At 33.1% G+C, this 57,671-nt stretch carries 51 protein-coding genes (1 of these 51 running past the window's edge); 26 read left to right on the top strand and 25 right to left on the bottom strand.

From position 1 onward, the window contains the following. The 5 genes in view from cas3 to cas6 are tightly spaced (at most 1 nt apart) and all read right to left on the bottom strand, a layout consistent with a single transcriptional unit that may run on beyond the window. On the bottom strand, positions 1–2,203 hold the 5' portion of the coding sequence (gene cas3 / locus Q7I96_00255; protein MDO9626040.1) for a CRISPR-associated helicase Cas3'. Its footprint begins 29 nt before the window's first position; the window shows 2,203 of its 2,232 coding nt (coding positions 1–2,203); it begins with the start codon at positions 2,201–2,203; its stop codon lies beyond the left edge, outside the window. Then, a complete protein-coding gene (gene cas5b, locus Q7I96_00250) occupies positions 2,196–2,813 on the bottom strand; it encodes a type I-B CRISPR-associated protein Cas5b (protein ID MDO9626039.1) in 618 nt (205 codons plus the stop codon). The genes cas3 and cas5b overlap by 8 nt, the downstream gene beginning before the upstream one ends. Then, positions 2,810–3,820, bottom strand: a complete 1,011-nt coding sequence (cas7i, locus tag Q7I96_00245) for a type I-B CRISPR-associated protein Cas7/Cst2/DevR (protein ID MDO9626038.1) — start codon at positions 3,818–3,820, stop codon at positions 2,810–2,812. Before cas7i ends, cas5b begins: the two co-directional genes overlap by 4 nt. 1 nt (position 3,821) lies before the next feature. Then, entirely contained in the window at positions 3,822–5,174 is a 1,353-nt protein-coding gene (gene cas8a1, locus Q7I96_00240) for a type I-B CRISPR-associated protein Cas8b1/Cst1 (protein ID MDO9626037.1), read from the bottom strand. Then, entirely contained in the window at positions 5,174–5,815 is a 642-nt protein-coding gene (cas6, locus tag Q7I96_00235; protein ID MDO9626036.1) for a CRISPR-associated endoribonuclease Cas6, read from the bottom strand. The genes cas8a1 and cas6 overlap by 1 nt, the downstream gene beginning before the upstream one ends. 1,399 nt (positions 5,816–7,214) lie before the next feature. Between cas6 and Q7I96_00230 the strand changes: the two genes are divergently transcribed. Then, on the top strand, positions 7,215–10,682 hold the full coding sequence (locus Q7I96_00230) for a hypothetical protein (protein ID MDO9626035.1): 3,468 nt from the start codon (positions 7,215–7,217) through the stop codon (positions 10,680–10,682). A 237-nt stretch (positions 10,683–10,919) separates the two neighbouring features. Here the strand turns inward: Q7I96_00230 and Q7I96_00225 are convergent, their stop codons facing one another. Then, complete coding sequence (locus tag Q7I96_00225; protein ID MDO9626034.1) at positions 10,920–11,138, bottom strand: hypothetical protein; 219 nt, start codon at positions 11,136–11,138, stop codon at positions 10,920–10,922. Positions 11,139–11,644: 506 nt separating this feature from the next. Next, the gene (locus Q7I96_00220; GenBank protein ID MDO9626033.1) at positions 11,645–11,830 is read right to left on the bottom strand and encodes a hypothetical protein; all 186 of its coding nucleotides are present in this window, start codon (positions 11,828–11,830) and stop codon (positions 11,645–11,647) included. A 323-nt stretch (positions 11,831–12,153) separates the two neighbouring features. Between Q7I96_00220 and Q7I96_00215 the strand changes: the two genes are divergently transcribed. Beyond that, complete coding sequence (locus Q7I96_00215) at positions 12,154–12,501, top strand: hypothetical protein (GenBank protein MDO9626032.1); 348 nt, start codon at positions 12,154–12,156, stop codon at positions 12,499–12,501. 302 nt (positions 12,502–12,803) lie between these two features. Here the strand turns inward: Q7I96_00215 and Q7I96_00210 are convergent, their stop codons facing one another. The 8 genes from Q7I96_00210 to Q7I96_00175 all read right to left on the bottom strand — a co-directional run bounded on the left by Q7I96_00210 (position 12,804) and on the right by Q7I96_00175 (position 21,084). After that, complete coding sequence (locus Q7I96_00210; protein ID MDO9626031.1) at positions 12,804–13,187, bottom strand: hypothetical protein; 384 nt, start codon at positions 13,185–13,187, stop codon at positions 12,804–12,806. 386 nt (positions 13,188–13,573) lie between these two features. After that, the gene (locus tag Q7I96_00205; protein ID MDO9626030.1) at positions 13,574–13,795 is read right to left on the bottom strand and encodes a TRAM domain-containing protein; all 222 of its coding nucleotides are present in this window, start codon (positions 13,793–13,795) and stop codon (positions 13,574–13,576) included. A 401-nt stretch (positions 13,796–14,196) separates the two neighbouring features. Continuing rightward, entirely contained in the window at positions 14,197–15,063 is an 867-nt protein-coding gene (locus Q7I96_00200; protein MDO9626029.1) for a type II CAAX endopeptidase family protein, read from the bottom strand. Positions 15,064–15,286: 223 nt separating this feature from the next. Beyond that, entirely contained in the window at positions 15,287–15,622 is a 336-nt protein-coding gene (locus Q7I96_00195; protein ID MDO9626028.1) for a P-II family nitrogen regulator, read from the bottom strand. Continuing rightward, positions 15,619–16,329, bottom strand: coding sequence for a DUF1538 domain-containing protein (locus Q7I96_00190; GenBank protein ID MDO9626027.1), 711 nt, complete (start codon positions 16,327–16,329; stop codon positions 15,619–15,621). The genes Q7I96_00195 and Q7I96_00190 overlap by 4 nt, the downstream gene beginning before the upstream one ends. Next, positions 16,329–17,033, bottom strand: a complete 705-nt coding sequence (locus tag Q7I96_00185; GenBank protein MDO9626026.1) for a DUF1538 domain-containing protein — start codon at positions 17,031–17,033, stop codon at positions 16,329–16,331. Before Q7I96_00185 ends, Q7I96_00190 begins: the two co-directional genes overlap by 1 nt. 394 nt (positions 17,034–17,427) lie before the next feature. Beyond that, positions 17,428–20,130: an HAD-IC family P-type ATPase gene (locus Q7I96_00180; protein ID MDO9626025.1), complete on the bottom strand. Its 2,703-nt coding sequence runs from the start codon at positions 20,128–20,130 to the stop codon at positions 17,428–17,430. A 120-nt stretch (positions 20,131–20,250) separates the two neighbouring features. After that, positions 20,251–21,084, bottom strand: a complete 834-nt coding sequence (locus Q7I96_00175) for a bile acid:sodium symporter (GenBank protein MDO9626024.1) — start codon at positions 21,082–21,084, stop codon at positions 20,251–20,253. A 515-nt stretch (positions 21,085–21,599) separates the two neighbouring features. Here Q7I96_00175 and Q7I96_00170 point away from each other — a divergent pair. The 10 genes from Q7I96_00170 to Q7I96_00125 all read left to right on the top strand — a co-directional run bounded on the left by Q7I96_00170 (position 21,600) and on the right by Q7I96_00125 (position 35,795). Next, entirely contained in the window at positions 21,600–23,882 is a 2,283-nt protein-coding gene (locus Q7I96_00170) for a hypothetical protein (GenBank protein ID MDO9626023.1), read from the top strand. A 487-nt stretch (positions 23,883–24,369) separates the two neighbouring features. Then, positions 24,370–26,775 carry a NosD domain-containing protein gene (locus Q7I96_00165; GenBank protein MDO9626022.1) on the top strand — a complete coding sequence of 802 codons (2,406 nt, stop codon included), beginning with the start codon at positions 24,370–24,372 and terminating at the stop codon, positions 26,773–26,775. 196 nt (positions 26,776–26,971) lie between these two features. Beyond that, on the top strand, positions 26,972–28,030 hold the full coding sequence (locus Q7I96_00160) for a TIGR00341 family protein (GenBank protein MDO9626021.1): 1,059 nt from the start codon (positions 26,972–26,974) through the stop codon (positions 28,028–28,030). Positions 28,031–28,509: 479 nt separating this feature from the next. Continuing rightward, on the top strand, positions 28,510–31,431 hold the full coding sequence (locus Q7I96_00155; GenBank protein ID MDO9626020.1) for an Ig-like domain-containing protein: 2,922 nt from the start codon (positions 28,510–28,512) through the stop codon (positions 31,429–31,431). A gap of 543 nt (positions 31,432–31,974) precedes the next feature. Beyond that, positions 31,975–32,175, top strand: a complete 201-nt coding sequence (locus Q7I96_00150) for a hypothetical protein (protein ID MDO9626019.1) — start codon at positions 31,975–31,977, stop codon at positions 32,173–32,175. Positions 32,176–32,538: 363 nt separating this feature from the next. Continuing rightward, a complete protein-coding gene (locus tag Q7I96_00145; protein MDO9626018.1) occupies positions 32,539–32,778 on the top strand; it encodes a PRC-barrel domain-containing protein in 240 nt (79 codons plus the stop codon). Between the two features lie 45 nt (positions 32,779–32,823). Further along, positions 32,824–33,507, top strand: a complete 684-nt coding sequence (locus Q7I96_00140) for an Hsp20/alpha crystallin family protein (protein MDO9626017.1) — start codon at positions 32,824–32,826, stop codon at positions 33,505–33,507. Positions 33,508–33,579: 72 nt separating this feature from the next. After that, positions 33,580–34,038: a DUF5518 domain-containing protein gene (locus Q7I96_00135; GenBank protein MDO9626016.1), complete on the top strand. Its 459-nt coding sequence runs from the start codon at positions 33,580–33,582 to the stop codon at positions 34,036–34,038. A 64-nt stretch (positions 34,039–34,102) separates the two neighbouring features. Then, on the top strand, positions 34,103–35,533 hold the full coding sequence (locus Q7I96_00130) for a radical SAM protein (protein MDO9626015.1): 1,431 nt from the start codon (positions 34,103–34,105) through the stop codon (positions 35,531–35,533). Between the two features lie 118 nt (positions 35,534–35,651). Then, positions 35,652–35,795 (top strand): LEA domain-containing protein, encoded by a 144-nt coding sequence (locus Q7I96_00125; protein MDO9626014.1) that lies wholly within the window; start codon positions 35,652–35,654, stop codon positions 35,793–35,795. A gap of 194 nt (positions 35,796–35,989) precedes the next feature. Here the strand turns inward: Q7I96_00125 and Q7I96_00120 are convergent, their stop codons facing one another. The 7 genes from Q7I96_00120 to Q7I96_00090 form a co-directional block, all read right to left on the bottom strand. Continuing rightward, positions 35,990–36,253: a hypothetical protein gene (locus tag Q7I96_00120; GenBank protein MDO9626013.1), complete on the bottom strand. Its 264-nt coding sequence runs from the start codon at positions 36,251–36,253 to the stop codon at positions 35,990–35,992. 364 nt (positions 36,254–36,617) lie between these two features. Further along, positions 36,618–37,133: a DUF1802 family protein gene (locus Q7I96_00115; protein ID MDO9626012.1), complete on the bottom strand. Its 516-nt coding sequence runs from the start codon at positions 37,131–37,133 to the stop codon at positions 36,618–36,620. A gap of 197 nt (positions 37,134–37,330) precedes the next feature. Continuing rightward, positions 37,331–37,567: a DUF86 domain-containing protein gene (locus tag Q7I96_00110; protein ID MDO9626011.1), complete on the bottom strand. Its 237-nt coding sequence runs from the start codon at positions 37,565–37,567 to the stop codon at positions 37,331–37,333. Further along, complete coding sequence (locus tag Q7I96_00105) at positions 37,500–37,709, bottom strand: DUF86 domain-containing protein (GenBank protein ID MDO9626010.1); 210 nt, start codon at positions 37,707–37,709, stop codon at positions 37,500–37,502. The genes Q7I96_00110 and Q7I96_00105 overlap by 68 nt, the downstream gene beginning before the upstream one ends. Further along, positions 37,702–37,986: a nucleotidyltransferase family protein gene (locus Q7I96_00100; protein ID MDO9626009.1), complete on the bottom strand. Its 285-nt coding sequence runs from the start codon at positions 37,984–37,986 to the stop codon at positions 37,702–37,704. Before Q7I96_00100 ends, Q7I96_00105 begins: the two co-directional genes overlap by 8 nt. A 262-nt stretch (positions 37,987–38,248) precedes the next feature. Continuing rightward, entirely contained in the window at positions 38,249–38,629 is a 381-nt protein-coding gene (locus Q7I96_00095) for a DUF2283 domain-containing protein (protein ID MDO9626008.1), read from the bottom strand. 208 nt (positions 38,630–38,837) lie between these two features. Next, positions 38,838–39,206 carry a hypothetical protein gene (locus tag Q7I96_00090; GenBank protein MDO9626007.1) on the bottom strand — a complete coding sequence of 123 codons (369 nt, stop codon included), beginning with the start codon at positions 39,204–39,206 and terminating at the stop codon, positions 38,838–38,840. Between the two features lie 168 nt (positions 39,207–39,374). Here Q7I96_00090 and Q7I96_00085 point away from each other — a divergent pair, with 168 nt between their 5' ends. Genes Q7I96_00085 through Q7I96_00065 form a run of 5 tightly spaced genes read left to right on the top strand, consistent with a single transcriptional unit; the run spans position 39,375 to position 47,532 of the window. Beyond that, complete coding sequence (locus tag Q7I96_00085; protein ID MDO9626006.1) at positions 39,375–40,910, top strand: class I SAM-dependent DNA methyltransferase; 1,536 nt, start codon at positions 39,375–39,377, stop codon at positions 40,908–40,910. Beyond that, the gene (locus Q7I96_00080; protein MDO9626005.1) at positions 40,900–41,421 is read left to right on the top strand and encodes a hypothetical protein; all 522 of its coding nucleotides are present in this window, start codon (positions 40,900–40,902) and stop codon (positions 41,419–41,421) included. Before Q7I96_00085 ends, Q7I96_00080 begins: the two co-directional genes overlap by 11 nt. Next, positions 41,414–42,739 carry a restriction endonuclease subunit S gene (locus Q7I96_00075; GenBank protein ID MDO9626004.1) on the top strand — a complete coding sequence of 442 codons (1,326 nt, stop codon included), beginning with the start codon at positions 41,414–41,416 and terminating at the stop codon, positions 42,737–42,739. The genes Q7I96_00080 and Q7I96_00075 overlap by 8 nt, the downstream gene beginning before the upstream one ends. Further along, positions 42,736–44,454, top strand: coding sequence for a hypothetical protein (locus Q7I96_00070; protein ID MDO9626003.1), 1,719 nt, complete (start codon positions 42,736–42,738; stop codon positions 44,452–44,454). The genes Q7I96_00075 and Q7I96_00070 overlap by 4 nt, the downstream gene beginning before the upstream one ends. Further along, complete coding sequence (locus tag Q7I96_00065) at positions 44,455–47,532, top strand: type I restriction endonuclease subunit R (protein MDO9626002.1); 3,078 nt, start codon at positions 44,455–44,457, stop codon at positions 47,530–47,532. Between the two features lie 9 nt (positions 47,533–47,541). Here Q7I96_00065 and Q7I96_00060 read toward each other — a convergent pair whose 3' ends face one another. Both Q7I96_00060 and Q7I96_00055 read right to left on the bottom strand, forming a co-directional pair. Then, positions 47,542–47,886 (bottom strand): hypothetical protein, encoded by a 345-nt coding sequence (locus Q7I96_00060; GenBank protein ID MDO9626001.1) that lies wholly within the window; start codon positions 47,884–47,886, stop codon positions 47,542–47,544. Between the two features lie 81 nt (positions 47,887–47,967). Further along, positions 47,968–49,821: a DUF262 domain-containing HNH endonuclease family protein gene (locus Q7I96_00055; GenBank protein ID MDO9626000.1), complete on the bottom strand. Its 1,854-nt coding sequence runs from the start codon at positions 49,819–49,821 to the stop codon at positions 47,968–47,970. A gap of 174 nt (positions 49,822–49,995) precedes the next feature. Between Q7I96_00055 and Q7I96_00050 the strand changes: the two genes are divergently transcribed. Both Q7I96_00050 and Q7I96_00045 read left to right on the top strand, forming a co-directional pair. After that, complete coding sequence (locus Q7I96_00050) at positions 49,996–50,910, top strand: DUF5655 domain-containing protein (protein MDO9625999.1); 915 nt, start codon at positions 49,996–49,998, stop codon at positions 50,908–50,910. Between the two features lie 29 nt (positions 50,911–50,939). Next, entirely contained in the window at positions 50,940–51,425 is a 486-nt protein-coding gene (locus Q7I96_00045; GenBank protein MDO9625998.1) for a hypothetical protein, read from the top strand. A 181-nt stretch (positions 51,426–51,606) separates the two neighbouring features. Here Q7I96_00045 and Q7I96_00040 read toward each other — a convergent pair whose 3' ends face one another. Further along, positions 51,607–52,014 carry a hypothetical protein gene (locus Q7I96_00040; protein ID MDO9625997.1) on the bottom strand — a complete coding sequence of 136 codons (408 nt, stop codon included), beginning with the start codon at positions 52,012–52,014 and terminating at the stop codon, positions 51,607–51,609. 149 nt (positions 52,015–52,163) lie between these two features. On the opposite strand from Q7I96_00040, the gene Q7I96_00035 reads away from it, so the two are divergent. From Q7I96_00035 to Q7I96_00005, 7 genes are all read left to right on the top strand, one after another. Then, complete coding sequence (locus tag Q7I96_00035) at positions 52,164–52,292, top strand: hypothetical protein (protein ID MDO9625996.1); 129 nt, start codon at positions 52,164–52,166, stop codon at positions 52,290–52,292. Then, complete coding sequence (locus Q7I96_00030; protein ID MDO9625995.1) at positions 52,289–53,014, top strand: PsbP-related protein; 726 nt, start codon at positions 52,289–52,291, stop codon at positions 53,012–53,014. Before Q7I96_00035 ends, Q7I96_00030 begins: the two co-directional genes overlap by 4 nt. 71 nt (positions 53,015–53,085) lie before the next feature. Next, positions 53,086–53,445, top strand: a complete 360-nt coding sequence (locus Q7I96_00025; protein MDO9625994.1) for a DUF2085 domain-containing protein — start codon at positions 53,086–53,088, stop codon at positions 53,443–53,445. A 73-nt stretch (positions 53,446–53,518) separates the two neighbouring features. Then, positions 53,519–53,887, top strand: coding sequence for a hypothetical protein (locus tag Q7I96_00020; protein MDO9625993.1), 369 nt, complete (start codon positions 53,519–53,521; stop codon positions 53,885–53,887). Beyond that, entirely contained in the window at positions 53,865–54,272 is a 408-nt protein-coding gene (locus Q7I96_00015; protein ID MDO9625992.1) for a nuclease-related domain-containing protein, read from the top strand. Before Q7I96_00020 ends, Q7I96_00015 begins: the two co-directional genes overlap by 23 nt. Before the next feature lie 273 nt (positions 54,273–54,545). Next, positions 54,546–55,952, top strand: coding sequence for a hypothetical protein (locus tag Q7I96_00010; protein MDO9625991.1), 1,407 nt, complete (start codon positions 54,546–54,548; stop codon positions 55,950–55,952). A 258-nt stretch (positions 55,953–56,210) separates the two neighbouring features. Then, the coding region (locus tag Q7I96_00005; protein ID MDO9625990.1) for a hypothetical protein at positions 56,211–57,671 on the top strand (1,461 nt) is incomplete at its 3' end.

Genomic DNA, 57,671 nt, shown 5'->3' with positions numbered 1-57,671 from the left:
ATATTAAACCCTTTTTTGAATCATAAATCGTATTTATGAAATAAGTTTCTTCATCAAATTCCACATTATTTTCTTTTTGTAATTTTTTAAATTGTCCTATACTAATAGACAAAACATATCCCATTGCTTCATAGTAACGACCATTTTCAATTTCTTCAATATAATCTAACTTATATTTGAATGGTACTACTTCATAAGACTCAAAAAGAGAATAAAACTGAACTTCATTATTTTTATCATTGATAAATGGGACTATTTGATTATGAAATGATTTAAAATGTTTTTGAACCGTATTAAATTCTTTTTGATCCTTTTCATCATATCCATTTTCGTATACTTTATCCACGAGTTTTTGAATTAGATCTTCTGAAAGAATATCAATGTCTTCAAAGCTTTTAATAGTTTTTTCAACTAGACTTGGATTGTAAATATATTTATCTTTGTCAGAACCTTTTGAAAATATATTGACCATAGCTAGATTGCCTTTTTCCCAGCCTTTTCTATTTACCCGTCCAAATCTCTGTATTAATGCATCAATTGGAGCAGGTTCGGAATATAAAATATCATAACTAATATCTAGAGAAACTTCTATAGCTTGAGTTCCAACTAATAGCTGTAGATTATCTAAAGTTTTTTCAATTTTTTCTCGATCACTTAACATGAATCGGCTATGGAGTAATGCACTGTGCTCAACTTTAGATTTTAATTCATCAAAAACTTTTTGAGCTTGTAATACAGTATTACAAACGATTAAAACTCTTTTTTTAGCTTTTAAATCTTTTATAATAGAATCAATGTTATCAAAAATGGTTCCATCTATTATTTTAACTTTATGTCTAGTAAACGACCTTAATTCGTCATTTCCAATAACAATATCATTTGGAATATCTAAATATTCTTTAAATAACTCTTTAATAAAACTAGGGAGTGTAGCGGACATAATAAATAAATCTGCTCGGTATTCAGTTTTTAATATTTTTAGGATTTCCAGAATTAGCGCAGTAGTATGAGCATCGTAGGCATGAATTTCATCAAGTATAAATAAACCATTGGTCATCTCAGAAAGCTGCATCTCAAAACCTTTTGTCCCAAAGAACGATTTCAGTATTTGAAATGGAGTTAAAACTTTATAAGGCCGGTAAATTTTCTTTGTTAATCCTTTTATATCTCGAATTAGCTTTTTCTTAGATTCATAATCAAAATCATAATCAGAAAGAGCTTTGTAAATGAAATATGAAGATTTACCATGCATTAAACCAACTAATTCTTTGTTTTTGAAATCTTCCTGCAATCGGTTATACATGGCATTTATACTTGCAGTGTATGGCAATAAATAAAAAACTCTTTTGGAATGGTTAAAATTTTGATTACTGTCACTCCAAAACAGAGAAGCTTCAGTTTTACCACTTCCTGTTGGTGAAGTAAGAAAAGCACTTCCTTTAGTGCTTATAGATTCAGTTTGAATTTTTCTTAAACTTGAGAAGTTATAGATGGATTGCATATCTGCAATGCCTTCTAAAATTTTATACTTTGAACCAGAAGCTAAATGATCACAAGCATTTAAAAATCCTCTTAAAAAAATCCCGTATTTTTTATGTAAAATTGTGTATTTTTCATCTTCCCATTCTATGTAATATGGGAGTGCAGAGTCCTTATAAACATCTTTTAAATCATTAAAATCAATTAAGCTAAAATTTTTTAATTCATAACCTAAATATTGTCGGCTTAAATCTGGTAAAAGATCAAAATATTCAATTAGCTCTTGAAAATTAGGTTTTAGTTCCTTTAATTTTTTATCATATAATTTTTTTCCAGTAGGGCTTGGAAAAGTATTATATTGCTCTCTTAAAACGTTAATATCTTTATGATGAGTAATTATCGCTAATCCTATTGCATTTTTATATATTTTGTCATAATGGAGAGAAGAAACAAACCCTGCAGATAATATTTCATGCCTATATTTCCATCTAACTGTTTTAGTATAATCATTCAACATTTCTTGAAATCCAGTCGCTCCTTTACCGAAATCATGTAAAAAAATAGAATAAAAAAGGTGTTCCCAAAAATCCTCAACACCACAAATTTCAGGAACATTTGGATAAGACTCTTTAATGCTTTTAAAAACTTTTAAGGCATTTTCAGTATGATTTAAAATTGTTTCATTTGGTTTTGCTAAAAGATTTGTATGTAAATCATTATTCATGTAACCAAACACCCCATTCCATTTCTTCATCGAAATAGCATTCATCATCATAGTCAAAAAGCTGATTCATCAAGATAAATGGCTTGGTTCCAAGTGCTTTACGTGGGATTGTGTCAGAGAAATGGGTTGGTAAGGCTTGAATCGTGCCAAATGCTCCACTTGTTCCAAAAGGTAATATTGTTTTTCCTAATTTCACATCTGATTTTTTTTCTAAGTTAACTTCTTTTATATCGCTCACAGTAACCAAATCTGTTGAACGTCCTAACAAAAGAGGATAAAATGGTCTTTTAAAGTATTCCAAGTATTTTAAATCATCTAAATACAAATAAATTTCAGGATTTACTAAAAATTCTCTTTTAATAACATTAGATTTGCCTTTTAAATCAGATAATTCATATATAGTTTCTAAATCAACTGCCTTGCCTTGATGGTTAAATACATAACCTACTGATAAATCATCGGGTGTAACTAATTCTCCTTTAGCAGCAGATATTAGTCCATAAATCGTACTTAAAGGAGGCACTGGCAAAGTAGGCTGAAATCCACTTATAAATGCTGGGTATCTAAAAGAAGTTACCCAACCTTCAATGTGAATTCTTAGTGCTTTCATGGTTTCATCAGCTCTTCAATTTTATCTGTAAACTGATCTACTGCTTCTTTAATAGAACCTGATTTGATTTTTCTGTTTCCAATTAAAATTTCTTCAGTTAATTTATTTATGTTGGGTTCTAAGTTATCCATGAATCCTTTTCTGCGACCTATGTAAACATCGGTTAGTAAACAGTCCGAATATTCTATTAATACATCTTTTAAGGCTTCAGTATCAATAATTGCATCCCCATCTTCTTCTTTAGTAATATTCATAAAGATATGGTTACCACCATCAATAGCAGCTAGAATAACGAATTTAGGTGATACATCTGTTAAGTGGGAAGTCTGTTTTGCCCCTCCTTGGATATATGGAAGTGCTTTTAGTACATCTTTAGCTCTTTTTATTCGAGTATCATTTGGCATAGACCATTTGCCACTTTCTTCATCTTTTACAAGACCTTTTTCTTCAGCTTCTTCTTCTAATTGAGGATACATATTTCTGTATCCTGTTTTTTCATTGGTATAAAATACACCTAAACTATCTAAATCTAGTGAAAATAGTCCTTTAAGCACAGTGGAATAAAATTCATGTTCGTATGGAACTGGATCTCCTTCATGACGGGCCATAACACCAAAGTCTTGAGTTGGAGTTTGCCCAATAACTGAAATTAATGGAGAATTTTTTAGAGGAGAAATTCGGGTTACAGTTCCACCTTCTTTTGCCTTTAAAGCCCTCATATATCCAAAAACATCATCATCATCATATTTTATAGGGTTTGCACTTGTAAAAGCAATTTTTTTCTGCCTTTCGATGGGGGACATTTTCCAATCATATTTCTTTTCTAAAGTGTCTCTCCACCAGTATCTTAATGCCTGGCCTGATACATAAGGATAAACTTTTCGCCCTCTTCTAATAGATTTAACTCTGACAATGTTATCTGTCCGGTCTCCTGCATCAGCACCAGCATTATTCAATGCAGAGTGTGGTGCATCCACTAAAATAAATCCTACAACTGTTTTAGACATTTTATTCCTCCTCTTTTGCTTCTTCTGGTTCAAATGTTTCTAATTCACTTTGATTACCTTGTTGAATAATCCAAGGTTGTAATTTTTCATAAATTCTAAATAAAATCAAGTCCTGGGTTTCTCGCCAAGTTAAATTGCCATCTGGGAAAAGATAATTTACATAATCCTCAAATGTGAACAAAGGATTTTCAATACCATTCTCGATTCTCTTTTTAATGATAATTCTCAAGATATTACGGAAACTTCTATAATCTTTGGCAATTTCAAGCCTACTTAGAGTTTTTATATCATCCATTTCCATAATGTAATCTGAAAGTTCATCTCCAACTCTTTTTATAGCATCTATACGTTTTTCATCCATTTTTCGCACCTCTTCCAGATAATAACTTATTAATCCCCATCCTCCAATCGCTTCTTTGTTTTTTCTATCAATAAAGAATCTAATTATCGATTTATTTTCTAAAAGATTATTATAAACTGAGTTTTCTCTGTTTTTGTAATCATTTTCTTCTTTAACTTTGTCCCAGTTTACATACAGGTAACCTCGTCTTACTATTCTGAACCAATCCTCTTTTTTTTCATCTTGAGGTACATATGCTAAAAATCTAAAAACTGGAGTTGGAACTAAATAAATATCTAATGATGGGCCTTGATTGAAATTTGTAAAATGATAAAATGATAGTGAAGGGCTTTCAATAAATCCGCGTTCTTCATATTTAATTATAATATCTTGTATTATATGAAAAATTGCGTTTTTAGGGTTTTTAAATCCTTCATTTGGACATCCAGTATAATTTTTTGAAGAAATTTGATTATCAATGTTCTTTTTAATATTTTTTGACCAAATTTTCATGATTTTTTTGGAGTCTGAATGTATTAATAACATATTTCCACATGCATAGGACATCAAGGGCACAAATTGGATTGCAAAAGCGCAAGCTGGACAATAATCCGCCCCATCTGATCCAAAAGAAAAATAATTAATTAATTTCTTAGATCCAGTTAATGGAACTCTATCTTTGCCAGACCTTTGAGCAGTATTTCTTCTTCCACATGCAATACAATCTCCATTATCACCTAAAAAAGAAATTTCTTCAATTAACTCATTTAAAATACCGGAATATCTCTCTTTTTTATCTTTAACCGCATTATTTGTGATAGGATTATTTGGAAATATCTGATACAAGTTTTTTGACCATTTTGGAGTTAGATATAAATCTACAATCTCATCAACAATGCTTTTAAGATCATCTTTATTTACTTCTTCAGGTTTTTTACCAACCCATTGACTAATAGCCCAAATTCCAGCATCTACGAATGGATTTCCTGTGAAATCAAAGATTATTTCACTCATTATTTGCCTCCAACTTTAACATCAACCATACCAAAGCCCATACTATTCTTTTCTCCCAATCCACAATCATAGGCAAACTCTACTAATCTTTTATCGGCATCAATTTCGAATTTCATTAGAAAGCATCGGTGATGGGTTTCATAGCCTTTTTTAGGGACTGTTATTCGTTTTCTTTTAATAGAATCGAGTTGGGGAACTATTTTAACATAAGTATCGCCATCATAATCTCCATAAAATTTGATATATTTATTTAAGAGATTGTTTTGCAGATTTTCATAAAATTTAAGATCATTAGGATTTAAATCCCAGGTTTTTAGTTTACCCTCAACTTCTTTTTGAATACGAGCTACTAATGGTGATAAGGTACGCATTTGCATTCTGGTTTTGATTTCAGGCTTTTTTAAAAGTTCAACCTGATCCACTAATAATTTTTGACCCATAAAATTGACTTGAGGGACTTCTAAATATCCTTCTACCAGGCTTTTAATTAAATGATCATTAGGTGATGAGATAAAAAAACTAATTTTTCCATTTTGGGAAAACATGTAATTAGGAAGATTTTTTCTATTTGATAAAAATAATTGAGAAAAAGTAAAAAATTTATAGTCTTTAGATGAATGTAACTGGCTGGCTAAATCCAGATCTGCTATTTTATTGTAAATAATTGCAGAAATAATATGATTATAATTGTAAGGAATTTTAAATTGATTTCCATTTGTAGATAAGCTTATTTTTAGCCTCGTCCTAATCCCCCCAGAATCTAAATAATTTTTTACATTTTTATATTAATCATACTTCCATATAAATTTAATGTTTATCATATACAACACTAATAAAAATATAACAACTCATTAAAAAAACAATTACAAATTATAATTTTATAAAGGTGAGATTATATTTTATTTAATTGGTATTATAATTCTGATAAATTCATGAATTGTATTATAGTAACCTATTATAATTCTAGAAAATTTATTTATGGTAAATTCATTAATGCATTCTAGTAACCTATTATTATTTATTTTATTAGAGTGAATATTAATTAATAAAAATATTTTGAACTTCAATAGATTGAAATTTTTTAAAAATAAAATTTGTTCAGGAAGTTTTATGAATTTTGATCAGAAGAAATTTATAATTTTTTAAAAATTCAATACGGGATTAGTAGATTTTATGAATTTGATCCATAGAAATTATAATTTTTTAAAATTTCAAGTTGAAAATAATCAAACTGAACTTCGTTAAATCAGTCTATAACGAAGTTGGCTAAAATTCTTTAAATAATCAAATTTCTATCAAAATAAAACACATCAAAAAAGGCCAATATGGACCACTACATATAGGCCTGGCCTCTCATTTAGGTGTATTTCTCATTTTTTTAAAAATCATGAAAATTTTCAGGTTTTTCTCATTAAAAATATAAAAAAATAGAGTTCCTCTGCAAGGAACATGATTATTTCAAATTTATTTTTGATTTTAATATTTATATTATATTTTATATTAAATTTCCATTTTATCAAAAATTTCTGATAAGTGGAATATACGATTCTAAAATTTTATAATATTCCATAATTTTTTGGAAATTACCATGTTTATTAATTTTTCATGATAAGTAAATAATTAAATTTTAAAAATTATTTTTTTTTAGGAATTTGATTCTTCTTATAACTTTATTTATAATTTTATTATTTTAAACGAAAAATTGTATTATAGTAGGAGAAAATAAGGATTTAATGTATTTTATACAAAATTTTAATAGAAAATTATATATACTCATGATGTCCTAAATATTAAGATTAAAAAATCGATAAATATATAGATAATAATGTATTAATTATAATATAGGAGTATGAATATGAAATATTCATTCATGGAACTCTAATGTTTTACAACATAAACACTAAAAATTGTGCTTTCAAATCATTTTTTTTAAATACCTTCTTTGTAAAATTTTTTTTGAAAGTATTTGTTTTCAACATCACCCTTCACTTTTAATTTAGATATTCATACCCTAAATTATCACTAAAAGGAGGTGAAAAATTGAGAAAAAAAACAAAAACAATTACCAAAAAAAATGATTTTAATTCCATTACCAAATATAATAAAGCTAAAATCATAGTTCCAGTGTTGCTTTTAACTTTGGCCTTAGTATTCTCATTCACGGTCAATGATATTGCAGCTGCTCAAGATACATCTAATAGTACAATTATTCCTTCTAACAATTCAACAACTTCTAATATAGAATCAGGGGATTCACAGACAAGTGAACAATCCCCCTCTAACAACAATAACACAACAAATGAATCATCAAACTATTCCAATTCTCAAAACAATCTAACATTACCCGACCCTCAGATATATAATGGGGGAGTACCTGTTGCACGTGGAATACATCCGGCAGGATATATTTATCCTACCATCGCAGCGGCCATTGCTGATGCTTTAAGCGGTGACACCATAATGCTTGAGGCGGGTGCAATTTTTAATGAATTTGGACTAGTTATTGATAAAAATCTGAATTTCGACGTATTTAACAACGGCTATGCCACAGTAAATGGTGGTAACTTCGGAACAATATTTCTAATCAATGATGGCATAACAGCCAGTCTAAAAAATCTAATATTAATTAATGGGCAAGGAACTTTAGGTGGTGCTATATACAATAATGGAACTTTAACTGTAACCAACTGTGCATTTAATGATAACACGGCACAGTATGGTGGTGCTATCTACAACGGTGGAATAATAAACTACACGGACACCACAATTGGTAGTATCACAGTAGTACTTAATGGTGGATCTTTAACTGTAAATAACAGTACATTTACAGATAACACGGCAACTCAAAATGGTGGTGCTATCTATAATGGTGGAATCATTAATATAGGCAACAGTACACTCACCAGTGTTACTTTAACACAGAATGGTGGAACTTTGGGCTTATTAAACAGTGTATTCACTGGTAATTCTGCACTTAATGGTGGAGCAATTTACAACGGTGGAACCATACAAATGGCTGGCAGTAGTACATTCACGAGTGTCACCATAACCAAAAATGGTGGAACTATAAATGTATTTAACACTACATTTACGGGTAATACGGCAACTCAAAATGGTGGTGCAGTCAATAATGATGGAACTATAGATTTAGATCAAAGTAGTACTCTCACTGACAGTACTGTAACTGATAATGGTGGAACAATAACGGCAATCAATGGCATATTCCAAGGCAACGCTGCACTTAATGGTGGAGCTATAAGTAACAATGCAATATTCAACATAACAAATAGTTCTACACTCACGCGTACTGTTTTAACACATAATGGTGGAACAGTAACCTTAACGGACAGTGCACTTATAGGCAACTCTGTAACAAATAATGGGGGAGCCATAAGTAACGATGCAGTGATAAGCATATCTAATAGTAGTACGCTCACTGGCCCTGCAACCGCAAATAATGGTGGAACCGTAACCGTAACCAATAGCGCTATTATGGGTAACTCTGCTGCAAATAATGGTGGAGCCATTAGTAATGACGCCACATTTAGTTCACTTGGACCTGGAATCGCATACACAGACTATATCATACATAATGTTGCTACAGTTACCGCGACCTTCAACACAATTGCCTACAATATGGCAATGAATAATGGTGGAGCGCTCTTTAACAATGCAATATTGACCGTGACGAATAATACATTAACTGACAGTGCATTAGATAATCTGGCAGTAGCTACCATAACTGACAATGCACTGGTAGACAACAGTGCAGTAAATGATGGTGACGAAATCTACAACCTTGCAATATTAACTGAAACTGGTAATGTATTTACTACTAGCTCTCTAGCTAATGATGCGACCGTAGATGCAGCTCGTAACTGGTGGGGTTCTAGTTCAGGCCCAACATCAGATGACGTGTATAATTCCGGTGGTACAGTGATTGATGCTCCTTGGCTGGAATATACTATGGGAGTAAGCATTACTGCCAGTAATCTCGCACCTAATGTGGGTCAGCCATTTAGTTACACCATAATTGTGACTAATAATGGTCCTGATGCTGCTACAGATGTTCAGTTGATTGATGGTATACCTGCTGGTTTAACTTATAATGGTTATACGGCAAGTCAAGGTACCTATAATTATGCTACTGAAATATGGAACGTTGGAACTCTGGCTAGTGGTGCTAGTGCCGTGTTACAATTGTTTGTAACTCCTACAAACTCTGTAATTGGCACATCGGTGACTAAAAATGTAACCCTAATTAACACCAACGAAACAGTTAATGCAACAGTAATTCCAACCGCACCTACATCTAACGTAGTACTAAGCAAAATAGCCAGTACTCTGATAGCTAATGTTGGTCAACAGTTCAGTTATACTCTAACTGTGATTAATAATGGTTTAACCAGTGCAACTGGTGTTCAGGTGACTGATATTTTGCCTGCTGGTTTAACTTTTAATGGTTATACGGCTAGTCAAGGTACCTACAATAGTGGTACTGGAATATGGAATGTTGGAACTCTGGCAAGTGGTGCCAATGCCGCTTTACAACTGCTGGTTACGCCAACTGCAGCTCTAAACGGTACAACTGTGATTAACAATGCCACAATTCCAGGCCAAACTGTTAGTGTAGCGGTGGTTATTCCATCAGCTCCGATTTCTGATGTGATTTTAGCCAAAACAGCCAGTACTCTGGTAGCTAACGTTAATCAGCAGTTCAGTTATACACTAAATGTGGTTAATAATGGTTTAGATAGTGCAACTGATGTTCTGGTAAATGATATTTTGCCTGCTGGTTTAACTTTTAATGGTTATACAGCTAGTCAAGGTACCTATAATAGTGGTACTGGAATATGGAATGTTGGAACTCTGGCAAGTGGTGCTAGTGCAGTGTTACAACTCTTTGTAACTCCAACCGCACCATTAAACGGTACAACTGTGATTAACAATGCATCCATGTCTGGTCAAGTTGTTAATGCAGCTGTGATTGTTCCTACAACCTTAGTTGCAAATGTGGTTTTAACTAAAGTACCTAGTACTATAAACGCTGTTGTTGGTGAGCAGTTCAGTTATATATTAACTGTGATCAATCATGGCCCACATTCTGCTACTGGTGTTCAGGTTACTGATATTTTGCCTGCTGGTTTAACTTTTAATGGTTATACAGCTAGTCAAGGTACCTATAACCATGTTACTGGAATATGGAACGTTGGAACTGTATTAAACGGAGCTAGCGCAGTGTTAAGAATCTTTGTTACCCCTCAAGAATCTTTAGTCGGTACTGATATTATTAACTCTGCAAGAATATCCGCTCAAAATGAAAACAATACATTAACTCCTGAAATCGTTAATGCAACGGTTCATATTGAAGCTGCAGAAAATAATACAAACAATGTCAGTGCTGCTTCAGAATCAGTATCCATGCAACATACGGGTGTACCCCTGGTTGGATTAATACTAGCAATTTTGATGGTTCTTGGTGGATCAGTTATATCCCGAAGAAAGTAAACAAAACAATCCTTTTCCCATTTTTTTTTTTTTAAATGATATATAAAATGAATAATGGCTAATTTTGATATATTTTATGAGTTTTTTCGATTAATAAGTAGTGTTTCTATTATTTTGTTATTACAGATTGGAAAATTAAAATTAAAATATTTTATGGTATATGGTCTGAAAATTAAATACACTTAGCATTAGTTCATAAATTCAAAAGAAAAATTAAAAGAAAAGTATGATAAATAATTATTTAGGAACTAAGACTTCTTTAGTATATTTTAAATTCCTATAGCTGGTGGCCGGGATGAATTTACTGTATTCTTGCCCTTGTTCGTCTAATTGTTTATAATCTATGGTAACATTTCCATGTTCATCAAACTGAATTCTAGCAATCTCTGGACTGGTGGTATGGTATTCTTCAATGTCTTCTTGTGTATAAAATATTTTAACATGATTTATAAACATTTTTTTAATCTCCTAATATTGATTTGTAGTTTTAATTATAAAATATTTTGATCTTCCATGACTTTCTATTGAATTAAATATTGATTTGGCTGTTTTTATTTGAATCATAATATGCTCTTGTAAGAATTGCTTTACAGCTGCTGATGGAAACTAGTAGGAACTGATGAGTCCTGGATAAAAAGTGATGATGGAAAAACTTAAAATAATATTATTTCTGTTTTTACAATTAATATTTGTATTAATAGGCCAATCAATTTAACATCAAAAATTGTTTATTAAAATAAAATCATATTATATAACTGGTGTTAATATGTTCTCAAGCAATAAGCCTAAGTTAGAAGAAGTTAATTTTAGGAAAGTAAATGAAGGAGAACCCAATTGTATACAATGCAATCAATCTGATAACAATATAGACGTTACAAATAATGCAGTTGTAACATCTAAATGCTATTTTTTTAATATAGACGTGGATGAACTCCATATTTGTGATTTGATTCATTAAATATTTATTTATTTGAAATAATTTTCTTTACAGCCTTAGTTTCATCTAATAAATTCTGAAGTCCGGCTAAAAGACATTCTTCATTATTTTCCTGGTTTATACATTTATTAACAGTTTCTAGAGCATCATTCCACGGCTGGAATTCCTTTCTAGATAAATCCAATTTATTTTCATCAATCATTTTCTTCATGAGCAACCACCTCAATAGAATTTTGTTTCTTAATGAATGGTAATAGGATTCAATTTATTAAATTCTAGTTAATACCATGTTTTTTTTCAAATGTCTTTATTTAAACACTAATAATAATTTATGATAATAATTTCAATATATAATTTTTGATTTAAAATTAAAGATAAAACTTTTTATAATACTCCTTACTCTTTTTAAGGAAAAAATATAAGTTTTATTTTGAATATCAGTTCTCGAATAATATCCTAAAAAAGAATGTTTATCAAAAAATGTTATTAACTATAAGTTTACAAAAATATTAGTATAAAAGGGAAACTGATACTATGAAAAAAAGTTTTGAATGGCCAGACATTTTAGACGACACTGAATTAGTTGAACTTGATGATGCAGATGCCCTGAAGGAATATAAATTAACTAATGACATTATGCTAGTTCTAAATGCTAACGAAGTTAAAACGGGGGACTCAATTGGGTTTGTTGTAGAAAAAAAGGATATGGCAATAGAAGGACATTATTCAAGTGCTGAAAACAAATTAAAATTCTATGATGACGCGGAAATAACTAATGACTTAGAATTCAAGAAATTTTTACAAAAAACATTTCCTAAACTACTAATCGAAAAAATAAATCACATACAATTAATTGATAATATAGATCAAATAAAAAAATAAAAAAATCTTTAATAATATTCTTTTTTTATTAGATGAATTTAAAAAATATTTGTTTTTATTACTTAAAAAATAAAAATTTAAGAAAAAATTATTTTAATTACCAGATCCATTTTATACACACAGGAAAAAAATCAACACTCAATAACTTCACAATTATTATCTGTCTAAAATTATCCTATCTATTAAAAATATGGAATATTATTTCTATAGAAAAAAATATAAAAAAACACTAAATCTAAAATTCAAAAAGACAGAAATAAAAAATTTTAAAAAAGTAAATAGTTAACTTTCAGATTCTAACATCAAAAGGATCTTCCTGCAGCATAAGTGCCTTCCATTTCAGGCATTTTTATATCATTGGGTGCTGTGACATCTATTTCTTTCCGTAGTATGTCATTGTCTATGGCAAAATCAATCTGGCCCTTAAAATTGACTGATTTTGAATCAACTTTTAAATCAATTTTTACATTAGAAAGATTCTTCAAAAGACTTTTCTTTTCCTGGAAAAGCACAGAAGCATCCACAATTTTAAATTGTAACGGAATTTTCTCTGAGTCAATATCAATAATTACGTTCTCTGAAACTTGAAAAGATTCTTGATCTTCTTGACTTCCAAGAATATTCACATATATAGAATCTAATCTAGCTTTATAATCAAATTTTACGAAATAATAAATACTTTTCAAGTTTGTAATCCCCATATACAGTATCTTTTTGTAACTATTATATCTTTTCATTGTATAATTTAAACCAATGAATTAACAGATAAGGACATAGTTATAACTTTATAATAAATAATCTAAACTTAATCTGTGTTTTGTTTTCAGAATATCTATGATATGAACCCTATTTAATGCTGGATTCAATTGTAATACTCAATGATTTACAATATAATATAGAATATGAATATTATGCCCTTAAGTTTGCATAAATGTACTTTTATTAATAAAAAAAGATTTTAGGGAATATTATTCCCTGTAAAGTGAAATTATAAGAATTAACTTGAATTTAATAAAAATATGAAAAGATAAACCTAAATCAGCATATTCCTTTCACTTTTAGAAAATAAAGATTATTCAATTATTTCAGCAAATGCAAAATTTCTTCGGGTAGAGTTAACTCTAATTTTAACTTCATCGCCTACTTTGGCGCCTGAAACAAAGACCACAAAACCTTCGATACGTGCAATTCCGTCTCCGTCTCTGCCGGTATCTTCAATCTTAACATCATATTCTCCGCCTTCTTTAATAGGGGCAGAATTATCTCTATCGTTGTTGTAATTATCTCCAAACAAATGTATCACTTCCAATTTTTTGCCATAAGGCAATATTCTATTGATTTTCAAAGCATATAAAGTAATGCATGTAGATTTTAATTTTTTGGCCATTTTTTATTTATTTTCTAAAATTTTGCTTATTTCCACGGTATCAATTATTATATTTATTGTTGGGATTTTACGATATTCACTTCTTTTCTTAGTATTCTGGAGATGAGCATAATCAGGATGATACTGAACATGTAAACCACAATGATTATAATCATCACCTCGTATGGCTTTTCAACCACGTAAATTAAAAGGAAATTTATCCTGTTTATTGACACTCTAACCTAAAAAAGTTATAAAAAAATAAGGGCTCAAATTAGCCATCATTTTTTTCGGGTTTTATAGTTTCAATATCTAAGGGGATTAATCACTTATAATTTTTTATTCTTTATCAAAGTTTTCCTACCCCAAATAATAAGAACCACCACCACTGTGGCCAAAATCAATATCATGTAAAAGAGCAGGGCGCTTTGAACTTCAAAAACTGGGAACAGGATAAAGGTAGATAAATTCAAAGAGGTATGGAAAATTAAAACAGCCAAGATACTCCTTCCGGTATTATTGTATATCCAGGTAAATAAGATGGACATCAAACTCATGGTAATAAGAGCTCCTATAAATAAGGATAGGGCCACGCCGTATTGTGGTCCGGCAGCACCAGCACCAAAATTTAGGGGAAAGTGCCAAACCGCCCATATCACTCCCAGGATGATACTGGAAGTTAGTGCGCTGCGGGTTGATTGGAGCCGGTCCAGAGCATACCCCCTCCATCCAAATTCTTCCTGAAGGGGACCTCCTAAAAGTAACAGGTAAAAGAACCAGAAGACGATAAGCCATGGTTCATAAAAAATACTCAATCCCGGCAGGGGATCTCCCAGAAATGAGGCTATGAGTAGTGAAACCCCTGTAATAAATGGCATCAGTAATAAAATAGGTAAAAACCATATTTTATGAAATTTGTAGTCTACTCCTCTTTTTAATAATTTAAAAACGCCATCTTTACCATTATTGCGGTAGGTTAGTAAAAATGCTGCTACAAATGGACCCCAGGCACCTAAATTAAATGGGCCCAAGAAAAAGTCAGCTAAAATGGAGGGAAATGGTATGCCCTGACCAATTAAAATAGGGGGTATCCAGAAAAACCAGGAAAAAATAAAGGTGATTATAAAAAATAAATACAAATTCCGTTTTTCAGACATCTGCACAGGATTATAGGGTTCTGTGTTAGTTGAATTCATGAATATTATTTATTTAATTTAATATTATATAATTATATTCAGGATTGGTGGATAAATATAATTCAAAGTAAGAGGAAAATCTTATTTTTCTATATTTTTTTCTTAAATAACTATTTTTTTAATGGGTGTATTGTTTAATTTGAACGAGAAAAATTTAAAAATACTTTTTAGGATAATCTTATCACAGTTATATATCTTAATTTAAGATTAAATTATTAGGTATCTATTCTTCTAATAAATGACAGATACCAGCTACCCGGGATAAATCCAAAATAAATGCCACTCCTTTTCCAGGAGTTTCCAGTTCACCTTTTTTAACCACAGAATCAAAAACATGATCTACCATAGAATCTTTAATAATAATCATTACTACTTCTTTTTCTGGTTCAATTGGAACACCTAAAAATTTACCATGCTCATGGATACTGGTTCCACGGGCATAATATATGGTCCCGCCTTCTGCACCTGCTTCACGAGCCAATTTCATAATAAAACTTCCACGTCCAGCTTCTACAATAACGTATATTAATTTAAACCCAGAACAAGAATTTGCTATCATTTAGTTTCACTCCTTTTTATTAGAATTCCTAAGCAAAGCATGAATATTATAGGAAACATAGCCACCAGACCCACGGTGCCCAGTCCTAAAAAACCAGAAAATTCACCATTTAAGCCTATGGCCAAACTGGTCATGATAGGTAGCACAAAGGTAACCACCACTGGGCCAGTGGCCACCGCCCCGGAATCAAAGGCAATAGGGATAAAATCCCTGGGACTTACCAGGGCTAAGATTATTATTAGTAAATAACCAGGTATGATTATCAGGGCTAAGGGTAAATTAAAATAAATTCTTAAAACGGAAAATAAAAGGGCAACACCCACCCCTAGAGCAATACTCATAATCATTATATTTTTTTTAATATAACCAGATGATACTTTCTCTACTTCATAGACAAATACATTAACCGCTGGTTCGGCCAGTATGGCAAATATCCCTAAAATAAGAGCGAATATAATAACCCAGTAATAATCTAATGTTGATAAAAAACTACCAATCTGGGTCCCCATGGGTATTAAACTTATTTTTGCCCCGAAAAAGAAAAAGAAAAACCCGATGATGGTCAGGAATATGCCGGAAATAATATCCCCTATATTTTTAGGAATTTTTTTCAATATTAAAACCTGGAATATGAAAAAAAGTATTAAAACCGGGGATATGGCTTCTATAACCTCTAAGAATGCTTCAGCAGCACTCATGATAAGCATTATACTCCTCCCCTAATTAAGCCCCAGATTAGTATGGCCAGTATGGGACCAATAGAACCAATAGCCATTATTCCAAAACCAGATTCCATTCTATCTCTTCCACCCAGAACTGACGCAATACCCACCCCTAAGGCAATTAAAAAAGGCACAGTCATAGGTCCAGTGGTTACAGCCCCCAGATCAAATGCTTTGGATATGAATTCATTATTCACCAATAAGGATAGTATAATGGCCGTAATGTATCCGGGTATTAGAATGTACTGGATAGGGAAATCAATCATGCTCCTTAAAACTGCTAATAAAGTAAATGCACCTAATCCCAGAGAAGCTATGAATATTAATTCCAGTTGAGTGATATTTAATGTGGTTATCTGACCTATTTGAAAAGCAACCAGTCTGACATCTGGCTCAGCAATGGTCAAAGTTAGACCTAATAAAAAAGCAAATAATAATATCAGGAAAAATGCTCTTTTTTCAATAAAAGAAGCACCTAAATTTTCTCCCAGGGGCAATAATCCTTTTTTAGCGCCTTGTATAAAGAAAGTAAATCCTAAAATTGTGAATAATAATCCGATAATAATGGTTATAAAATCACTTAAAGGCATTTTAATAAAAAATATTTGGAAAACCAGGATTAGAATAATAGCTGGTAAAAGGGATTTCAAAGTGGCCTTCAACTCTTTTTTTAAATCTTCAAGATGCATAGATTTCACAGTTCGTATTTTTAATAATATACTATTAGTATTTATTGACTATAAATCTTTTTTTGAATCAATCAACCTGCATGAAAATCTAATTCTAATAATAAAAGTTTTTTAGATAAAATCAGGAATATATACTAATAAAATATGTTAAGATGCCAAGGAAATAGTTCCTCCTGGAATTCATAAATTGGCCCCACATGATAAAATACTCCCCCAGATTATATTTTTTTTTTAATAATATTAAAAGTTGACTAATATGTAATAATTTTATAAAATTTATATGATAAAATAAACTTTAATTAAATAAAAAATAGAAATCATATTAAGTAATTGTATATTAAATTTAAACAAACAATAAAAAAGGGTTTAATGGTCTAAATGGCCGATAAATTTCCTAGACATATTTTTTCTTTTTAGATACCCATTTTTCGATTTCAATTAAGATAAAACCTGGGAGGGCGAATAATACGATTAATGGCCACCAACCTAAAGGTATGGCTGTTGTTCTAAATATGAGTTCCAATGGTTGGAAATATATAATCAGCATAAGGGAAGTTAAAATTGCGGTTATACCCAGTATCAACCATTTATTAGAGAAAGGGCTGAAAGTAAAAGCTGAATCATATATTGATCTGGCAGTGAGGAGGTAAAATACATGGACCAGTATAACTGTGGCAAAAGCTGCACTTTGGGCCTGTTTTATTAGTAATTCATTAAGAGGATTTAGGCCAGGCAGTCCGAATATAAGAAATATGGATAATGCTCCAAAGGCCATGGACAGGGAAACTATACCAACTTTTCTTAAGAATAAATGATTAATTATCTGTTCTTTAGGGTCTCGAGGAGGATATTTAAGTAATCCTAGTTCTTTAGGTTCCTTGATTAATGGTAAAGCCAAAAATAACGAGTCAAAAAGGTTTATCCATAGAATTTGTACCGGTTCTAAGGGTAAGGTCACTAAAAAAAGAGCTATGAATGGGGTTAGTATTACCGAGCTCAAAATTATTAGCCCCTGTCCTCCGTTGGCAGCCAGAGAATAAAGTATAACTTTTCGTATGTTTTCAAAGATGTACCTTCCCTCTTCAATGGCCTTAACAATACTGGCAAAATTATCATCAGCTAAAACCATATCCGATGCTTCTTTACTCACGTCTGTCCCAGTTATTCCCATAGCTATACCTATATCTGCCGCTTTTAAGGCTGGAGCATCATTAACTCCATCTCCAGTTACGGCCACAATTTCTCCCTTTTTTTGTAGCTGGGTGGTTATGGTGTATTTATGTTCCGGGGCCACCCTAGCGTACACTGAAACTTTATCCACAGTCTCGTAAACCTGTTCATTGCTCATTTTTGATAATTCTTTACCAGTAATTATGGTTTTCTCCCCTGAACCAATACCTAAATACTGGCTAATGGCCCTAGCAGTTAAAGAATGGTCACCGGTAATCATAACCGTTCTTATACCAGCACGTCTGGATTTTTGGATAGCATCCATTACTTCCTCTCGAGGAGGATCCATCATTCCCTGCAGTCCTAAAAAAATTAGATCCTCCATATCTTCCTTGTGGATTTGGCTTTGATTAGATGGTACTGATTTATATGCAAAACCCAGTACTCTTAAGGCATCTTTTGCCAGACTATCTGCCTCCAGAGAAATTTTATTGGGTTTTATAGGTTGTATTCCTCCCCGGATGAGCTGTTTTTTGCACATTTTCAATATCTTTTCTGGGGAACCCTTGAAATAGATTATATTCTCATTATTACCTCGATTGAGAGTGGCCATAAACTGGTTTTTTGATTGGAATGGTATTTCATCTAACCTGTCAGATTTTTCCATTATATTGGCCTTGTAGGCCGAAACAATTAATGCACCTTCGGTAGGGTCTCCTATAACTTTATAATTATCGTCCTTAACTAAAGAAGCATTATTGCATATTAAACCAGCCTGAAGGGTTTTAATAAGTTCTTCTCCTTGATTGGATGTCTTAATAACTTTTTCATTTAAGAGAAAGTCTCCCTGTGGTTTATATCCTTTCCCATTAACCTGGTAAGTTATATCTCCACAGTAAACCATTAAAACTGTCATCTGGTTTTTAGTAAGTGTACCGGTTTTATCAGAACATATTACGGTGGTGTGACCCAGGGCTTCAACTGAGGGCAATTTTCTTATGAGCACGTTTCTACGTGCCATTTTTTTTACTCCAAAAGCCAGGGTTATGGTTAGAACCGCAGGTAGTCCCTCAGGAATAACGGCCACGGCCAGTGAAGCAGATGCCATAAATGAATAAATAAACCCATAACCCAACCAGAAAGATAATGCGAAATTCACCAAAGCAATAATCAGAATAATTATCACCAGGATCTCGGTGAATCTCTCTATTTTTTTCATTAAAGGAGTCATTATGTGATGAGTTTCCTTCATGATAGTGGCGATTTTACCCATCTCGGTTTTATCACCGGTAGCCACCACCACTCCCTGTCCTGAACCCTGGGTGATAAAGGTACCACTGAAGGCCACCGATTTTTGATCAGCGGGAGTAAGATCCTCTGTAGTAATATATTTAGAATTTTTAGGCACCGGTAGGGATTCTCCGGTTAAGGAGGCCTCATCAGCATGTAAATTTTTGGAGCGAAAAATACGTAAATCTGCTGGTATTTTGGTTCCACTTTCCAGTAGTACTATATCACCAGGAACCAGTAGCTTGGATGTTATGGTTACTTTTTCCCTATTACGGAGTACCTGGCACTCGGGGACCAGCATTTTCTCCAAAGATTCAATGGAAGATTCTGCTTTTCCTTCCTGGATAAATCCGATAGTGGCATTGGCAATTACCACACCTAAAATAACTGCCACATCTATTAATTCACCCAGTAAAGCAGTCACCATGGCTGCAACAATTAAAACATAAATCAGGGGATTATTAAATTGTTTTAGAAGTCTAAATAAAGGACTGATTTTTTTAAAGGTTATTTCATTGGACCCGTATTTAGCTAGTCTTTTTTGGGCTTCTTTGGAGCTAAGACCTTCTTCACTTGATTTCAAGATTTCAAAGGTTTTCTCCGCAGATAACTGGTACCATTCGGTTTTTATAGACATTAATAATATTTTGTTAAAATAAGATTATATAATTTATTAAATTTTAATAAGTCTTTTATTCAAATTTTTGACCTTATTTTCTTAGTATTTTTAATAAGTCTTTTATTCAAATTTTTGACCTTATTTTCTTAGTACTCTGGAGATGAGAATCATCAGGATGATACTGAACATGTAAACCACAATGATCATGGCCATCACCTCGTACTGATAACTGAAGTTGGCAAGGGCCACCACAAAGGCGGCTGACGAATTTCTAATAGCAGTACCCATACCCAACACGGATCTGGTGCTGGAGGAAGGGCCACCCAATAAATATCCCGTTACAAATGCACCTAATATAAAAATTATGGCTGCCATCAAGGCCCCAGTACCGAATACTGTCAAAAAGTCCTGGTAGTTAAGGCCCAGATAAAGAATTACCACCAGAACTATAAATATGCTGGATAACTGGTTAAAAATAGGTTGAATTCTAGTAGCTATTTTATTATATTTTGATTTTATGGTTGTTCCTATGATTAATGGTAAAAATATCAGGGCTATCAGGGAACTGGCTATAGCTAATGGATTAACAGAAACACCAGGTAATAAAAAGGAAAGCATGAGGGGCAGGTAGACCAAAGTCACCAGGGACAATATGATCATCAGCCCTGTCGCAAAGGCCATATCCGCTTTTATTAGCTGAACTATTTTCAACATGAATGGTGATCCGGCCCCGGCAGCCATTAAAATCAAACCAATGGCCAGGCCCTCGGGTAGGGGGATAAGCTGCAGTATAATGTAAGTTATAATGGGAAGTATTAAAAAATTGGCAGTTAAAGACTTTAATATTAGGCCCTTATCTTTTAATGGTTCTAAAAATTGTTTAGGAAGAAACTTAAGTCCCATGGATAACATGGTGGTCACTATGTAGATTAAAATGCATAAATTGGCCAGTTGCTGTAAGATGACTTCCATGAAATAGCTCCATTATATTAATTATGATTTGATTTCAAATAAAATAAGTTTATGGTAATTAATTAGCACTCTAAATGGAATAATCTATCATAAGCAATTTCATTCTTAATATGAAAATTAATGGGTTTTTAATAAATTTTACTTCACTAATCATGACTTTATTTAAAAAAGATAATTCTAAGCCCCATAGATTTTTTTCCAAGGCTTGGTGCTTGGTATTTTTACATTATAAATCGTTTTATGAGCCATAGTTGTGCTGATTAATGGTAAAAATATGGTAGATTTAGTGGTAATACGACCATAATAGTCAATTTTTAAATAGGAAAGTTTATATTTTTACTTTAATAATATCATTCATGGTGTAATTTACATCATATTGGGGGAAACATAATTAATTTATTTTAAGATATTTTTGCTCCTCTAAATTACTTAATAACTAAGTTTTATTTATTTTTAAACTTAAGTTTATTAAATTTAACTTCATTTAATAGCTGTAAAAGGAGGTGAAAAAGAACGTGACAAGCAAAATAAGTTCATCATTCAAAATAACTAAAGCTTTACTACCAGTGCTGCTATTAACCTTAGCTCTGGGTTTTGCTGTTGGTATTAACGATGTTTCAGCTGCTCCTGGAGATGCTATCTATGTTAATGATACTAGTGGAAACGATGATAATGACGGTTCGGATTGGACCACGGCCAAAAAAACCATCAAAAACGCAACAGGATCTGTTAATGTTAATGGAATAGTAAACATAGCCAACGGACAATACAACGGAACCAGTAACACAGGAATCACTATTGATAAGAATATGACTATTAATGGTGAAAGCCAAACCGGTACTATAATAAATGGAACCGGAATCAACTGGATATTCTTTGTAAACCCTGGAATAAACCTCACACTAAACAACCTAACAATAACCAACGCAACTGGATCAGATGGTGCTGCTATCCTCAATGATGGTGGTAGTGTCTCTGTGACTGATTGTAGTTTCACAAGTAATACCGCAACTAATTATGGTGGTGCTATCCTCAATGATGGTGGTAGTGTCTCTGTGACTGGTAGTAGTTTCACAAGTAACACTGCAGGGTATGGTGGTGCTATCCTCAATCAGGATGGTGATATTTCTGTGACTGATTGTAGTTTCACAAATAACACTGCAAATTCTGGTGGTGCTATCAACAATAATTATGGTGGTAGTGTGTCTGTGACTGATTGTAGTTTCACAAGTAACACAGCAAATTCTGGTGGTGCTATCTACAATGGCATTGGTAGTGTGTCTGTGACTAACAGTAGTTTCACAAGTAACAGTGCCTATTATGGTGGTGCTATCTACAATGGTATTGGTAGTGGTGGTAGTATTGTGACTGTGACTAATAGTAATTTCATAAGTAACACTGCAGAGTATGGTGGTGCTATCTACAATTATTACAGTAGTACTTTCTCTGTGACTGATAGTAGTTTCACGGATAACACTGCAACTAATTATGGTGGTGCTATTAACAATTATGGTAGTGTGTCTGTGACTGATTGTAGTTTCACAAGTAACACTGCCCAGTATTATGGTGGTGCTATCATCAATTATTACAGTAGTACTTTGTCTGTGACTAATAGTAGTTTCACAAGTAACACTGCCCAGTATGGTGGCGCTATCTACAATAATGGCGCTACTTTATCTGTGACTGATAGTACTTTCACAAGTAACACAGCAAATTATGGTGGTGGTGCTATCCTGAATAGTGGTACTTTATCTGTGACTAACAGTAGTTTCACAAGTAACGCTGCAAGTTATGCTGGTGCTATCTACAATTCTGGTACTGTGACCGCGAATTTCAATCGTATTGTGAATAACTCACCTACAGCCATACAAAATGATTTAGGATCTGTTGATGCCAAATATAACTGGTGGGGTTCTAATAATCCCGACTTCACAACTTTAATCGTTGGTAATGTCGACTATAATCCATGGTTATACATGACTCTTCAGACGAACCCAACAAATATTGAACAGGGTGAAACTTCTACTCTAACTGCAAACTTCAACAATGCCTTTGATGGAACTACGATTACTCCATTAAACCCAGATAATGGCCATATACCAGACAAAACACCAGTAACCTTCAACACCGATCTAGGAAGTGTTGGATCTAAAACCATAAACAAAGAAACAACGGATGGAATAGTAACTGCTACTTTAACTGCCGATGAGACTGCGGGAATAGCACACGTTAATGCGGTGACTGATAGTCAAACCGTATATACTAATGTGACTATTAATCCTAAATCTACCCAATCCAGTCTGTACCTGACCATAACACCAAGTAAAACTAATCCAATGGTTGGTGAAACAGTAATCTACACCTTGAAAGTTGGTAACAAAGGACCAGACACTGCAGAAAACGTGGTAATGACCTATGTTGTCCCTGAAGGTTTAGAATTTGCTGGAGCTAATGTGGACAATGGAACCTATACCTACGACACTAAGACCCATACTATAACTTGGACTATTGGTGATGTGCCGGTAGGCGACCCTTACATGTGGTTATCCCTCAAAGTACTAAGCAGTGGAACCTATTTAATCAATCCTCTACTATCAACAAGTACCAACGACCCAACACTAAACACCAATACACAAAGCTTAACTGTAAATGCAGCAGCAACAACAAACAACAACACTAATAACACAGTAAATGCAGCAACTAACACCGTAACTATGCAAGAAACAGGAATACCATTAATAGTGCTAATAATGGCCTTATTTATGGTAATAGGTGGATTAGTAAGTAGTAAAAAATAATTTTACTTTTTTTTTTTTTTTTTTAGTTATTATAGGTTATAAATTAATAAATTATTATTTATACACTAGTGATGCTCGATATTGATGCCTGTCCTTGGTTTTGGATTAATATTATTAATACTCTCAAAGTCATTTTTTTATAGGAAGTTTATATTTTTTATTTTATTTTACTGTAATAATCATGCCTGATTTGATTTAAGCATATAGAATCATCATATCAAATCAGTAATCGATTATCAAAAGGCTATTTAAATATAGAATCATCATAGGGTCCTTTAAATACCAATAATTAAATAGAAAATTATATTTACATTCTCGTTAATTATTACATAGGATGTTTTAACATCTGATTTGGGGGGAACGTGACTAATTTTTATCTTAGTTAGTTTTTCTCCTCTAAATCATTTAATATCTAATTTAAGGCCTAATGGGTCTTGATTTGAGAGATTAAATTCAATTTTATAATCATTTAAAAGGAGGTGAAAACGTGAAAAAACAATTAATAATAATTACACTAATTACTCTGTTTGCTATAATCTCTGCCAGCGCAGTATCGGCTGCGGACACCAATAACACTACTCTACCTGACCCTTTAAATACTCGAACCGAAATCAGTTACATTACTATTCAATCTGCTATCGACGATCCATTAACCCTTGATGGAGACACCATTGATGTGGAACCAGGGACTTACAATGAAAACGTGGTGGTAAACAAGAACCTAACTATTAGAGCCACAGGCCCTAACACCATAGTCAATGGTAGTTTCACCATAACTGCCACTGGAAGCGGTTCTACCATACAGGGATTTACCATTAACAATGCTACAAAAACAAATGTATTCAGTGAGAACTTTGACAGTGTAAGTGCTCCAGTATTACCTTCTGGATGGGCCATGCAAGTAGTAAACTGGCCTTCAGGCAATATGCCCAACTGGGAAACTAATGTGGGTACAAGGCATCCTTCAGGAGTCGCCGCACACAGCGGTTCTAATCTGGCCTACTTTAACTCATGGTCTGTAGCAGATTTTAAATCAGCTCGTTTATACCGTACCACGGGACTCGATTTTAGTGGTTTAAACAGTGCTGAACTTTCCTTCTGGATGTATCATGATGTTGGTTATTTTGGTGCTTCTGACAGAGTTCAATTACAGGTTTCCACTGACGGAGGACTAACCTGGAATAATGTGGGATCTGATATTAACCGTGATGATGGGTCCATTGGCTGGAAACAACACTCCATATCTATCAGTTCTTACACTGGCCAGAATGACGTGCGTATCGGATTTTTAGGCATAAGTGGATTTGGAAATGACTGCCACATCGACGATATAGAAGTAAAAACTGGTGTAACATCAGAAACTAATGGGATCTATGTCAATGGGGCATCTTATGTCACCTTAACAGGAAATACCATTAATGGATTTAATGCCGGGAACGGAATTTATCTAAATTCTGCCAACTACAACACCATTAACCAGAACACCGTCAATAATTGTGTAAATGGAATCTACACCTATGCCTCAAACAACAACATAATCTCAGAAAACACTGTTTCTAACAATGCTAATGTAGGAATTTTTATTACAGAAACCTCCACTGGCAATAATATAATCAACAACATCGCTAAAAACATGAATGGATATGGTATTTATTTAAACAGATTCTGTGATAATAACAACATAGAAGGCAACCATATAACAACCAGCTCTTTGGATGGGATTACCATAGGAGCTTCCACTGGAAACACCATAAAAAAGAATTTCATCGCCTACAACAATAAATACGGGATATGGAGTAACTACTACGGCAACATCATAACCGAAAACACCATTATCAACAATTATAGGGGAATAGGTCTTAACAACTACCTGGAAAACGGCCAAGCCGAAACCATCCTTTTTAACAGGATAGTCAACAACATTGAATACAATTACATTAATCTGCAACCACTCAGCCACGGACTACCAGCTGTATCCTACAATTGGTGGGGAAGTAACTCTCCAGATTCTTCCAAGATATCTGGACTAGGAACATTCGGCCCATGGATATTCATGACCATCAACGCTACCCCGGATACCATTAAAAACGGCCAAACTAGTTTAGTAACAGTTAGTTTCAACAATGCAGCCTTCAGTAGTGACAATATTGTACCACTGGATCCTGCTAATGGACACATACCTGATGGAATGCAAGTGACTTTCAACACTGATTTAGGTAGTATTGGCTCTAAGACCATAGACAAACAAATAGTTAATGGTATTGCTATGGCCACCCTAACTGCTGATGAAACTGCTGGAATAGCCCATTTAAATGCTGTGAGTGATTATCAAACCGTATACACAAATGTGACTATTATTCCAGTTTCCAGTCTTTACCTTAATGTTACTACTGATAAGGCCAACCCGGTGGTTGGTGATACAGTGGTGTACACTCTAAAAGTCGGTAACAAAGGACCAGATACTGCAAAAAACGTGGTAATGACTTATGTAGTCCCTAAAGGTTTGGAATTTCCAGGGGCCAAAGTAGATGTAGGAAGTTACACCTATGATGCGACCACCCGGACGGTGACCTGGACTATTGGTGATGTGCCGGTAGGCGATCCATACATGTGGTTATCCCTCAAAGTTACAAGTGCAGGAAGCTATCTCATAAACCCCCTACTATCAACCAGTACCTACGACCCAACACTAAACAGTAATACACAAAGTTTAACTTTCAATGCTGCAGCAACACCAAACAACAATAATAACACTAACAACAACACTAACACTAATAACACAGTAAATGCCGCAACTAACACCGTAACCATGCAAGAAACAGGAATGCCATTAGTAGCTCTACTACTAGCTATCCTAATGATAGCCGGTGGAATAATTGGAACCAAAAAATAAAACAACCCTTCCCTTTTTACTTTTTTTTTAATATAATATGACATCAAGGCTATTTTTTTTAGAAAATAAAAAGAATAAAAATCTATATTAATATTAGTTCTAAAGATTAGTTCTAATTCAAGGCCTTTAAAATAACTTTTTTTAATAAATAAATATATTTCATTCAAAGGCCAAATAATATAAAAGGTTTTTATTTATGACATACCGTTTAATTCTTGCCACTATCCCCAATATTCACAAATCTGAAGAAATATACCAGTTACTGGATCGCTACGAGGTACTTTCCATATGGCATTATACTCTGGAAGGAGGTGCTATGCTTTTCCATATACTTATACGCAGGGAAAAGACAGAAGCCATCATGAACCTCCTCCAAAAAAATTGTCAAGATGAAGAAGGCTTTAGGATGATTTTACTTCCAGTAGAGGCTTCAATACCTTTACCAGAAACCCCAGTACGGATATTGCCAGTGGATGAAGAGGAAAAAACTCTCTCTGGCCTACTGGATCGTTTGGAATCTCCTAAATTGGTAGATAGATTAAGCAGGCATGAAATTTATGCAGACATCGCTGATTTAAGTCAGATATCCCGTATTTATCTTTTACTTATAGTTCTCTCAGCATTAGTAGCCGCCATCGGTATTATAAATAACAATGTAGCGGTGATTATCGGGGCCATGGTGGTGGCTCCCATGTTAGGGCCCAATGTGGCCTGGGCTCTGGGTAATGTATTGGGAGATTCTAAACTGGAAAAAGATGCCTTGAAAACTTCGATAGTGGGGATATTAACTGCCCTAATGGTCGCATTTATGATTGGTATGGTTTTTCCAGTAGATACTACCGTCCCAGAACTGCTACTTAGAACTAGAGTGGGTTTGGGAAGTGTTACCCTAGCACTTTCTTCAGGGATTGTGGGAGCACTATCATTTATGGTAGGTTTTAGAACCACTCTAGTAGGGGTAATGGTTGCTGTGGCTTTAATGCCTCCTCTGGTAAGTTCTGGTATTCTTTTAGGATCTGGAAACTTTGAACTGGCCAATGGGGCACTGTTGCTTTTTATGGTGAACCTGGTTTCGGTGAATCTCACTGCTTTATTAACTTTTAAAATATGGAAACTGAAGCCGCTGGATAAAAAAATAAGAAAAAAAGCACAAAAAAATACCTTGTTGGCTGTAACTTTTCTTATAGTTGTATTAATGATTTTAATATTTTTAATTCTACTTAGAAGAGGAGTTTTTAATGTTTTTATTCTTTAAAATTCATTTTTTGTGGATTGTTGTGTTTTTAGGGTTAATCATTGTCTTTAAATTTAATATAATTTTTTATATAAGTAGAAAATGGTTTGAATATACTTTTTAAATTAAAATCATATTTAAGGAAGGAATAATTTGAAATTGAGGCATTAACAGTTTCTAAAATCAAAGATGAATGGAAACCTGCACAAGGTGAAAGTTTTGATATTAAGGGACCTTAATATTTGCCATATGGCTATTTTTTTTTAGTAATCATCATAGCGTCCTTTAAATACTCAAAATTAAATAGAAAATTATATTTATATATTACTCAATATTATTGATAGAAGTTTTTAAATTTTATTGGGGGGAACATGGCTAATTTTATTTTTAAAGAAGCATATTTTCTCCTCTAAACATTTAATATCTCATTTTAAAGACTTATTTAATAAAAGAAATGAATTTAATCAATTTTGTATAATAAAAGGTAAAGGAGGAAAAATGTGAAAAAACATGTAATAATTGCCCTAACAGTTTTTTTAATGACTATCACGCTTTGCGGTGCAGTATCTGCTAATGTTGATCCAAATGATGTTAAATATGTATCAAATACCGGTAATGATGATAACAACGGAAACGAAACCAACCCATATTTGACCATTGGTAAAGGTATAACTTCGGTTAATCCTAATGGTACAGTCAATGTGGCCGATGGAACCTACTATGAACGTCTTTCTATAAGTAAGAATGTTAATCTGGTGGGCCAAAGCCAGGAAAACACCATACTCGATGGAAACAACACCGGACGGCCCCTAACTATTAATACTGGAGTAAACGTGAATATTAGTTTATTTACCATACAAAATGGTAAAGCTACAGGTCCTTATGCTTATGGTGGTGGGATCGTCAACAGTGGCAATTTAACTCTCAATAACTGTACAGTAAAAAACAACAAAGCTAATCCCACGGGTTTTTATGGATCCAGTTATGGTGGTGGAATCTACAACTCCGGAAACATGACCATAAAAGGGAGCACCATTGAAGGGAATGTGGGCACAGGTTACTATGCTTATGGTGGTGGAATAAATAATGACGCTATCATGTTGATTGAAGATAGTATAATTCAGAACAATTTAGCTGTCAGTTCTTCTGATGAAGCTATGGGTGGTGGAATCTACAATGAAGACATGCTAACCATCATTAACAGTTCTATAATTTCCAATACTGCCCAGAGTAACTATCCAGATGATGCATATGGTGGTGGAATTGTCAACTATCAGGGAACATTGATTATGGATAACAGCAACCTGGAAAGTAACTTAGCAGCAGGTTATGACGCCTATGGTGGTGGAATCTACAGTTACTATGGTACCATGCACATTACTAACAGTAACCTTAATTACAACCACGCCTCTGGTTGGCAAACCTCCAGTTATGGTGGTGGAATCTACGTTAATAGTGGAAGTTTAACTTTAACTAACAGTAATATCAACCAAAACGCTGTAACTGGACAATCGGGATTTTCTGCTGTAGGTGGAGGAATCTACACCTCTGGAGCCACCGTGACAATCACGGGTGGAAGTATAAGTTCCAATACAGTAAACGGAGGAAATTCTGGTGGTGGTGGAATCAGTAATGGAGGTATAATGACCATAAATGGCTGTAACATCCAGGATAACACCGTCAGTGGTACTTCTTCTGCTAATGGTGGTGGTATCTACAACTACTACGGTAATACTCTGACAGTCAATGACTCAACTATCAAAGGCAACACCGCTAATTATGGTGGTGGAATCTACAATTACCAGAGAACTCTAAATATTACTGGATCCACTATTCAGGAAAACAATGCTACTTGGGGGGCTGGGATATGGAGTTCTGGAACCACAAGTATCTCTGATTCATTAATCAGTAGCAATATCGCATCTACTGAGGGTGGTGGAATCTACCTCTGGGGCAGTATTTTGACTGTTGTGGATTCAAATATATTCAATAACACCGCTATTTATGGTGGTGGAATCTCAAATTATGGCACTTTAACAGTTCAAGGCTCAGCTATCAATGACAACACAGCCCAGTTTGGTGGTGGAATCCACAACATCGACCGGGAAGTGATTCTGGATAACACCGAATTACTACGAAACACCGCAGCCGGTCTCGAAGTATCTGGAGCACGCGGAGGGGCCATTTTCAATCATAATGGTGCAGTGAATATCAATAACAGTAACATCGATAACAACACAGCTAATGCCATCAGTACAGACAGTTTTGGTGGAGGAGTCTACACTTATGGGGGCAGTTTAACAGCAACTAACAGTAATATCAATCACAACACAGCAACTGCTATTAGTAATGTATATGGTGGAGGAGTCTACACCTGCGATAGTGTTGTGACCATGAACTTCAACCGCATAGTGGGAAATTCCCCTACGGCGATCTTCCATTCCCTAGATTCATATGGCACTGTTAATGCCAATTATAACTGGTGGGGTTCTAATTATCCCGACTTCATTACTTTAATTAGTGGTGTTGTGGATTACAATCCATGGTTATACATGACTCTCCAGGCGAATCCTAATACTATCAAGCAGGGTGAGGTTTCTAATCTAACTGTTAGTTTCAATAATGCCTTTGATGGGACTACGTTTACTCCTTTAGATCCAATTGATGGCCATATACCTGACAAAACACCAGTAACCTTCAATACTGATCTAGGAAGTGTGGGATCTAAAACAATAAACAAAGAAACCATCAATGGAACAGCAACTGCTACTTTAACTGCTGATGAGGCTGCTGGAATAGCTCATGTTAATGCAGTGTCTGATAGTCAAACCGTGAACACCAATGTAACTATTCAATCGAATACCCCAACAACGGCCAAGGCCAGTATCAAAGGTGGGTTATACAATGTAAATAAAAATGTTTACCTGTCTATGAATAAACCTGGGAACATTTATTACACAAGGAATGGGTCCACACCAACCAATGCTAGTACTAAATACACTGGTTACTTGACCATATCCTCTAGTACTACTTTGAAGTTCATTGCGGTGGGTAGTGATGGTACATCTTCACCAGTTTACACTGAAAAGTATGTGATTGATAAAACAGCTCCCAAGGTAACAGTTACAACTCCCACCAATAAGGCTACGAGGTTTTCTACAACTTCAACTATTGTTATAAAATTCAGTAAAAACATTAAAACAAGTATCAACTGGTCTAAAGTATACATTAAAAACTTGAAAACAGGTAAAAAAGTATCAATCAAAAAATTAATCAGCGGAAATAAATTAAATCTCAAAATGATTTTCAAAAGGTATTATAATACCTGGTACTCAGTTTACATACCCGCAGCAGCCATAAGTGATCTAACAGGAAACAACATGGCCAAAGTATACACATTCAAATTCAAAACAAGAAGATAAAATGCCTTTAACTTATCTTTTTAAATAATATATACCCTATTTTTTTCTTTTCTTTTTTTAAATCTGCTGTGAAATTATAGTAATAAATTAAATATATGAATACCATTAATAAGCCTTATACTGGCATTATTCATGAGTATGTGGATGGGTAAGTAGTAAAAAATAATATACTTTTTCTTTTTTTAAATAGAATTAAAATGTTTTTATTTGTAAAATAAACCTCTAATTTTAGTTAAAATCACTAATTTGTTCATATTGATCAGATTATTTTCGATTTTAACATATTATTCCAAAAGATCAGTAAATTACCAATTCACCAATTGCCAATGATACGTTAACTATACCAACAATAATACAACCGTAACTCTATAAAATGAGTACAAAAAAGCTAAATTAAAAGTAACTAAAAAAGTTCAAAACAAAGAGCAAAAGAAAAACAACAACAATAAGTTTTTCTTTTTTATTTTTAATAACCTTAATCTAATAAAAGGAATATATTAATATTATAGATATGCAAATTGTACGGCATAGGAGTATCTTATTATGGTTGATAATCAAAAAATGAATATTCCTGTTTTTATTACCGAAGAAAAAAATACTTTTGTGGTTTTCTGTCCATCATTTCATGTTATAAATCAGGGCAGTACTGCTAAAGTAGCTATTTATAATCTAAAAGAAGGATTTGAACCATACTTCTTAGAAAAGGATCTTAAAAAGGTTTATAATTTTACTGATTTTAATTAAATATATTTTTATGTTTTTTTTAAAAATACTTAATAACTAGTAAGAACAATATATTGATAGCAGATTGTTAACAAAATATAATATCATGGTTTTAAAATTTAAGGAAATCTCGTAATATTATAATTTTAACCATAAAAATCCTTTTAATAATTATCATTATTCAATTCATGTTTTATAGTATAGATTGTATTCTATTGTTTATATTAATCACTAACTAAGTTATTATTCCCCAAAAATTGATTAAATGCGTTTATAACTGCATTATTGACATATTCTTTAAAATTTATAGAATTATCACGGTTATAAAAATATAACAATAGTCAAAGGTACTGCAAAAGTAACCAGAAAATCAAAGGTGAAAATATGAAAATTGTTGATGAATTGGCTGGTAAATCTGTAATTGACGAATCCGGAGATCAAGTAGGAATTGTAAAAGATATAGAATGGGATTTTGCAACAAACAAAGTGAAATCTATTATTTTACAAGAAGCAGGAATATCTGCTAAGATTGGTCTAGGTGATAAAAAAATAGTACCCTATGAAATGATTGAAGTTATTGGAGATACAGTTTTAATAAAAGGAAGAGTTTTCAAGACTGAATAATTTGTCAATTGGATTTTATCAATATCAAAATTTGGAGTGATTATTATGGTTAATAAAAAAGATGTGAATGAAAAAGTGGACGATATAAAATCAAGTGCATCAGATAAAAAAGAGGATGTGAGTAATAGAATAAACGAAATAAGTGAAGATAGCAAAGAAAAGTCTGATAAACTTCAAAGGGATACTAAACATAAAGTGGATGATATAAAATCAAGTGCATCAGATATGAAAGATGATGTAAGTAATAAAATAAACGAAATAAAAGAAGATACCCAAGATAAAACGGAAGATTTGCAAGAAGAAGTTGAAAAAAAGAAAAACCAGACTGAAAACTTGTTAAATGACATAATGAATACTATTAAATCTAAACAAAGTGAAGTTGGAAAAACTCTATCTGATTACAAATCATCCCCCAAACCATCATTGGACGTTATTGAAACCACTGAGAATATAATTTTAAAAATTGACATTCCTGGTGTAAAAAAGGAAGATATTGATATTGGAATTGCCGGTGAAAGAATAGATATCATGGTAAAGTTCGAAGAGGAAATGGAAGGGGAAGACGTTAATTTCATTCAAAAAGAGAGAAGTTACGGCGAAACAAAAAGAACCATTAAACTTCCTTCAGAAATAAAAGTTAAAGAAGCATCAGCTAACTTTATAGACTCGGTTTTAACCATTAAACTACCAAAAATACAACAAGAAGTACATAAAATTAATATTAATTAATAAATGTGTGAAATATTGGGGATATTACATAAATGATTAAATAATATTTTTTTTTAAATAGGAGGATATTAAATGGCCAGTATTGCGGTTGTGGTTGAAGGGTTTATTTTAGCAATTATATTTACCGTAGTTTTAGCAATTCTAGGAATTGGATCGGTTATGGGATTGCCGGTGGCTCTATTTGGTTTTTTAATTGCAGGTATAATTGTGGGTTACATTTCATATGGTGATATTTTTGATGGAATGATTAATGGGGCACTTATGGGTGTTGCTGGGGCAATTATCTTGTGGTTATTGAGTTTATTCAAAGGCCAAATCGCGGCATTTTCTGCACAGTTGTCTAATTATGTTCCCTTAAACACACCACCCGAGATAATTTTGGTTATAGCTGTGGGCGCCATAGGTGCCGTGGTGGGATCTCTAATATCAAGATTCAATCACAGAAACCGAAGATATAGGAATGGAGATGAAGATTCTGATGAAAGGAATCAACGAAATCAAGACTATAGTAACAAAAAATGGAGAGACTGAAATACACTATTAATTACTAATATTAACTCTTATTAATAGCTTAATCAACTCAAAAAGGGTAAATATGAATAAAAACATTGATGCAATGTTAATAAATCCATATGATGAGAATGCATTGAAAAATGCACTGGGTTTTATAGCTCCGCCTATGAATCTCATGTACCTGGCCTCGTCACTGGAGAAGGAATCTTATTGCGTAAAAATAGTAGATGATGACCTACTTCAGCTGGGTTATGAAAATGTTTCTGAGATGGCAGAAAAGCTTAATCCACAAGTAGTTGGTGTTACGGCCACTACATCCACCATAAAAAGTGCATTGAAATATGTGGAAATGGTTAAAAAAATTCTACCTGAATCTTTAACGGTGATTGGTGGCCCTCATGCTACTTTTATGCCACTTGAAACATTAAATAGTTCTGGAGATCTGGATGTAGTAGTTATGGGTGAGGGTGAAGAGACCATGGTGGATATCCTAGATGAATCATTCCAGGAAGTTCCACAAATGGATAATGTTCCGGGAATTTTTTTCAGAGATCCCCAAACTCGAAATATAAAATCTACTCCTGAGAGACCTTTAATAAAAGACCTTGATTCTTTACCTTTTCCTGCTAGACATCTGGTTCCATTTGAATCTTATGCTGCTTCCAAAGAGCAAACTGGTGGAATAATAACCAGTAGAGGTTGTGTATATTCCTGCAACTACTGTTCATCATCACTTATTATGGGTAAAAAGTTCAGATCGCGCAGTCCTGATAATGTAGTGGATGAAATTGAAGAATTAATAGATAAATACCACATAAGGGATTTTGGATTCATGGACGACACATTCATGTTGAATAAAAGACGGGCCAATGATATTGCAGATGAAATTAAAACCAGAGGCCTGGATGTGAGTTTTGTAGCATCATCCCGTGTTGACCGGGTAGATCCAGGTCTTCTTCAGAATCTAAAAAGTTCAGGAATGAAAACCATATATTATGGTGTTGAATCCGGGTCGCAGCGTATTTTGGACCTGATGAAAAAAGGTATAAGTCTTAAAAACGCTGAAAATGCGGTTAAGATTGCGAAAAATGCAGGTTTAGAAGTATTGACTTCTTTTATCATAGGATATCCTGGAGAAACTAAAGAGGATATTAATAAAACAATTGATTTTTCTATAAAACTTGAACCTGATTATTGCCAATACTCTATATTAACTCCATTTCCCGGAACACCGATTTACAATGAACTTAAGGAAAAAAATTTAATAGATAATGAAGATTGGCAAGAATACACCGTCCTTAAGCCACTTTTGAAATACGATCAACTAGGTTTGAACAAGAAAATGGTGGAGAGAAAACTAGCTGCGGCCTACTTAAAATTTTATACTCGGCCTAAATATCTTCTTAACCATAGATATATGTTCAAAGTCATGTTGCAAACAGTTATGAGAAGTTTTATAATCCCTAAACTCAAGGGGAGTACAGGTAATGGTTGGTACCAAAACCTGGAATAAATTCATCAATTAGATTCTAATGGTTTATACATATTAAATTCATATCCGATTATTCCTATTTTGAATTTAGGATGTATAAATAATCTGAAATGTTAAATAAACAATAAGGAGGAATTCTATGGGAGAAAAAACAGATGAATTAAAAGGAAAAGTTAAACAAAAAGAAGGTGAAATTAAAGGAAAAGCTAAAGAATATGAGGGTGAGATTAAAGGGAAATCTAAAGAAATTGAAGGAAAAATAAAAGGTAAACTTCAAAAATAATTTAACCCTAAATAATGCATAATTAAAATAATTATTTATTTTTGAGATTTAAAAGCACGATATTGTTTTTTATACTCAAAAAACTTCTTAAATTACTTACTTATTTTGTATATCTTGAGAATTAGGTAATGATCCTAATGTGTTTTTTCTGTTCAATTAATCATCAAACTGCCTTTTTAAAATAATTATTTATATTAATATAATTTGTTTACCACGTCTATTTTCTTGAAATAGGCACCCAGGGTGAATTTTACTTGCGAGTCCAGGGCCGATTTGGTATCTGCTTCCAGGATATATGGGCCAGTGACCTTTTCGGTGTCGGTATCTTCTAAATTAATTTCTACAACGTGGATTTCTTTTCCATTGGCATCCTCTTTATTGGTGTAATTTTCCACATATATGGTTGCATTTTCAATTTCTTCTGCTTTATTTACTAAATCATAGACTTTCATAGCCATATTTATCACCTAATTAATGTTCTATAGAATTATTTATTTTCATGTGGTATAATACTGTGGAGAGCTTATGAAAAGTAATCATGGGGGATATGGACAAAATAATTAACCATAATTAAATTGTAGAATAGTTGATGATTTAAATTTAAAAATAAAGTAAAATAGTATAAATTGTCTGATTTATAATCATCTATTAATCGACTGTATAGAATTAAATTTGATAAAAAAGTCAATTATGCTTATTAAATTAGTCTTAATCTTAAAAATAGTTATTTGAGTAAAATAAAGATAGTAAAATGTTTAATAAATCATTAGAGTTAATTATATTTTATTTAAAAAGAAAATTATAGTTAAAATAGAAAAAGATCTATTTTAAACTCTTTTTTAATTTATTAAATTCTGCATCAGATAATACTGGTTCAATATCTTCTACGGAAATTGCTTCATCCACGTCAGCATAAACCATACCATTGGTTCTTTTGATAACCACCGGTTCTTTTAGTTTGTAAACTCTTAAAAGCCAAACAATGGTAGTATCAGCGTTCATATAATCATTTACATACTCATCAGTCCACATATGGTGCTTATTTATAGCTTCAATACTAGCGGCTGGTTTTTTAATTTCTTCTTCCACTTTGGCATAGTATTTGACTTCAAATTCAGGGCCTTCTATATCCGGTTTGGAATTTTTCTTGATGAAAGAATGATGTTTATCTTGGAAGCTGTCCAGGTATTTTTCATCATCCAGATATTCAATAGTAGGATAAAGTAAAAATTCTTTCAAAGTATTTTCATAGTTCCTAATTAAAATAGATTGTTTGCCCTGTCCTAAGGCCTCTACAGTTGCGTTTTTTTCTAATAGACAGTCTTGTATAGTTTTCATGGTTTTGCTCTTATAATTTTAAAAAGTATTATGGTATTTATACTTTGTTTTAAGACATTATAAATGATGTGTATATAAGTGGATTATTTGTGGGTAGAAAATGAAAAATATGGAAAAATAGTGAAATATTAATTGGTTAAATGGACTTTGATGAATTCAAAGAAGACGATAAAATGTTATAAAATAAAAAATCTACTTTAAGCCATTTTTATAATATTTTTTAATTCAGGAAGTCTATTATTAATAACTTCCCAAACAATATCCCAATCAACACTGAAATAGCGGTGTATAAGCCTATCCCTCATTCCAGCGATTTCTTTCCATTCAATTTCCGGATTATCTGCTTTAAAACTTTCAGATAAATTTTTAACGGCCGTCCAAAAATCGAAGATTTTTCGGGCATCGAAAATTCTTTGAATTTTTAACAGCTTCACCAATTATTTCTAGACTTCTTATAGATGCCCTTTGGAGAACAGGATTTTTTATGAAGCTATCAAATGAAATCTGGCTGAAGTTTTCTTCAATAAAAGTAATTTCATCAAGTATATGTCCTAAAAATAAATCGTCATCACTCACACCAGACAACCTCTTTTTCTACTGTAGATTTGATATAAGGACTCAAAGATTTCTCAGTGACCAGATCAACTTTTTTACTAAAAAGATCTTCTAAATAGAATATAAGGCCCATAAAATTGTGCAAAGTAGGTTTATCAAATTCAACTAAGATATCAACATCGCTTTCATCATTGGAATCACCACGAATCTGTGAACCAAAAATACCTATTTTTTTGACACTGAAATCTTCCTTAATATCATTTTCATGTTCTTTAAGGATTTGAATAAGATCATTCATTTATTTCACCAGAAATTTAATAATCAGTACCTGAAAATACTGTTGAACGAGCACCTCAAGGTACACTTGACTTCCAGGTTTTATCTGTGATTCTAATTATGTTTTAAATTAATAAATATTTTATGATTAATTATAATAAAATTATTGGCACTTTTTGCAAAGAAATTGAAAAAAAGGTCATGAAGTAGGCTATTTTATTATGAAAGATCCTAAGCTTTATTAAAAGATATTATAGAATCCTTAGAAATTTTCCAAACTAAACTTAGGCCGTAGCAAAGCTAGCTTCATTGGCTGTTAAATTAACATCGTTGCTGGTCTGCCAGTTTAAAGATTTGGGTATTTGTTTTTGATGAATTAAAAATGATAAGGTAGCATCTAATTTTATTGTATCTTCAGCAACCCCAATATTCATCTTTAAAGAAACAGGTTGAATAAGAGAAGATTTTTTAACATGAAGAGTTTTAGATGCGTTTAATAGCTCTAAAGCTACAGGGACATCGTTTTTATCAAAGTCTAGAATTATATCCTCTTCTAGGCGAACTGATTTTTTGTATTCGTAATCTTCAGTAATGTGTAAAAGCAACGAATCAGATTGGTAATCATAATCTTGATCCATCATAAAATGCTTGGTATTCTTAATCATGTTTCACCAATTCTATTAATACGCCATTAAATAAATAACAAAGGAAAATAAAATAAAAATCAGTGCCTGGAAGTACTATTAAACGCACAACTCAAGGTGCACTGACTTTTAGGTTTTACCTGTTATGTTAAAGATTGTTTTCTAGAAATAAATAATTAATGGAATTTAAAATAAATATATTGAAAAATAATTTTATAATACATTCTATTTATTCAAATAAATTCTCTGAATTTGGATTCTTTTCAATTAAAAGGTCTTTTAGAATATTCCAGAATTTTTCTTCTATTGGAAACTTCATTTTAACAAAATTCACTTTCAAGGGATACCAATCTTCTAAAAGATTATTATCTTGCATTTCTTTTAATTGGAGACCATTATCCTTAAAATTATAAAGAACTTCACAATTACAATTATAAATTTCATCAACAGCATTCTCTGGATATAATTTAGAATCAGAAGAAGCTTTTATGAGATACTGAATTCTTTTATATGGTCTAGTTCGATAAATAAGAATTAAATCTTCCTCTTCTGTGTCATAATGACACCCTTCCCACTCAAATTCATCATCAGGTTCCATTTCATTTTCAATTCCACCTTCTTTTTCTACCCAAAGCCATAATTAACCATAATATCACTTACTATTTTTCTTTATTTAATTATATCTAAAATTAAATAAAAAAGGTTAACTATTAAATATTACAAATAAAAATTTAATTATAATTTTATTATTTTATTCGGTGTGCAAATGGCTAAAACTAACAATGGTGCGAATCTGGGATTTGAGCAAAAACTCTGGCAATCAGCAGACAAATTACGGAACAATATGGATGCTGCTGAATACAAACATGTAGTACTGGGACTAATATTTCTCAAATACATATCAGATGCCTTTGACGAGGTATATCAGGAACTAAAAAACGATCCAGAAGGACTGGCCGACGCAGAAGACAAAGACGAGTACATGGCCCAAAATGTGTTCTGGGTGCCTCAAGAAGCCCGGTGGGACTTCTTACAGAGCAAGGCCAAACAGCCAGATATTGGAATTTTAATTGATTCGGCCATGGATGCCATTGAGAAGGAAAACCCTGATCTTAAAGGTGTTTTATTTAAAGACTATGCCAAGGAAGCCCTGGACAAGCAGAGCTTAGGTGGAATCATTGATTTAATTAGTGGAATAGGTCTGGGAGATAGGGAAAACCGGAGCAAGGATATTCTGGGTCGGGTGTATGAGTACTTCCTGGGCCAGTTTGCTAATGCTGAGGGTAAGAAGGGAGGCCAGTTTTACACTCCCCGGAGCATTGTCAAGATTCTGGTGGAAATGATTGAACCTTATTCTGGTAGAGTTTACGACCCCTGCTGTGGATCAGGAGGAATGTTTGTCCAGAGTGAAAAATTCGTGCAAGCCCACGAAGGAAAACTAGATGATATTGCAGTCTATGGACAGGAATCCAACCAGACCACCTGGCGATTATGTAAAATAAATTTAGCCATCAGAGGAATAGACTCCAATATTCAGTGGGGAAACAGTTTCATTGAAGATAAACATCCCGACCTCCGGGCCGATTATATACTGGCCAATCCACCTTTTAATGACAAGGACTGGAAGGCCGATCAACTGCAGGATGATGTTCGGTGGACTTATGGTATGCCTCCGGTAAGAAACGCCAACTTTGCCTGGGTACAGCACTTTATTCATCATCTGGGGCCTAGTGGAGTGGCCGGGTTTGTTCTGGCCAATGGGTCTATGAGTGCTGGTGGGGTGGAAGGTAAAATCCGTCAGAAGATTGTGGAGGATGATTTGGTGGATTGTATGGTCGCTTTACCTTCTCAGTTATTTTATAATACTGGTATTCCTGCCTGTTTGTGGTTTTTGGCCAAGGATAAAGGAAATGGGAAATTCAGGGATAGAAAAGGGGAAGTCTTATTTATTGATGCTCGTAAATTAGGGGCTATGGCTGATAGGACACACAGGGAATTGAATAAGGATGATGTGGCCCAGATTGCTGATACTTATCATGCCTGGAGAGGCGAAGATGAAGCCGGGGATTACGAGGATGTTCTGGGATTTTGCAAGTCAATTAAAAAAGATGAGATTGAAAAAAATGGATATATTTTGACTCCTGGTCGTTACGTGGGATTTGCCGAGGAAGAAGAAGACCCCGAGGAATTTGAGGAAAAAATGAAACGATTGACTTCTGATTTGCTCAAACAGTTCAATGAGTCTGATAAGTTAGAAGCAGCGATTAAGACCAATCTTAGGGGAATTGGTTATGAGTTATAAATTTAATACAATTAAACCTTCTGAAATAGAAAATAAGGTTGAAAAATCGATTAAATTATTATTAAAGAATGATAGTTTTCTTTTACATTCTAATGCTCATGAAAGATCAATTACTCATAAATTAGCTGAATATTTACAATCTGAATTTATTGAATTTAACGTTGATTGTGAATATAATCGTAGAGGTCACAAGTCTCCAAAAAAACTGATGGACTGGGAAGAAACATATAAAGACGAAATTAAAAAGGACGAGGAAAAAGTAAAAAATGTTTTTCCAGATATAATTGTACATCTAAGGGGTAAAGATTTTAATTTATTAGTAATTGAAGTAAAAAAGTCTTTTAATAATGATAGCGGCGATTCAGATAAAGATAAAATTAAAGCCTTCCGTTCTGAGTTAGGATATAAATTTGGATTATTTTTAAACTTTGAAACTAACAATAAAGCAAGTATTAAAGTTTTTGAATGGTTTCCAAAAGAAAAATTTAAAAAAAGGGATAATGATGACTGAACTTAATCTCAAGGGAACCAAAAATGGTTTGATACCTAAAGAATGGGAATTAGTCTCTCTAGGTAATTTTATAACTCATAAAAAAGGATTTGCTTTTAAATCTCAATGGTTTAAAGATTTTGGAAATCCTGTTGTTAAAGTTAAAGATTTAACATCGGATTCAATTGACATGGAGCATTGCGTATTCTTAGATATTGAAAAGAGTAAAGAATTCGATGATGTCAAATTAGATGAAAATGATATTTTGATTGCAACAGTTGGGTCTTGGCCTACTAATCCTGAATCAGTAGTAGGAAAAGTTGTGAAAGTTCCCAAAAAATCTTCTGGAGCATTTCTAAATCAAAATGCAGTAAGGATTAGAACCAAAAACAACGAGTTATTAAATCAAATTTATACTTTTTACAGGCTAAAAAACAAAGATTTTCAAAATTACTTAATTTCAGGTGCTCAAGGAAGTGCAAACCAAGCCAGCATAACTCTAAATGATATTTTTGGGTTTGAATTTTACTTACCTCCAATAAAGGAACAGGAAAATATAGCTAAATTATTTTATTCAATAGATAAAAAAATAGAAATCAACCAAAAAATGAACCAAACCTTAGAAGAAATAGGTCAGGCCATTTTTAAGTACTTTTTTGTCCATTTTGAATTTCCTAATGAAGAAGGAAAACCTTACAAGTCAAGTGGCGGCGAAATGGTTGATTCTGAGCTAGGCAAGATACCAAAGGGTTGGGAAGTTCAAGAAATTGGAACTATCATTGAAACTACTGGTGGGGGAACTCCATCTACTAAAAAAGAAGAATATTGGAAAAATGGAGATATACAATGGTTTTCTCCTCGAGATATCACTGCTAATCGCCAGATGTTCATTTCAAACTCTGAGAAGAGGATAAATTCACTTGGATTAGAGAAAAGCTCAGCTAGATTATTTCAACCATATTCGCTAATGATGACAAGTAGAGCAACTGTCGGAGAGTTGTCAATAAACACAATAAAAGCTTCTACAAACCAGGGATTTATAACTTGTATTCCTAATGAGAGATTGTCCACATTTTATCTTTATTATTGGATTAAAATGAATAAAGAATACATTATTTCACTTGCTAGTGGTTCTACTTTTAGAGAAATAAGTAAATCAACATTCAGATCTTTAAAAGTTGTTATTCCAGATGGAAATGTATTGAAATCTTATGATTCATTATTAGAACCAATTTTTAATCAAATTCAAACTTTACAATCACAAAATGAAAATTTATCCCAAATTAGAGATTCACTTTTACCAAAAATAATGTCAGGAAAAATAAGGGTGATCCAATGAGGATTAAAGATATTAAGTCTTATCTAAAAATAAAAGACTCTATTCCTGAAGATCAAGAATTACTCGAAAATTGGTTTAAAATGGAAGATGTTCTTAATTTTTTGTTGAATTCTGATGATGGAATGGTACCTATTTACATTCAGGACAAACAGAACGGAGGTTTGTTTCTCTATTCCCTATTAGTATCTGAAGAAAAATTAAAAGGCAATTTTGTTGAGGATCTACTAAATTGGAGCTTTATGATAAGCTCAGGTTATGGTTATGGATATTCCTATTCTAATCAGGAAAAAACTCCATTTTTATGTGAACCAATGGATTCCGCTGACCCAGAATTACTTGATGGATCCACACCTATTTTTTTCTTAAGAGAATGTTTTAATCATACATCAGAAAAGCTGGAAATCAATCAAAAGATTAGCCATATACTGGAAATTTGTTGGAATGAAAAAAGAAAAGCTTTTTGTAAGTTTAATGATGTAGGAGATTTTATTGACATTGCTACTATGGAAGACAAGGATAACCTGACTTTATGTACCTTGAGAAAAGAAGAGTTATATTTTTATATGTACCTTTCAAAATCGGTTTTAATTCGATTTATTGATATTATGAGGTATTCAAAAAACTTTAAAAAAGCTCAACATGATAAAAGACAAGAATTAATACTTAAAGACCCTGAAAATGAAATTTATGGTTCACTAAGAATAGAAATCTTGGATGATGATGAAATTAATTTTTCTTGGATGCGTGCATTCCAAATTATTCGTAATAAAGTTTCTGATGAAAAAATGATGAAACAATTAATGGGTAAAGAAGATAGAGAGTATGAATCTTTCATAATAAACGACTTTAAAAATGATAGAATTGTGGAATGGTCTAGTAACCCAGAAAAATTAGCAAATTATTTTATTGAATCTGATAACCCTTATGAAACTAGCCCCGCATTTTTTAAACCAGAAGTTCTATCAAAATACAAACAAGATCCAGAAAAATATACTGTGCATAGCCAGAGTATTGAATGTCGTGGAAGCTGGTCACTTGATTATATTGATATTAATGAAGAAGGCCAAGTTTTTGCGTTTATGTATCAAATTTCTCGTCTTCCTTATTCTGAACAGAAATATTGGAAATCTTTCAATGAAAAACCTAAAGCAGGAATATCTAAAAGAGCTTATGATCATTATTTTTTGGGTAAATGGGATTCTGAGTACGATCCGTTAATATCACTCAAAAACATTCTTGATACTTTTCCGCAAGCTAAATTTGGTGATGAAATCCATTCACTTTGGAAAATGCCTAAAATGCCCCCAACAAAAGATATTAAATTTTTGAATTATGTCGTCACTGATTCTACGAAAGAATGGGAAGATCAAATATCAGTTCTTAATCAAATTTTAATTGAAGGTCTTAGATCTAAAACTATTAAAAAAATAGCTAAATATTTAAAATGTGATGAAAAAAATGTAGGTTCCGTTTATCAACTCAAAAAATGTTTAAAGTCACTTAATGTTGATGAAACTGATATTGGTGTTATTGTAAACCCTCTTTTTGAATTGTTACGTTTACGTAAAATAGTGGTTCACACAATTGATGAGCCCTACCCTGATGAAGATTTTAAGCTCCATTATAGAAATTTACTAACAAATTGCGATAAATCAATGCATAAACTTGCAGATTTCATAGAAGAAGGTCTTTTTAACATTTTGGAGGAGAAATAAATGCTAAACGAAGACCAGGTAGAACAGGCCACCCTTTCCCTCCTAAAAGAACTAAACTACAACTACATTCCAGGCCCAGACTTATCGCCAGACGGCATCTCACCAGAAAGGGAACTCTACTCCGATGTAGTCCTCACACAAAGATTAAGAACGGCCATAAATAAACTTAACCCCAATATCCCACCATCGGCTAGAGAGGAAGCTGTAAAGAAGGTTTTAAGATCTAAATCCAACGATCTCTTATCTAATAATCTCCACTTTCACCAGCTACTGGTTAATGGAATAGATGTGGAATACCGGGAAAACGATACCATCAGGGGAAATAAAGTCTATCTCTTAGACACCCAGAACCCCTCCAATAACGACTTTCTGGCGGTAAATCAATTCACCATCATAGAAAACAATCACAACCGCCGGCCAGATATTATTCTATTCATAAACGGCCTACCACTGGTAGTAATAGAACTGAAAAACCCGGCGGATGAGAAGGCCACCCTTAAAACGGGTTATAAACAACTGCAAACCTACAAGGCAGAAATTCCTTCCCTATTCCAGTTTAATGAAATTCTTATAACCTCTGATGGTATGAAAGCAAAAGCTGGAACTTTAACCAGTTCCTGGGAACGTTTCATGCCCTGGAAGACCATTGATGGTAAGACCATAACCGATGACACTTTCCAGTTAGAAGTCATGCTCCGGGGAATGCTCAACCAGGAAGTTATTTTAGATTTAATAAAACACTTCATTATTTTTGAACGGGAAAAGGAAATAAAGAAAAAACTGGCTGCTTACCACCAGTACCACGCTGTAAATAGTGCAGTGGATGCCACCATAGAAGCATCCCTACCAGATGGAGATAGGAAGTGTGGAGTGGTGTGGCATACCCAGGGCTCAGGTAAGAGTCTGATTATGGCCTTCTATTCAGGCAAATTAGTTTTAGAAATGGACAACCCCACCATAGTGGTTTTAACTGATAGAAACGACCTGGACGACCAGTTATTTGGGACTTTCGTTAAATCCAAGGATCTTTTAAGACAGGAACCACAGCAGGCTGATTCCAGGGATAAACTACAGGAACTATTGAAAGTGGCCTCTGGAGGGATCGTCTTCACTACCATCCAGAAATTCCTACCAGAAAAGGATACTAAATATCCTATGTTATCAGACCGTACTAATATCGTGGTTATTGCTGATGAAGCACATAGAAGTCAGTACGAATTTATTGACGGCTTTGCCCGGCACATGAGGGATGCTCTACCTAATGCATCTTATATTGGTTTTACAGGAACTCCTATTGAACTGGGAGATAAAAATACCATCCAAGTCTTTGGAGATTACATAGATATATACGATATAGAACAATCAGTGGCTGATGGGGCCACGGTACGAATTTACTATGAGAACCGTCTCATTAAACTAGACATGGATGAAGCCAAAAAGGCTTTAATTGACCCTGACTTTGATAATATTACAGAAGGGGAAGAAGCGGAAATAAAGGAAAAACTCAAGAGTAAATGGGCCCGCACCGAGGCCATAGTGGGTAGTGAAAAAAGAATAAAAGAAATGGCCCAAGATGTGGTAAATCACTTCACTTCCAGATTAGATGCCCAGGATGGTAAGGGAATGATTGTAGGTATGAGTAGAAGAATCTGCATAGACCTCTACAATGAAATAATCAAATTAAAACCAGAATGGGAAAGTGAAGACGATGATAAGGGTTTTTTAAAGGTAGTTATGACTGGTTCTGCTGCTGATGGTGAAGAATGGCAAAAACACATCCGGAACAAGCAGAGGAGAAAAGAACTGGGTGAAACATTTAAAGATCCAGATTCGGAAATCAAACTGGTAATTGTAAGAGATATGTGGCTTACTGGTTTTGATGTGCCTAATTTACACACCATGTACATCGATAAACCAATGCAGGGCCATGGATTAATGCAGGCCATAGCCCGAGTTAATAGAGTCTATCCTGATAAAGAAGGAGGACTCATAGTCGATTATCTGGGCATTGCCGCAGAACTAAAAAAAGCCATTCACGCTTACACAGTAGGTGGAGGTAAAGGAAAACCAGCCTTTGACCAGGACAAAGCTGTTGGTTTAATGTTGGAGAAATACGACGTGGTTAAATCCATGTTCCATAACTTCGATTATAATGAATATTTCACTCCAGATACCACTAAACAATTAAGAATTCTTTTGCGAAGTATAGATCACATTCTGGGACTATCAGATGGAAAAAATAGGTTCTTAAAAAACGTGAATGAACTCTCAAAATCCTTTGCCTTATCGGTTCCCCATGAGAGAGCCTTAGCAATAAGAGACGAAGTAAAATTCTTTAAAGCCGTTAAAGCTCAGTTAATGAAAAATGATGATGAGGAAGAAGGCCCTAAACTCAGCAAAGAAGAAATGGAGTTGGCCATTAAACAGATTGTTTCTGATGCCATAACCTCGGAAGGTGTTATTCCTTTAACTGGAACTAAGGACCTTAAAGGTAGTGGAATACAAAACCAGGATATTTCTATTCTCTCGGATGACTTTTTAGAAGAAGTAAGTGCCATGCCTCAGAAGAACCTGGCCGCAGAATTATTAGAGAAACTTTTAAAGGAACAGATACGTACCAGATCAAGAAAAAATGTTGTTGAAGGAAGATCATTTGCTGAAATGCTGGATAATGCCTTAATAAAATATAGAAACCGCAGTATTGACAGTGCAGAAATAATTAAGAACCTTATTGATATAGCCAAACAAATCAGAGAAGCTGATCAAAGAGGAGATAATTTGGGCCTCAGTGAATATGAACTGGCCTTTTATGATGCTTTAATGGTTAATAAAGAAGCTGGAGAAATTCTGGGCGATGATGAGTTAAAAAATATTGCCATGGAACTGGTGACGACCATTAAAACTAATATAACTATTGACTGGACCTTAAGAGAAAATGTTCAGGCCAAAATGAGAGTGGCCGTTAAAAGGATACTTAAAAAGCATAAATATCCTTCTGAAGAGACTCAAAAGGCTGTAGAGATTGTATTGGAGCAGGCCAAAGTGGTTTGTGAGGAGTGGGCCGAGGCTCATAGTTAGTTTATGAAATTAACCTTTAACCTTTTCAAGGGTTATTTTAATATTTTCACCATGACTTGGTTCCAGCTCATTTACTAACTTTTTAAGTATCTCTATGAGTTCTGGATCTGTAACATAAAAACCACGTTCATTTTGCTTGAATTTAACACCTCTAACTAATTCACTAACTTTTTCTGCTTTATCTTCATTATTTAATTTTGATTCAGCTTTGGCCATTAAGTAAGCCATCGCGGCATGTTCTTCTATTTTAAAATCTCCAAGGTGTATATTCTCCCCTTTAATCATTATATGGGAACTCCATTTTTCACCCTCTTTCCATACTCCCGCATAGTCACTTCCTTTACTATTAACCATTTTTTCCACCTCTTAATACTGTAATATGCTGACTGTTTCATAGATAATAATCATAGAAAATTATATGATGCAATAAAATATTCAATAACTCCATCTCTTCAATGCAAATTCAAATAATTCTTTACTTCTTTTTTCAATTTCCTTTTCATTCCATTCTCCGGAATGGGCAATTATCTGGTTAATCTTCCAATCAGATTCTTTAAAAATAGGTTTTTTCTCATCAAATCCTTTATTTGAAAGTTTAGAGTTTTCAGGAGTATAAGTTAAGGTAAGATTTCCTAATTTATGCAGATTTTCTTCATGGGACTTTTTATTAAATCGTTCCCAGTAAGGTACTTTTTTACCATTTCTATCTAGACTTTGAGGTAATATGTGTTCAATTGAGTCTTTTCGATCGGTTTTTATAAGATGTGTCCAAGTTAATTGAGGATCACTTTTTAAAATTTCCCAGCATTTTGAAACTTCATATTCAAATAAGAAGTATTTAAGGCCTTTCCAATCATAATAGTTTTCCATATCAAAGAAATAGCGCTCTACTCTTGAATTAGGAGAATAGTATTCAAATAATTCATTAAATTTAGAAATTACTTCCTCATAACTAACTTGTTTAGTATACATGTCACAGGCCATAGTGTAAATTTGGTTTTGTCCTGAATGAGGTTTCCACCCAACTAGATAATATGTTCTAAAAGCAAATTTTTCGCATAAATTAAAGAGCTCTAGAATTTTTTTAGGATCTTCAATGAACCTATCATAAATTGCTACCATCAAAACCAGAATATTGGATTTAATATCCATACGACTAATTTTTGTTACAATAGATTGTATTTCCACTTTCAAAACTTTGTTTTCTATGCTCTGGAACGAGTGGCAATCATAAGGATTTATTATATCAAGCAAACGGGATGATGTTATCTCTAAAGAACTAGAATAATCTCCTATCTCTTTATAGCACTTTTCATATTCATTATTTCGTTCTAAATTTTTGAAATAATTCTTCAACTGTTTGTAAACATTGGCCAACTGACTATTTTTACTGACATTTTTACCATCCTTTTTATAAACCTTTAAATCAGAGTAAAAGTTAATAATAAAGTTCATTCTCAAGAATCTGTCTTCATCATCGTTTTTAGACATTTTAGATTTATCTAGATTCTCAAGTATCGCTTTCCAATTATTATTTATGGCAGCCACCATTTTTTCAGAGCTATGGCTGTCTTCAGTGATTTTAGAAGTGAGATATATAAGATAGTTTTTTACTTTTTCCAGTTCAGATAATGGCTTTCCCCGGTCATTCATCACTTCAAAAATAACACCGACTTCAGCATCATCTTCCACTTTATATAACGTAAAAATTAGAGATTGTGTTAATTTATCAACTAATAAATTAAGAAAACCTAAATAATCCTCTTCAAATTCATTTTTTTTAGCTAAGTAGTCTTCAAATTGTGATTTTGCATTAGATAAGTTATGGTGAGATTTTATGGTTTTCTTTATTCCAAGCATTCCTTCAATAATAGCCTCTCGGAAAAACTTATCATTTTCTTTATCTAACTCAAGTTTATAAATTTCACTTGCATCTGGTCCTTTATCCTTTATATAAATGGAATTTATGCCTTCTGCAACAGCAGAACTTTCTTCTTCATCTAATTTCTTCAATTCTTTAATTATAGTATCCAATAATATCAAAATACTAGTGAATCTTTGTTGACCATCTACAATATCAAAACGCGTATAAGTTTTACCCAAACCCTTTACACTATCCCTTTCTTTTAAAACAATAGTTCCAGTATAATGTCCTTTATTGTTTAAAAGTTCTAAATCTTCCAGTAAATCCTCTCTTTGCTGATTTTCCCACGAGTAACCTCTCTGATAATCAGGTATCTTAAAAACAGCGTTATTAAATAAATCTTGAAGGGTGGGTAAATCTTTCATAAAATAATTAATTACTTTGATGTATAAAAAAGTTTTTAATTTTTTCTACACAATTACTTGGCAAATATAGAATTTATAGAAATTTACTATAATAGAAAATTAATTTAAAAATTATTTCGATTTTAGATTAATCAAAAAGAAATTATTATAAACTGTGTTGATTTATTTATTAACATGCCATTATTCTCTATCAATAACAATAAACTGGAAAAAGTCAGAAAACTTGACTTCAAACTGGAAAGAGACTTGCAAAACCTCACTGAAGAGAATCTTGATGAAATATTCGGCCTGAAGCTAGTTAAATCAGAGTTCCAATTAAATAACCTGAGAATTGATACTTTGGCCTTTGATAATGAGTCCAATTCATTTGTAATAATTGAATACAAACGTGGAGCCAATTTCAGTGTTATTGATCAGGGATATGCCTATCTGGCACTTCTGCTAAATAACAAGGCCGAATTTATACTGGAGTACAACGAGCGCATGGATACAAACCTGCGTCGAAATGATGTGGACTGGTCCCAGTCAAGAGTTATATTTGTAGCTCCGCAATTTACCACTTATCAGCGTAAAGCAATAGAATTCAAAGATATGGCCTTTGAATTATGGGAATCTACCAAGTACGATAATGAAACTATATTATATAATCAAATTAAATCCCCTGAAACCAATAATTCCATAAAAACGGTTAGTCCGAAAAATAAAGTTATTGAAACGGTTGAAATGGAAGTTAAAAAGTATTCTGAGGAAGATCATCTGTCTGGAACAGCTCCTGAACTTGTTGAATTATATGAAGAACTAAAAGAAAAGTTATCTGAATTTGAATCCTTGGAAATCGACCCTAAAAAATTCTATATTGCATTTAAAGCCAGTAGAAATGTGCTGGATATTCATTTTATTAAAAACTATCTTAAAATTTGGATTAATATGCGTCAAGGAACTCTTGATGATCCTAAAGAATTGAGCCGAGATGTTTCAAATATTGGCCATTATGGAAATGGTGATTATGAATTAAAAATTCAACCTGGTGATGATTTGAATTATTTAATCTACCTGGTAGGCCAGTCTTATAAAACGAATTCTTCTTAATTATATTTTATTCCTATTGAGGGAAAGTTATGGCGGTTTTAAGAGCAAAATGGGAACCTGCAACATTTGAAGAAAAATTAATATTTAATTATTCTTTAAATAATCCCGGAATTTTCTTTTTAGAAGTTCCAGTCGGAAACAGCGCATATGGAAAATGGCCTAAAAAATCAAAAATAAGAAGGATAGATGCAATTAACATAAAAAATAGTAACTCTAAAAATGAAATATATAGCAAAAAACTGTTCTCATATCATGATTTTAAAAATAGGGTTTCTAATAAGTCAGTCCAATTAATAGAAACTAAAAAGAAGCTTAACCGATTCGTTATTGGTCAAGTTATTGCTGGTTATGATATGTTTGAGCGAGAATTTAATCCTCAAGATATTGAAATGGTTGTATTATGTGTTGAAGGAGACCGTGCATTAGAATGGGTTTGCAAGAAAAGAAATATAAAAATAGAAAAAATTGATATAACACCAAAGGAGGATGAAGAAGTTTATATCCCTTTAAATTAATTTTCATTCACATCAAGTCAAATAATCATGTATCATAAATTCTTTAACATCTGAATAATAGATAACTAAACTTCTTTTATATTTATATTGGATTTTAATTTCGATGAAACAAATGCAGTGAACTTCTTACCTGGCATCTTCAGTCATTTCACTCAACCGTTTTCCATACCATAATGGCCTTTCAGACAATATCCTCCCTCCAATCAAAAGGGGGTTCTTCTACTTTTTCAGTTATATCAAAACTTGTTAAATCCTCCAGGGCCCGAATAAATTCCTTAAAGTTCTCTGGCCAGGCATTGGATCCACTTGATTTGATTTTTTTATTATTATGTGTTAGGTCAATGGACCAGGCACAGCCATCTATAATATTGAAATTAATATAGCTTTTCTCCCAGCTCCAGATATCAAATTGGTCTAGTTTTTCCCAGAATTTTTTCCATTGTTTATGGTCTGGAAAAGACTCGTTCTTGGAATAAAAGCTATTAAATAGTATTTTATTATCTTCAAAGATTACGGTATTGAATAGTGTAATAGTAAAACAACTGTATCTTATTTCAAATTTATCTGGATATTCTTTAGAAAAACTCATTTATTTCATCCCTGTTTATATTAGTATATACAATTCTATTATTTACTATACTAATATAGTTTTTCTATATAATTAAATAGTAAATATTAAATGATATTATAGATGCACTATAATTAGAAAAAGAATAATAATTTGAGGGGGTCAATTAATTGGAGTGTACAGTTAATCAATACGTAAATGATGAAGGAGACCGAATAAACATTGGTGAGAATACATGTATTAATAAAAGGATTGGTAGAACAAAATTTAGTTTAAAATTAGGGGGAGAGTTAATATGACTAGAACATGCTCGAATTGTGGACATGAAAATGAAGATGGATCAAAATTTTGTAAAAATTGTGGATCTGAATTAAGAGTTTTAAAAAATGTTTATAAAGTTTCAGAACATGAACCTGAACAAAAAAACTGGTTTAAAAGACAAAATAATGGTGTAAAAGCTTTAATTGGTATTGTAGGACTTTGTTGTATTGGAGTAATTTTATTAGTGGTAATTAGTGGAATGATGGCACCTGATGCAACTACAGATTCTACTTCTACATCCACAACAAGTTCACCTTCCACTAGTTCCAGTACATCTTCATCCTTACAAACTTTCAATGGTGGAGGAATATCTTTTCAATACCCTAATAATTGGAATGAATATACTCCAGAAGAAGAATCAGCAGATCGAGTAGCATCTTTAGAAACAGACGCCGGAGATTATAGTCTCTTAAGTGTATATGTAGAAGAAAGTGATGAAAATTTAGAATATTGGAAAGATATTGTAGTTAATAATCCTTACAGCTCAAATGTAGTCGTTGACCAGAAAAGTATCCAAATTGATGGTGTTGATGGTTATCGGGTTGACAGTTCCTATTCTAATAGTGGTAATTCTGGATATCAATCAAATATAATTTTTGTAAAAAATGGTAAATATTACAAATTGCTGTTTACAACTAGTTCATTAGCTGCCATTGATAGTGATATGAACACAATTATTAACAGCTTCCGAACAACTTAAAAACCTTTTTTTTCTTTTTTTATTAATGGTGGAATCCATTTTTATCTTAACTTGAAATGATGGTGATGTAATTGAATAAAAAACGGTCAGAAAATGATTCGGTTTTCAAATATTTATGCCATCGAATACCTGAAAGGACTTTTAAAATCAGAAATACATATTTTCCAGTTTGTTCTAGATGCACAGGAATATATTTGGGTTCTTTTTTATATTTCACCTATGCATATTTCTTTTATATTGATTATAGGGTTTATTTAATTTTTATAGGAATTTTAATGATTATTCCAACATTTATAGATGGTTTTACTCAGCTAATTAATATGCGGCTGAGTAATAATAACTTAAGATTTTTAACAGGATTAATCTGTGGAATCGGGATGGGAATAATAATAAAATCCATTAAAGCATTTTTATTAATGGGAAACTTTTAATGATCTTAAAAATAATTTATTACATAATTAATTAATTAGAATAAATAAAATAATCATAAAATGGAATAACACCATGAACTACCTAATCTGCCCTCAATGCGACCACTACTACGAAGTAGAACCTGGAGAGGAATTCTCAACTTGTGAATGTGGCCAGGCCCTAATACAAGTAGAAGATCTGGAAGAATACTACGCTCCTCATGAAAGGGAAAGTATAGCTACGGGAAATACATTTACTGAGGATATGAGTAATCAATACTTTGAAAATAAGGATAAAGGTCGCAATTTTCAAATTATAGGTGGATTAGTATCTATTCTAGGATTTTTACTTACCTTATTTCTCAGGAATGTTCTATTTTTAATATTTGTCTTTATAGGAGTGGTCCTACTCATATATGCCCAGTCATTTATTTCCCAGAATGAACTCAAAGGCAAAGGATGAGCCCAATGGAATATTTGTGATTGAGACCAAAAATTACTCTGGCAAATACTTGATTAAAGGAAATCAATGGTATTATCATAGAAACAATAAGTTCAATAAAATAAAAAAGAATCCCGCACATCAGGTTATTAGAAATACTCTGGAGTTAAAAAAATTTATGGAAAGGAAAGGAGTTGACACTTCTATCTGGTTCCAGGCCATTGTGGCCTTTAATAATTCTGATTTTAAAATTATGGAATCTGCTAAGGCCTATAAAGTTTTAATTCCTCAAAAAGTTCCAGAATATATTTTGAATATTGAAAGAAATTATGATATTGAAATACTTAAAAAAGCGGCCTTAAATCTGGAACCATATTGTGTGGAGCTTTCTTTTATGAAAAAATAATTTATTTATTTTATTTAAAATTAATATAATTAATAGTCATAAATAATCAATTTTTAAATAGAAAAATATAAAGTATTACTTTAACATAATAGTTATTCACTGGATGGCTTTTAACATCCTATGGGGGGAAATTAACTAGTTTTTATTTTAAGTTAAAATTTTTCTCCTCTAAATAATTTGATAATCTCATAAATGACGATCACTGTAACTAAATGGGATTATTGGATTAATATTTGAATTAATTTTTAATTAATTGTAAATGGAGGTGAAAAAGTGAAAAGAAAAATAATACTCATGGCTTTTGTTTTCATCATGGCCATTATTCTTTCTGGAGCAGTTTCTGCCACGCCACAATCAAATCAGATATATGTATCTCCCGATGGTAATGATGCCAATGATGGGGCTACCCCGGAAACGGCGGTCCAAACCATTAATGTGGGTATTCATAATGTGGCAGAAAATGGTGTGGTAACCTTAGCAGCAGGTACTTATAATAAATCCGGGCCAGGAGACAGTAAGGACGTAAATATAAAAATTTCCAAAAACCTGACCCTACAGGGTGCTGGTAAAGATTCAACCATCATTGATGCATTAGGTAACTCACAGATATTTGATATTGATTATGACCTAACCGTAGTTATTAAGGACATTACCTTTAAGAATGGTAAGCTCAGTAACTCGGGGGGAGCTATATCCAGTGATGCTACTTTAACCGTGCAAAACTGTGCCTTTATTAATAACGAGGCTGTGGGTGATGGTGGGGGTGCTTTATTTACTCATACTACACTTAATGTCATAAACTGCGTCTTCACTGGCAACAAAGCTGATGCAGGTGGTGCTATCTTCAATAAGATGGGTAAATTAACTGTAAAAGGCAGTACCTTTACACACAATCAGGCCTTATCTGATCTAGAACACTACAGTGGAGGGGGTGCTATATTCAACTACTATGGTACCTACCAGATTGTGGGAAATACTTTTATCAACAATGTGAACAGTGCCATACACATCACTAGTGGTGATTTTTTAAAATCTGAAATCAATGATAACAATGGAATCCCCTCCAATAAAATCAATTTCAACCGATTTGTGGGAAATACTCCTTACACGGTCTATCAAGAACTTAGCCAACAAGAAACAAAACAATCAGGACCTGAAATGACTCCGGAATTAGTGGATGCTCAATACAACTGGTGGGGATCAAATAATCCCAATTTTGCCAATCTGGTTTTTGGAAATATTGACTACACTCCATGGATCTACATGAAATTGAATCCTACTCAGGTCAAGGTCAATAAAGGAGACCAGGTCTCTTTAATAGCCAGTTTTAACTATCTCTATGATGGCAACATGGTGACATCGCTAAACCCTGCACTAGGCCACATACCTGATGGAACCCCAGTACTGTTTACCACCAATCTAGGGGAAGTTGGTAGTAAATCAATTACTAAATACACCAGTGGTGGTGTAGCCACGGCCATTTTACGTGCCACAGAATCTGGAACTGCTCTAGTGACCGCAGCCACTGATAGCCAGGTTACAAGTGCAGATATTGTGGTATCAGCTTCCAGTACGGTGAATGGTGAAACTGTGCCTATGCAACACACAGGAATGCCATTAATGGCCCTAATATTGGCCTTATTCATGGTAATAGGTGGGATGGTAAGTAGTAAAAAATAATAAACCCTTTTTTTTCTTTTTTTCTTTTTTTCTTTAATTTGAATATGTGATATGTCTTTTTTTAATAGAAAATTATAATAATTGTTAATACTATAAAATATACAGGGGAAATTATAATTTTTATTTTTTTATTAAACTCATTTCACCTCCTTTAAATTCATAATTAAGTAAATTAAATTTATTTAAATTTTGAATAATAATTTTAATTTTGATAATTTATTTTATCAAAAAAAATAAGCATAAAGGAGGTGAAAAAAGTTGAAAACAAAAACTATAAAATTCAACTACCAAATCATCCTAATCATGACTTTAATGCTTTTTGTAGCATTAACAACCATATCTACTACTAATGCAGCTAGTAACATCTACGTTAATGGATCATCAGGAAACGATTCCTGGGATGGTACCAGCGCAACACCTATGGGTGGAACAATTGGTCCCAAAGCAACCATACAAAACGGAACCAACACTGTAGATGACAGTGGAACAGTGAATGTGGCTGATGGAACTTACAATGAACACATAACCATCAATAAAAATGTGAACCTAATTGGACAAAGCCAAAGCGGAACAATCATCGACGGAACCAATACAGGCCGACCAATCACCATAACCACGGGAACAGTGAATATCACCAATTTCACCATACAAAATGGAAATGTAACGAGTGATGACTATGGATTTAGTACTGGTGGGGGAATCAGTAATCTCTGGGGTACTGTGACACTTACTCAATCTACTATTCAAAATAATGTCCTTTCAACCGGTAACGGTGGAACTAGTTACGGTGGAGGAATCTACAATTCCCGGGGTAGTGTGACACTTACTCAATCTACTATTCAAAATAATGTCCTTTCAACCGGTGACTTTGGATTTGGTAGTGGTGGTGGAATCTTCAATGCCTTTGGTACTGTGACAGTTAATCAATCTACTATTCAAAATAATGTCCTTTCAACCGGTGACTTTGGATTTGGTAGTGGTGGTGGAATCTACAATTTCGAGGGTAATGTTATAGTTACTCAATCTACTATTCAAAATAATGTCCTTTCAACCGGTGCAGGTGGATTTAATCGAGGTGGTGGAATCTTCAATGCCTTTGGTATCGTAACTGCAAACTTTAATAGAATAGTTAATAATTCTCAAACTACCATATACAATTTTGATGGTCTCTTTGACGCCCAGTATAATTGGTGGGGTTCTAATACCCCGGATTTTGCTACTCTAATTGGTGGTACTGTAGATTACAATCCATGGCTTTACCTGACTATCGCGGCTAATCCAACAATTATCAACAATGGAGAAACCAGTCAAATTACGGCCAGTTTCAATAATCTGTTTAATGGAACTACTATTACTCAATTGGATCCACTAACAGGACATATACCTGATGGAAGTCCGGTAACCTTCAATACAGACAAAGGGAGTATAGGATCTAAAATCATAGACAAAGAAACCACGGGAGGAATCGCCACTGCCATACTAACCGCTGATGAAACCGCAGGAATAGCACACATCACGGCCACCACTGACGCACAAGCCGTAAACACGGAAGTAATTATCAATCCTAAATCCAGTCTTTATCTGACCATAACGCCCAATAAAACCAACCCCGTAGTTGGTGAAACTGTAATTTACACGCTGAAAGTGGGTAACCATGGACCAGACACTGCTAAAAATGTGGTTATGACCTATGTGGTGCCTGAAGGTTTAGAATTTGCT

The organism is Methanobacteriaceae archaeon (assembly GCA_030656015.1).
GTDB lineage: Archaea > Methanobacteriota > Methanobacteria > Methanobacteriales > Methanobacteriaceae > UBA349.
This window is presented reverse-complemented; position numbering and strand designations above follow the sequence as displayed.

Excerpts from the sequence above, each read along its gene's own strand:
- Q7I96_00040 (MDO9625997.1), bottom strand. The coding sequence starts at position 52,014 with ATGAGTTTTTCTAAAGAATATCCAGATAAATTTGAAATAAGATACAGT.
- Q7I96_00220 (MDO9626033.1), bottom strand. The coding sequence starts at position 11,830 with ATGAAGAAAATGATTGATGAAAATAAATTGGATTTATCTAGAAAGGAA.
- Q7I96_00185 (MDO9626026.1), bottom strand. The coding sequence starts at position 17,033 with ATGCATCTTGAAGATTTAAAAAAAGAGTTGAAGGCCACTTTGAAATCC.
- Q7I96_00055 (MDO9626000.1), bottom strand. The coding sequence starts at position 49,821 with ATGAAAGATTTACCCACCCTTCAAGATTTATTTAATAACGCTGTTTTT.
- Q7I96_00015 (MDO9625992.1), top strand. The coding sequence starts at position 53,865 with ATGAACTCAAAGGCAAAGGATGAGCCCAATGGAATATTTGTGATTGAG.
- cas7i (MDO9626038.1), bottom strand. The coding sequence starts at position 3,820 with ATGTCTAAAACAGTTGTAGGATTTATTTTAGTGGATGCACCACACTCT.
- Q7I96_00020 (MDO9625993.1), top strand. The coding sequence starts at position 53,519 with ATGAACTACCTAATCTGCCCTCAATGCGACCACTACTACGAAGTAGAA.
- Q7I96_00090 (MDO9626007.1), bottom strand. The coding sequence starts at position 39,206 with ATGGAACCTGATGATGAATTTGAGTGGGAAGGGTGTCATTATGACACA.
- Q7I96_00115 (MDO9626012.1), bottom strand. The coding sequence starts at position 37,133 with ATGAAAACTATACAAGACTGTCTATTAGAAAAAAACGCAACTGTAGAG.
- cas5b (MDO9626039.1), bottom strand. The coding sequence starts at position 2,813 with ATGAAAGCACTAAGAATTCACATTGAAGGTTGGGTAACTTCTTTTAGA.
- Q7I96_00180 (MDO9626025.1), bottom strand. The coding sequence starts at position 20,130 with ATGTCTATAAAAACCGAATGGTACCAGTTATCTGCGGAGAAAACCTTT.
- Q7I96_00045 (MDO9625998.1), top strand. The coding sequence starts at position 50,940 with ATGGCGGTTTTAAGAGCAAAATGGGAACCTGCAACATTTGAAGAAAAA.
- Q7I96_00095 (MDO9626008.1), bottom strand. The coding sequence starts at position 38,629 with ATGATTAAGAATACCAAGCATTTTATGATGGATCAAGATTATGATTAC.
- Q7I96_00145 (MDO9626018.1), top strand. The coding sequence starts at position 32,539 with ATGAAAATTGTTGATGAATTGGCTGGTAAATCTGTAATTGACGAATCC.
- Q7I96_00215 (MDO9626032.1), top strand. The coding sequence starts at position 12,154 with ATGAAAAAAAGTTTTGAATGGCCAGACATTTTAGACGACACTGAATTA.
- Q7I96_00080 (MDO9626005.1), top strand. The coding sequence starts at position 40,900 with ATGAGTTATAAATTTAATACAATTAAACCTTCTGAAATAGAAAATAAG.
- Q7I96_00130 (MDO9626015.1), top strand. The coding sequence starts at position 34,103 with ATGAATAAAAACATTGATGCAATGTTAATAAATCCATATGATGAGAAT.
- Q7I96_00175 (MDO9626024.1), bottom strand. The coding sequence starts at position 21,084 with ATGGAAGTCATCTTACAGCAACTGGCCAATTTATGCATTTTAATCTAC.
- Q7I96_00140 (MDO9626017.1), top strand. The coding sequence starts at position 32,824 with ATGGTTAATAAAAAAGATGTGAATGAAAAAGTGGACGATATAAAATCA.
- Q7I96_00120 (MDO9626013.1), bottom strand. The coding sequence starts at position 36,253 with ATGGCTATGAAAGTCTATGATTTAGTAAATAAAGCAGAAGAAATTGAA.
- Q7I96_00030 (MDO9625995.1), top strand. The coding sequence starts at position 52,289 with ATGACTAGAACATGCTCGAATTGTGGACATGAAAATGAAGATGGATCA.
- Q7I96_00100 (MDO9626009.1), bottom strand. The coding sequence starts at position 37,986 with ATGAATGATCTTATTCAAATCCTTAAAGAACATGAAAATGATATTAAG.
- Q7I96_00085 (MDO9626006.1), top strand. The coding sequence starts at position 39,375 with ATGGCTAAAACTAACAATGGTGCGAATCTGGGATTTGAGCAAAAACTC.
- Q7I96_00070 (MDO9626003.1), top strand. The coding sequence starts at position 42,736 with ATGAGGATTAAAGATATTAAGTCTTATCTAAAAATAAAAGACTCTATT.
- cas8a1 (MDO9626037.1), bottom strand. The coding sequence starts at position 5,174 with ATGAGTGAAATAATCTTTGATTTCACAGGAAATCCATTCGTAGATGCT.
- Q7I96_00190 (MDO9626027.1), bottom strand. The coding sequence starts at position 16,329 with ATGCTTATCATGAGTGCTGCTGAAGCATTCTTAGAGGTTATAGAAGCC.
- Q7I96_00050 (MDO9625999.1), top strand. The coding sequence starts at position 49,996 with ATGCCATTATTCTCTATCAATAACAATAAACTGGAAAAAGTCAGAAAA.
- Q7I96_00160 (MDO9626021.1), top strand. The coding sequence starts at position 26,972 with ATGACATACCGTTTAATTCTTGCCACTATCCCCAATATTCACAAATCT.
- Q7I96_00150 (MDO9626019.1), top strand. The coding sequence starts at position 31,975 with ATGGTTGATAATCAAAAAATGAATATTCCTGTTTTTATTACCGAAGAA.
- Q7I96_00200 (MDO9626029.1), bottom strand. The coding sequence starts at position 15,063 with ATGAATTCAACTAACACAGAACCCTATAATCCTGTGCAGATGTCTGAA.
- Q7I96_00065 (MDO9626002.1), top strand. The coding sequence starts at position 44,455 with ATGCTAAACGAAGACCAGGTAGAACAGGCCACCCTTTCCCTCCTAAAA.
- Q7I96_00075 (MDO9626004.1), top strand. The coding sequence starts at position 41,414 with ATGACTGAACTTAATCTCAAGGGAACCAAAAATGGTTTGATACCTAAA.
- Q7I96_00060 (MDO9626001.1), bottom strand. The coding sequence starts at position 47,886 with ATGGTTAATAGTAAAGGAAGTGACTATGCGGGAGTATGGAAAGAGGGT.
- Q7I96_00225 (MDO9626034.1), bottom strand. The coding sequence starts at position 11,138 with ATGTTTATAAATCATGTTAAAATATTTTATACACAAGAAGACATTGAA.
- Q7I96_00125 (MDO9626014.1), top strand. The coding sequence starts at position 35,652 with ATGGGAGAAAAAACAGATGAATTAAAAGGAAAAGTTAAACAAAAAGAA.
- Q7I96_00135 (MDO9626016.1), top strand. The coding sequence starts at position 33,580 with ATGGCCAGTATTGCGGTTGTGGTTGAAGGGTTTATTTTAGCAATTATA.
- Q7I96_00195 (MDO9626028.1), bottom strand. The coding sequence starts at position 15,622 with ATGATAGCAAATTCTTGTTCTGGGTTTAAATTAATATACGTTATTGTA.